Consider the following 57,671-nt stretch of genomic DNA (forward strand, 5'->3'; position numbering starts at 1 on the left):
ACGGCGTTTCCGTCGAGGGTGACGTAGGTGAGGTCGATGCCCAGGTCCGGCCACTCCGCGACGAATTCGAAGGGGCCCGGCGGCGGGAGCGGCCAGAGCCAGAGCCGCTGATGGCGGTCGTAGTACTGGTCGCTGCTCGCAGCGTCGCCCCCGGCCTCGACGAGCATCGGGCCCTCCGGCCGGTCGGTGGGATGAGCCCAGCCGGGAAAAGCGTGTTCGACTGTGGTCGCCCTCGAACCGCCGGGAAAGCGAACGCCCACTTTCAAGCCCCCGGCACCCGGCTGAGGACCGGAAACGTAGTCGAAATCGTTTCCGGCCACGCTTTCCCACGCCGGATCGTCCAGCGAGCCTCGCCGTATCGCCAGGTGCAAAGCGAGCAGGCAGCCCTCCGGGAAAACGACCGCGTAATGCAGCGCGGCCGCGACGCGGTCAGTCCGGGCGACGAACTGCTGGATCGGCACTATCTGCCCCAGGACTTCCCTGGGCGGCCCCTGCCAGGAAGCGGCATCCATGCCCGCGATTCTAGCAGCCCCGGCGACGCCGGTCGAAACCGGAAAACGCGGCCGTCCGGAAAACGGAAAGTTCCCCGGGAATCCCCGGGGAACTCGCTGGCCGCAGAATTCAGAGGTAGATCGAGACACTGGGATGTCCGGAGTGGCAAATAGTGCCGTCGATCAGCGTCGCGCCGCCGTTGTGCACGCGGTCGAAGGTGTAGCCGAACTGGTTCAAACCGGTCCAGATACGCGCCGCCTTGTCGTCGAAAATCGCTCCGCTGTAGGTCTGGTGGGACGTTCCGTTCCGGTCGCTGAGCGAGACGTCCCAGGACCAGAAGAAGGCTTTCGCGGGCGTGTTGCTGAACCCGCTGGCGACCGCGACCTGGTTGGTTCCGGTCTGGCTGACGCGAATCCAGGAGCGGCCGCAGTTGCCCCACACCTCGGCGTAGTCCGTGTTGGCGGCCGCGGGTCTCGCGCTCCCGCCGGACGGGGCTGCCGGCTGCGGGTGCACGATGACGCTCTTGGGCAGGTTCGACCGGGGGTCGATCGGAACCGACTGCCGGTCGCCGTTGGCATAAGTGACGATCCGGTAGCCGTGCGCCTTGGCGACCGCCGCGTCGAAGTCCACCGCGTGCATCCCGAGCCGCGTCTCCCCCTGCGCGCCCGGGGCCTCCGCGGCGCCCGCCGCGGAGGCCCCGCCGAGAACGCCCAGCACCACAGCGAGCGACGCCCCGGCGAGCACGGCCAGCCGAGCCGAAATCCTCCTCGGTTTACGGTTCTTGGTCATTTTTCGGCACACCTTTCCTTTATGTATTTTCCAGCATAATTTCTCCGCATAACCCAGGAGACGGGTGGGCGCACGGAAACCAACTCGTCGGCGACGATACCGAACAGCAGCTGCCGGCACAGCAAAACTAAACGCGAACCCTCGCCGGGATCTTTCCGCGGCACCCGTCCCCATATCAAGCAGTATCGACCCTAGGGCAGGAGAATCTCGACTGTCAACGGATGATTATCCGGCATGGTTCGGCCTTGATTCTTCCATTATGAAGAAATCGCCGCGACGCGGGCGCCCGTCCGGCGAATCCAGCCGGAAAAAGAATCGGAGACGCGGATTCGACCAGCATGGCGGCGCGATCGGACCGCGAGTGCTGAATCGCCGGCGCCGCCCGCGTCGGCGGCTTCGGACGCGACGCGCGGAACAGCTTCACTAGCGCGCGGCTTCGGCAAGTCCCGCGACACGGTGGCCGCTTCGTCGAATCCGTCGAAAGCGGCATCGATTTCGCGCGGAAACGAGGCAACGCGGGATGCGCTCGCGAACGGCGGCAACAGCGCTTTGGGCAGCAGGCGACGGGCGCCGTTGTGCCGCAACCGCGCATCCCTCACCGATGGAGACCAGTGCGTTCGCGCGTGCACTGCGCAGGTTTCCCGAACGGGACGCCGGACCCGCGAATTCAGCTGGAGCTAGGCGGCGCAACCGGTGCTTGATGCAGCGAGAGATTCTGTCCCGCCTTCTCGTCCGCAGCCCACGCACCGGACTCCGCGGTCCACGTCTGACCGGCGAAACTCACCCGGTCCACCCCCAGCTTCGCCGCGCGCGCCACGAGCCAGCTAGCGATCCGCCAGCCCGCCGCGGCCGGGTGGGCGCCGCTCAAACGCGCCGTGCCGAGTTCTGCGTTCGCGACTGTCACCAGGTTCGCGGGCGGGTTCAGGGTCAGGTTCCGGCAGGTCAACGCCGCGGGGTAGGTGCCCGTCAGCGCCCCGGTCAGCGCGGTGGCTTCCTCTTCCCACTGCGCGTACGCGTCGGGCGCGCCGGAGCGCTGCACAGCCTGCGCGGCCTCGGTGATCGGAATCGTCTGCCAGTTGTCGAGTTTCGCGAGCTTCTTGTAGAACTCCGTCGCCGAGTAGACCGGGTCCTGGAGCTGGTCGGGAGTGCCCCAGCCTTGGCTCGGGCGCTGCTGGAACAGGCCGATCGAATCCCGGTCGCCGCCGCTCAGGTTGCGGAGTTTCGACTCTTGCAGGGCGGTCGCGAGGGCGACCGTGACCGCGTGCGAGGGCAGCCCCTGCTTGATCCCGACGGCGGCGATGATCGCGGCGTTGTTCATGGGCTCCGGTTGAAGCGTGTACTGCGGCGCGGAGGCGTCGTTCGGCCCCTTCGGCAACGCGACAGTGCAGCCGGGGGTCTTCACCTCGTCACTGCTCGAAAACATGACCACCACGACGACCACCGCCGCGAGCGCCACGACGACCGCCAGGATCGCCGCTCGCACGCCACACCCGCGCACCCGTGCCCGCCCTTCCCCACTGCCCGCTTCAGGTGCACAGTCTGCCCGGACGTTCCGGTCGCGGGACGCTCGGGTCGGGTCAGCCCGCGTCGGCGGCACCCAGGAAGATCGGGTTCGACATGGCGACCATCGCGTTCGGCGTCGTCGTCTTCGGACCGCCCGACGGACGCCGCACCTCGACGCGGACCCAGCGGCTGTAGCGCGGATACGTCGTCCACGTGACGGTCGCGGCGCCGGACTCCGGGACAGTCTCGCTGTGCTCCGGACCAAGCTGGTCGAGGAAGGTCACAGTCGTGCCGGGAACTCCGCGAACGACCGCGCGCACCTCGACCGGCGTGCCGATGCCCGCGACGAGCCGTCCGCCGATGCCCGCGGTGCGGCCCGCCCCGGAGACGGAGAAGCCGAGCTGCACGTCCTTCGATTCGGCGAGCCACGACCGGCCTGCCTTGAGCCCGGCGAGCAGTTCGGCTCGGCCCAGCCGGTCCGCCTGGACGACCGTGTGGGGAAGCGCCACGGTGTGGTCCGGGTTGTGCGCGTCGGAATCGCCGATCGCCGGGATCCACCGGCCGCCGCGCAGCAGGCCGTCCCAGTGCGTGACGCTCGCTTCGTCCTCCGGGGTCCACGGCCCGTTCCAGACCTCGACGAGGTCGGCGATCTCGTACGCGAATTCGTACGTGCAGCCGAAGCAGTTCGCGAACGGATGCGCGGCGGTGACCAGGCCGCCCGCCCGGTGGACCTGGTCGGTGAACCGCCGGAAGTCGCGCGGGTCGGCAGCGCGGTAGCGCCAGTCGATCCACGTGCCCGCCGGGACCCCGATCGCGGGCCAGTGCCCGGACCGCGTGGTGACCTCCTCGCCGTTCAGGATCAGCAGGTCGTCGGTGGCGTAGTCGCCCCACACCAGCTGCGAACTGGACGTGTTGTGGTCGGTCGACACGATGAAGTCCAGACCGGCCGCCCGCGCGTCCGCGACCAGCTGCTCGGGCGTGCGCTTGCCGTCGGAGTGGACGGTGTGCAGGTGGGAGTCGCCGCGATACCAGGACCGGCCGCGGTCGCGCGCGGGCGCGGTCTCCGGCGCCGGGTTCGGCTGGAACGGCTTCGAGGTGTCGCGGCCGAACGTCAGCGTCACGTCGACGCGGTAGTTCAGCCCCTGCGGCGCGACCGTGTACGGACCGAGGATCACGTGCCAGCGGCCGGGCGTGACCGGCCCGGCGAGGTACCCGGGAGTCGCCTCGGCAGCGCTGATCGAGAACCGGTCGCGGAAGCCGCCGGACCAGCCCCGGAAGCCGCGCCGGGTGCCCAGTTCGTGCCCCTCCGGGCCGAACATCCCGATGTCGCAGGCGTTTCCGCGCGTTCCCGCGGGCACCGACGGCTTGTCGTAGGAGTAGACGACGTCGATCTGCTTCACGCCGCGCGGCACGTCGACCGGGAGGTAGTACCAGTCGGGCACGTCCGGGCGGAAGGTGCCGGTGACGGTCTTCGTCTGCTGCCCGGCGCCGGGCGCGGGCACCGCGAACGACACGCCCGGCACCATGCTCATCGCCGCGCCCGCCGCGACGACGCCTCCGGCCCGGAACAGGTTGCGCCGGTTGAGTTCCCCAGTGGACATGGCTTACCTCCGCAGCAATGAAGTCGCGCCGACGCTAACCCCCGGGGCCACCCCCTACAACGACGCTGCGGTGAACACTCGGCGACTCGCCTCGGCTGCCTCGACCGCCGCGCCAGACAACCGACGCACGACGGCCGGGACTGCTTGCCGCACGAGGAATCGCTGAGCGGTGCCTGTTGCCCGCACAGCGAACCGTGCTGGGCAGTTCGCCCTCGCCCGACACCGTCCCAATGCCGCATCAGCCCGTGCGTCGCGCGGCACAGGACCTGATGCCGCACATGGACAGCTGAGCAGCCGACTGCTGTCGCACGGCGAACCACGCACGGCAGCTCGCCTTGCCCAGCACCGACCTGGCACCCATCGAACCGCGTATCGCACGGTGCGGAACCGCCTGCCCCACACGGAGCAACCAGGCACCCACCGCCGCACAGCGAACCACGCACGTTGACTGGCCTCGCCCAGCACCGACCCAACGCCTCGTCAACCGGCGCATCGCGCGACGCAGGACCACCTGCCCCACACGGAACAACCAGGCAGCCGCCATGGCACGGCGAACCAAGCACGGCAGCTCGCCCGACGGTGCATCGCGGCGCAGGCCGCCGCACGGAACAACCGAGCACCCGCCCACCACCACGCAGCGAACCACGCACGGCGGCTCACCTCGCCCAACGCCTCGCCAAACCGCGCACCGCGGAACTACCTGCCGCGCAGGCAAGAGCCAAACCGCACCTCAGCACCCGTCGCACGACGAGTCACGCACGTCGGCTCGCCTGGCACCGACCCAGCACCTCACCAAACCGCGCATCGCACGAAGCGGCACCACCCGCCGCACACGAGCCAGCCGGGCGCCCGCCATCCCGCCGCGAACACCCCGCGCGCCCCTCACTCCACCGCACCACTCCCCTCCACGACCCGGTCCAGCCATTCCTCCATCAGCGCCTCGAACAGCACCGGCTGCTCGAACTGCAGGTTGTGCCCCGCCCGGTCGAGCACCGCGTAGCTCGCCCGCGGATAGTGCCCCAGCAACCCGTACAGCTCCGCGAATCCCGTGGAAGCGTCCTGCCTGCCGCACACGATCAGCGTCGGTTTCCGGTACGCCGGGCCGCTTTCCGGATCGGTCGACAGCGTCCAGCCTGCCAGCATCCGCTGCAGCGCGGCCCGGTCGGCGGCCGCCAGGCCGGGCGCGACGTCCGCGCGGAAACGGGCCAGCGTCTCCTCGGACTGGACCACGGCCATCTCCCCGTACTCCGCCGCCTCCGCCGGGTCGAGACCCGCCAGCAGTTCCGGGTCGGCGCGCAGCACCTCGTGCTCCGGCACGTCCCGCTCCAGCACCGGCACCGGGCGGCCGACCGGGCACACCAGCGCCAGCCCGGCGACCTGCGCGGGCCGCGCCCGGGTGAGCCCGCGCGCCAGATAACCGCCGTACGACTCGCCGACCAGCAGGAACGGCTCGTCCCCGATCAGGTCGTCCACCAGGTCTTCCAGCCCCGCGACCAGGTCGTCCGACCCGCGCGCGGATCCGGCGGGCGACTCGCCCATCCCGGGCAGGTCCGGGTAAATCCGCCGGAATCCGGGCCGCCGCGCGAAGACCGGCTCGAGACAGCCGGTCATCAGGCGGTGGTCCGGCATCCAGCCGTGCACGGCCAGCACCGGCGTGCCGGAACCGTGTTCGACGTAATGCATCGTTTCCTCCCTGTTCGCCGGCCACCGTTGTACCGCGGGGCACCGACAATTTCCGGGAGTCCGGCGGCCGGGAGGAGGCAGCGCCGGCCGCCGGGCGGCAATTCCGGGAGAATTCCCCGGAAAGTCAGCCGCGGGAGCTGATCAATTCTCTTTCGGGTGCCGGCCGCCCCGGAGCGGGACGGCGCGGAATACAAGCCAGCAGAAGGAAACCTGCCACGACGCCCAGGAGCACGTGGCCGGTGACGGCGCACAATCCGCACAATGCGGTCCATAGGACGATCTTCATCCACCGAGTGTAGGACCGCCGGGAATCGCCGTCGGCGGACTTGGGGAAGACTTAGGGTTCGGTCAAGCGGAATTCCCCGGAAGAAGCAGAAAAGAAAGGGTTGCCTTTCCTTTCCGGAGAGAGCGGGCCCTTGCGGTGCGCCGCCGCGGGCGGTCCGGCAGGATCGGGAGCGTGCCCACGCCCGGAACCAGCGCGCTCGTCGTCACGCTCCCCTCCGCCGCCGTCCTGCTCGAAACCGCCGCGGCCGTCGACCCCGGACTCGTCCGTCCCGGCCTTCCGCCGCACGTCACGGCGCTGTACCCGTTCCTGCCCGCCGACCGGCTCACCGAGCAAACCGAAGCCGATATCAGCCGGCTCGCCGCCAGCGTCCCCGCGCCGGAAGTGCAGCTCGCCGACCTGGTCACCGCACCCGGGTTCGTCGCGGCGGCCGCCCCGGCGCTGCAGCCCCTCGCCGACGCCGTATGCGATCACTGGCCCGACGTGCCCCCGTACGGCGGACGCTTCGGGGCGCACCCGCCAGCACACCTGACGATCGCCCTCGGCGGCACCGACGATCAGCGCGCCGAGGTCGCCGAACGCGCGCGAGCAGCCCTGCCGATCACTGCCCAGGCGGACACGCTGCACCTCGTCGTGCTCACGGAGCAGGGTTGGCAGCTCCGGCTGTCGGCTCCGCTCGGAACTCCTGCGCGATAGCCCGCAACCGAGCCACATCCGCCGCGAAAGCCGTCTCCTGGGACAGCACCGGCGGTTCCGCGGGCTCGTCCAGCACCGGCTCCGAACTGCGCAACACCTGCACAGCCGCGCTCGGCGACAACTCAGGCCCGACCCCGGACAGCAGCAACCCGTCGTTGATCTCGCTCATCATCGTCAACAACCGCTCCCGGCCGGTCCCCGACGCGTCGTCAAGCCGGACGACGTCCGGGTACCGAGAAGCCAGGTGCTCCCGCAGCGGCCGAAGCACCGTCCGCGTCCGCGCGTCGCGCACCGCCCGCCCCAGCGCGGGCAACGCAGGCACCGTCAGCCCCACCACGATGAGGAGCACCGAAACCGCCGGAAAGCCGACCGCGAGCGTGCATCCAACCGTCGAGAACGCGCCGCGGCACAGCTTCGTGACCGGATGCTCCGCGGTCAGATCGCCGATCAGGTCGACGATCTTGCCGACCAGGTAAGCGAAAGCGAACACACAGGCCAGCAGCATGATGCCCAGCCCAGCCCGCAGCGCACCGGTGCCCGCGCGCACCGCCCCGGCCGACACCACGGCGATGTCCGCGACCGCCAAACCCAGGTACAGCGTGTAGACGGCGATGTACACGACCAGCGTCGGATTCGAACGGTAAAGCTCGTCGAAGAGCCCGACGCCCGTCGGCAGCCCGCGTGTCGCGAAGAACGACGCGGTGAGCACGACAAGCGCGATAATCAACGCCCCGCGCCGCGCGCGCCGTCGACGCTCTGCCACGCCACCGATCTCCGCGACAGTCACTTCGATGCCGTACGCGGCCACCATCGTCGCGAGGTTCGACAACAGCCGCCCAAGGCTCGGGTACAGCTGGCTCTCGATCGCCTGGGCACTGTCGGCGAGCAAGCACAACGCGACGCCGAGGGCGATCAGGCTGGTCGCGAGCCCCGCGCCCGCACCGGTCCGCCGCGCCCGCACCGCGCGCCAGATGCCGACCGCGAGAGCGAGCAGGCCGACCCCGAAGAACAGAACGTCGATCATCCGCGCGCTACCCGAGCAGCGACGCGAAGCGCCGCGCACGATCCGCGGCCGGCCCGGAAGCGCCTGGCCGCAACCGGGCCCCGTCCTCAGTGGCGGCGCTCATCAGGAACACGGCAATGAGCTCCGCTTCGTACTCGTCGGAATTCGTGGTGACGCGGGTGAGCAGATGCGACAGCAGGTGCGCGCTGAGATCCGGCGCGAGCCTCGCCGCTTCGGCGTCGGTGAGCACGCATTCGCCGCGGTGGTCGCACAGCAGGTGGGCGATTTCGTGGGCGATGATGTGGTCCTGGTGCAGCGACGACGTGCCCGCCGCGTACGCGACGAGGTCGAAGTCGTCGTGCCGCTGCCACGCGCCGGAGGGCTGGCCGGGCGCGTAGTCGACCGCGACCAGGTCGATGTCGCGGCCGCGGTGCCGTTCCAGCCGGTCGATCCACGCGTTCATCGACCACGGCCGCGGGGCGGGCACGTGCCGCAGCAGGTCGCGCACCCGGTCGCGGGCGCGCGCTCGCACGGTCGGGTCGATGTCCCCTCCCGAGGCGATCGGCGGCTGGACCAGCCTGGTGCACCGGGGAGACCCCGGCGCTCCGGCCGTCGCCAGCATAGCCGCCCGGATCACTCGGGCTTGCGTCCGCGCCGGGTGCGCTCGCGTCCCTCGGCGTAGCTGCCGAGCTGGTCCATCAGGGCGGAAACGGTCTGCCGGTCGCGCTCGGACAGCTGCATCGCGCGCTGTGCCAGGTCGCGGGCCTGGGTGTCGCGCCAGGCGAGGACGTCGGCGACCTGCTCGTCGACCCGGCCGGCGACCTCGTCGTCGAAGAAGTAGGTGACCGGCACGCCGAAGAACCGCGCGAGCGCCTGGATGTGCGACCGTTTCGGGTCGCGCCGGGCCCCGACCGCCAGCTGCTGCACGTGCGTGGCCGACATGCTGACGCCGGTCACGTCGGCGACGCCCTGGGCGATTTCGCGGTACGAGTAGGGCTTGCGGTCCGGCGGATGCACGGTCGCGATCAGGTGCGCCAGCCGTTCCGCGAAGCTGCGCTCCTCCGCCTGTTCGGCCATGCCGCCCCCACCACCGTTCCGTCTCCGTAACAGCGACCAGCATAACCGTCCCGAAAACTTGACACCAGCCGTCCCGTTCCGGCTACACTCGCCCCGCGCATCGTTTAGAAAACTAAACACCGGGATCCGCGTGCGGTCGCTGGGGGTGCCCGCACGCGGTCCCGCGCCTGCCTGCGCCCGTCCGTGCCGGTCCCGGCGAGGGACGCACAAGTGGCGCACAGACTGCGGAGGTAGGTTGTGCGCCATGACACTCCCCCACAGTCCGGAAAGGACACCCGTCGTCGTCACCGGCGGCAGCGGTTTCATCGGCCGCGCTGTCGTCCGCGAGTTCCGTGAACGCGGCTATCCGGTCACTGTTGTGGACCGCGTGCGCTACGAGACGACGGACGAGGGAGTGCGCGTCGTCGTCGGAGATCTGCGTGCCGCCGAAACCCGCGAAGCAGCTGTCGAAGCAGGCGTCGGCGGGATCGTGCACCTCGCCGCACTGACGTCTGTGCTGAAGTCCGTAGAGCTGCCGCGCGACACGTACGCGGAGAACGTTGCGGTGACACAAGAACTTCTCGAACTGTGTCGCGTACGCGAGGTGCCGCGCTTCATTCTCGCGTCCACGAACGCAGTGATCGGCGACGTCGGCACTAACACCATCACGGTCGACCTGCCCACGAAGCCGCTTACGCCATACGGTGCCACGAAAGCGGCCTGCGAGATGCTGCTGTCCGGCTACGCCGGCGCGTACGGGATGACGACGTGCGCGTTGCGCTTCACCAACGTGTACGGGCCGGGGATGTCGCACAAAGACAGCTTCGTGCCGCGCATGATGCGCGCGGCGTTGAATAATGAAGGCGTGCGGGTGTACGGCACCGGCGAGCAGCGTCGCGACCTCGTCCACGTAGACGACGTTGTGCGCGCGATCGCGCTCGCGTACGAGAGCGGCTACACAGGGCGTGCGATCGTCGGTGCCGGACGTTCGGTGTCAGTGCTGGAAATGGTCGAGACCGTGCGCTCGGTGACCGGGGCCGAGTTGCCGATCGAGCACGTGCCCGCGCCCGCCGGGGAGATGCCCGCGGTGGTCGTCGACGTCTCGGCGAGCGCGGAAACCATCGGCTACCGCCCGGAAATCACTCTCGCCGACGGCCTCGCCACGGCCTGGAAGTACTTCTCCGGACTGGACCGGGCCGAGGCGCCGTGACCGGATTCCTCCGCCGCCACGCGTTCCTGCTGGTGCTCCTCGCCGCGGGAACCACGCTGCGGGTGCTGGCCTGGATCGCCTACCGGCCCGCGCTGCTGTACATCGATTCCTTCCGCTACCTGGACAATCTGCACGGCCTGCGCGCCGACGGGATCAACCCGGTCGGCTACGACCTGCTGCTGAAGCCGCTGCTCGCGGCAGGCGGGCTGTCGTTCGTCGCCGCCGTTCAGCACCTGGCCGGGCTGGCGATCGCGGTCGGGATCTACGCGCTGGCCCGGCGGCTCGGCGCGCGCAACTGGGTGAGCGCGCTGGCCGCCGCGCCGCTGCTGCTCGACGCCTACCAGGTGCAGATCGAGCAGAACATCATGGCCGAGGTGCTGTTCGAGGCGCTGCTGTTCGGGCTGCTGTGGCTGGTGCTGGCCAAGGGGAAACCGAACTGGCGGCGGATCGCGCTGGCCGGGCTGGTCGTCGGGTTCGGCGTGCTGGTAAGGCTGATCGGCGTCACGATCGCCGCTCCGTTCCTGCTGTACGTGCTCGCCGCGGGCAGCGCGTGGCGTTCGTGGCGCGGCTGGCGCGACGCCGGGGCCGGGCTGCTCGCGATCCTCGTCGTGGTGGTCCCATACGCGGCGAAAGTCAAGGCAGAGACCGGAAAATGGGGCCTGAGCGGGCCGTCCGGCAGCATGCTCTACGGCCGCACCGCCGCGGTCGCGGACTGCGCGAAACTCCAGCTCGACCCGGTCGTGCGGCAGTTCTGCCCCACTGAACCGGTCGAGAACCGGCTGGTCGACAACTACACGCACGCCGACCTCGACCCAGCGTGGCCCGGCCCGCTTCCGCCCGGTGCGGACAAGGGCGAACTGGCGCACGAATTCGCGATGACCGCGCTGAAAGCGCAGTGGCGGGACGTCGCGACGTCGATCCTCGGCGACTTCGGGAAGAGCTTCCAGTTCACCCGCTACACCTCGCCCACCGACGTGCCGATCGACCGGTGGCAGTTCCAGCTGAGCTACCCGGAGTTCGCCGATCCCGCCGCGGTCAAGGCGGTCACGCAGCAGTACGACGGCACAGATCCCAAGGTCAACGAGCCGATCGCGGCGTTCCTGCGGGATTACCAGATCAACGGCGGGTTCGTGCCCGGTGCGATGCTCGGGTTCTTCGCGCTGCTCGGCCTGCTGACCGTGCTGCGGCGCAAGAAACCCCGTCACCCGGCGCGCAGCGGCGCGTTGTTCGCCGCCGGCACTGGATTGTTCCTGCTGTTCGGGTCCGCGGTGTTCGAGTTTTCCTGGCGCTACCAGCTTCCCGCGCTCGTGCTGCTGCCCGTCGCCGGTGCTCTCGGGTTCACCACCCTCACCGTAGCCAGCCGACGTCGCCTCGCCAGTTATCCGGACACTGTCGACGAAGGCGCGATCAAGGACTTCCACGACCGGCATCCCGGCGCGAAGCTGTCCGAGCTGACCGTGGTGATCGCCGCGTACAACGAAGCCGGCGGCATCGGCCAGGTGCTGGAGAAGATGCCCGACGAATGTCTCGGGCTGCCGGTGGACGTCCTGGTGGTCGTAGACGGCGGTACGGACAACACTGCGGCCATCGCGGAAGACCATGGCGCGTACGTGTGCGTCGCGCCGACCAACCGCGGCCAGGGAGCCGCGCTGCGCCTCGGATATCACCTCGCCGCCGAGAACGGCGCGAAGTACATCGTCACCACCGACGGCGACGGTCAGTACGACAACAGCGAAATGGCCGAGCTCCTCGCGCCGTTGCTGGACGGCACGGCAGATTTCGTGACGGGCTCCCGGCGTTTGGGCCACGAAGAGGCCGACAGCCGGATGCGCTGGATCGGCGTGCGCGTGTTCGCGTGGCTCGCGTCGGCGCTCACCTGGCGGCGGATCACCGACACGTCGTTCGGATTCCGTTCGCTGCGCGCGGAACTCGCGTGCGCGATCCCGCTGAACGAACCGCAGTACCAGTCGTCGGAACTGCTGCTGGGCGCGACCGCGCAGGGCGCGCGCGTGCTCGAACGGCCGATGAGCATGCGGCTGCGCAAGGCGGGCAAAAGCAAGAAGGGCGGCAGCGTCGTGTACGGCGCGAACTACGCGCGGGTCATGACAGGGACGTGGTGGCGCGGGTACGTGCTGCGCCGCGGTCGAAAACGAACCGGTCGAGCATCGTGAACTTCGCGACGAACACCAGTGCGTAGCTGAGCACGTACGCCGCGTCGAGCAGCACGACCCACCAGAAATGCGGCAGCTGCAGCGGCGCGAGCAGGTGCCCGGCGAGCGTGGTCAGGCCGACCGAGGCGAGGCCGCCGAGCGAGATGACGAGGACGTAGGGCAGCAGCTCGCGGACCGGTTCGGGACGGCCGCGGCGGCCCCACACCCAGCGCCGGGTGAGGAAGAAGTTCAGCACCGCCCCGGCCGCGAACGCACACGCGCTGGCCAGCCACGGAGCCCCGCCCGCGGCGAGCACCGCGATCAGCGCGGCCTGGCTGAGCAGGGTCGCGGCGACCGAACTGGCGGCCGCGCGGACGAACCTGGCCAGGCCGCGGCGGCGCGGCTTGGGCGATTCTTCCGTCGTGCGGGGGTTCGCCGGGTTGGTTACCGTCGTCATAGTCCCAGTCTCCCCTCGGGCCGCCGGCTCCGCCGCGCGACCCCCCGGCCCACAGCGGATTCACAGCTGACTGCCAGCCGAACATCAGCGGCGGGCGATTAGGTTCGGATCTGCCACCGCGACACCGGGCGTCGTGCAGAACGAAAGGCCGTGCCTGTCGCGAAAACGAAAGGAAAGGGTGCTCTGGATGCGAGTGCTGGTTCTCGGCGGTGACGGTTACCTAGGCTGGCCCACTGCGCTCCACTTGTCGGACAAAGGCCACGAAGTGGCTGTTCTGGACAACTTCGCGCGGCGGCAGTACGACGTCGAACTCGGCGCCGAGAGCCTTGTCCCCATCGAAGACCTGAGCACCCGCACCGACGCGTGGCACGCGGTGTCCGGGAAGCGCATCGAACGCTACGAAGGCGACCTGCTCGACGCGGAATTCCTGTTCGGCGCGGTGCGCGAGTTCCGCCCGTCGGCGATCGTGCATTTCGCCGAGCAGCGGTCCGCGCCGTATTCGATGATCGACCGCGAGCACGCCGTCTACACGCAGCACAACAACGTGGTCGGCAACCTCAACCTGCTGTACGCGATCGCCGAGATCGACCCGGACATCCACCTGGTCAAACTGGGCACGATGGGCGAGTACGGGACCCCGAACATCGACATCGAGGAAGGCTGGCTCGAGGTCGAGCACAACGGCCGCCGCGACCGGATGCTGTACCCGAAGAAACCGGGCTCGTTCTACCACCTGTCGAAGGTGCACGACTCGCACAACATCGAGTTCGCCTGCCGGATCTGGGAACTGCGCGCGACCGACCTCAACCAGGGCGTCGTGTACGGCCAGCAGACGCCGCAGACCGCGCTCGACCCGCGCCTGGCCACGCGATTCGACTACGACGCGGTGTTCGGCACGGTGCTGAACCGGTTCGTCATCCAGGCCGTGCTGGGGCAGCCGCTCACGGTGTACGGCAAGGGCGGGCAGACGCGCGGCCTCATCGACATCCGCGACACCGTCGAGTGCATCCGGCTGGCTGTGGAGAATCCGGCCGAGCGGGGCGAGTTCCGGGTGTTCAACCAGATGACCGAGAGCATGTCGGTGCGCCGGATCGCGGAGGTCGTGGCCGACCGCTTCCCCGGACCGGTGCAGATCGAGAACCTGGACAACCCGCGGGTGGAGCAGCCCGAGCACTACTACAACGTCAAGCACACCGGGCTGATCGGGCTGGGGCTGGAGCCGCATCTGCTGTCGGACACGCTGATCGAGTCGATGTTCGACATCGTCGGCGCGAACAAGCACCGGGTGAACGACGACCGGCTGCGGCCGACGGTGCGCTGGCGCGGGGCGGTCGAAGCTTCCTGATTTCCGCTGCTCGCCCCCGCCGCCCGCGAAAATTGTCGGTGGCGGGTGGGATGCTCTTCGAGTCAGCCCCCGAGGGGGACGGGACCGGAAGAGCGGCAAGGGAAACGTGGGGGACGAAGCAGCGGCGCGGTGGAGCTCCGAGAGGGTGCTCGAACTCGCGCCGGACGCCGCGTCGGCGAAAGCCGGGCGCGGGCAGGCGGCGCCGGCGAAGTGGTCGGACGCGGGCGCGTCGGGCCGTGCTGTCTGGGGCGCGTGCCAAGGCAGCGGGAAGCGGCCGTACCAGACGACGGTGGAGACGGCCGGGCCCGCGTTCCGGTGCAGCTGTCCGAGCCGGAAGTTCCCGTGCAAGCACGCGCTGGGGTTGCTGCTGCTCTGGGCGGACGGGCAGATCCCCCGCGCGGAGGAGCCCGGATGGGTGCACACGTGGCTGGACGAACGGGCTGCGAGGGCGGAGCGCGCCGAGAAGAAGACGGACGCTCCGAAGGATCTCGAAGCGGCGGCCAAGCGGGCGCAGGACCGGCTCGCGCGGGTCACCGCCGGGGCCGCTGAGCTGCGCGGATGGCTTGCCGACCGAGTGTCGGCCGGGTTCGCGACGTTCGAACGCGGCGGCACTGAGGAGCTGTACACGGTCGCCTCGCGGATGGTCGACGCGCAGGCTCCCGGTCTGGCGAACGGCCTGCGCCGGGCGGCGGCGCTGGTCGGGCGCGGGCGGGACTGGCCGGATCGGCTGCTGGCCGAGTTGTCGCTGGTGTACGTGCTCGCGGACGCGGCGAGCAGGCTGGAGTCGCTGCCCGCCGCGCTCGCCGGCACCGTCCGCACCCGGCTCGGGTTCTCGGTGAGCAACGCGCAGGTGCTGGAGTCCGGCGAACGGGTGCCGGACCAATGGCTGGTCACCGGCGCGGTCGACGAGGAGCAGGACTCGCTGCGCAGCAGGCGCACCTGGCTGCGGGGCAAACGCAGCGGCCGGGACGCGCTGGTGCTGTCGTTCGCTCCGCCCGGGCGTCCGCTGGACAGCTCGCTGCCGCCGGGGTATGTCGTCGCGGGAGAGCTGGTGTTCCACCCGGGAGCCGTGCCGTTGCGGGCAGTGTTCGACCATCGGGAGGAACCCGTCGCCCCGGAAAACGAACCGGTTGGCGGGACTTTCGGTTCGGCCCTTGCCGAGCACGCTGCCGCGCTCGCGGCTGATCCGTGGCTGGACCGGTGGCCGGTGCTGGTGAGCGAGCTCCGTCCGGCTCGGCACGGGGGCGGATGGGCGCTGTCCGATGTGGACGGTGCCGCGCTGCCTTTGGCTCCTTCTGTGGATCCGTGGCCGCTGCTGGCGCTCGCCGCCGAACGGCCGGTCACGGTGGCTGCGGAGTGGACGACGGCGGGGCTGCGGCCGTTGAGCTGCTGGCATCGCGACGGGATGGTGCGACTGTGACTGCTTGGAACGACCTCGTCAGCACTGTCCTGCTCGGCACCCGCCGCCGGACCCTCGACCCCGCCGAATTGCCTTCCGGGGTAAGGGAAATCGCCGAACAGCGCGCCGACCCCGCCGACCAAGCGCTCGCCGCCGCGGCCGCATACACCGGCTATCGGCGGGCCGGGCAGCAACCGCTTGCCGGCATCGAACCCGAACCCGCCGCAGTGGAGGACACCCGGCCGTTCATCCCGAATGCGGCGCGGGCGCGGCTCGGGCACCTGCTCTCCGCGAACCGGCCGGAACTGGTCGAGGAATGGCTCGCCACGGTGGCGGACAAGGGATTCCGCGTCCCGGCCGAGCGGCTGCCCGTCCTCGCCGACGCGGCACGGACCCGGGTGTCGCTGCGGGCGCCGCTCGCCGCGGTCGCCGGGCCGGTCGGCGCGTGGCTCGGCGAGCGGAATCCGGATTGGGCGTTCCTGGTCGCCGCAGCGGACGACACCAGCGACGACGCCTGGCAGTTCGGCGCCGCCGCGCGTCGGCAGGCCTGGCTGGAGCGCGTGCTCGCCGCCGATCCCGCCCGCGCGCGCGAGGCACTCGCCGCTGCGTGGGGCAACGAACCGGCTGACCTCCGGGCGACGTTCCTGGCTCTCCTCGGCGAGCATCTCGCCGACGAGGACGAGCCGTTCGTCGAAGCCGCGCTCGGCGACCGGGCGGCCGGGGTGCGCGAGATCGCGCTGCGGCTGATCGGCCGGTACCCCGGTTCAGCCTCCGGCGAGCGGATGATCGAACGGCTGCGGGCCTGCGTCACCGTGCGCAGCCGCGCGCTGCGGGCCGATGTCCTCGAGTTCGCCCCGCCCGAACCGGACGACAGCTTGATCCGCGACGGCATCCGCGTCCCGGCGGGGCCCGGGCAGGGCACCGCCCGGCTGCGCGCGATCATCGCCGCCACTCCCCTGCGGTTCTGGGCCGAGTACGGCACTCCGGGCGAACTGGCCGGGATGCTCGTCGAAGGCCCGCCGCTGAACGTGGTGCGCGAAAGCTGGGCCACCGCCGCGCTTCGGCAGCGAGACGAGCAATGGGCGCAAGCCCTCGTGGAGGCCGAACCGGGCGGGCGCAGCACCGCCGCGCTCATCGGCGTGCTGTCGCCCGGACACCAGGCCGCCACAGTCGCGAAGCTGACGCGCGGACTGCCGGTCGAAGCCTTGACCCGGCTCATCCTCGACCTGCCGCAGCCGTGGCCCGCCGCGCTCGGCACGGTGCTGCTCGACTGGGTCGCCGGGCAGCGGGACCACCGGCTGGTCGCGCACGCGGCAGCGCTGATCGCGAAAGCCGTGCCCGTCGCCTGCCTCGGCCATCCGCTGGCCGAGATCCCGCTTCCCGGCGAAGCCGCCCCGTGGCGGCGCGCAGTCGCCGAAACCCTGTCCTTCCGCCGTGAAATGCACAAGGAGCTCGCATGACGTCCCCCGTCCTCCGGCCGCACGCCGAACAGGAATACGCCGGCGAACTGGCCGCCCTCGCCGCGGCCGACGACCGGGCGAAACCGCCGTCGTGGCGGCTTTCCCCGTGGGCGGTGGTCACTTACCTGCTCGGCGGGAAACTCGACGACGGCACCGAGATCAGCCCGAAGTACGTGGGCCCGCGGCGGCTGATCGAGGTCGCGGTCGCCACCCTCGCCACCGACCGCGCGCTGCTGCTGCTCGGCGTGCCGGGCACGGCGAAAACCTGGGTGTCCGAACACCTCGCGGCGGCGATCAGCGGGGACTCCGCACTGCTCGTCCAAGGCACCGCGGGCACCGCCGAGGAGCAGATCCGCTACGGCTGGAACTACGCGCGGCTCATCGCCGAAGGGCCGAGCGACCAGGCACTGGTGGAAAGCCCGATCCTGCGCGCGATGCGCGACGGCAAGGTCGCCCGGCTCGAGGAACTCACCCGGATCCCGGCGGACGTGCAGGACTCGCTGATCACGATCCTGTCCGAGAAAACGCTGCCGATCCCCGAACTGGGCTCCGAAGTGCAGGCCCGGCCCGGGTTCACGCTCGTGGCCACGGCGAACAACCGGGACAAGGGCGTCAACGAACTGTCGAGCGCCCTGCGGCGGCGGTTCAACACTGTCGTGCTCCCGCTGCCGGACACCGCCGAAGCCGAGGTGGACATCGTCCGGCGGCGGGTCGGTCAGCTCGGCGCCGCGCTGTCGCTGCCCGCCGAAGCCGCCGATCTCGCCGAAATCCGCCGTGTGGTCACGGTTTTCCGCGAGCTGCGGGCCGGGCGCACCGAGGACGGCCGCACCGCGGTGAAGACCCCGTCGGGCACGCTCTCGACGGCCGAGGCGATCAGCGTCCTCACCGGCGGTCTCGCGCTGGCCGCTCACTTCGGAGACGGCGTGCTGCGCGCACAGGACGTCGCGGCCGGGATTCACGGTGCGGTAGTCAAGGATCCGGTCGCCGACAGCGCGATCTGGAGCGAGTACCTGGAGACCGTGGTGCGCGAGCGGGAAGGCTGGGCCGACTTCTACCGGGCAGGCCAGGAGATCGCCGGATGACCACCCATCTCCTCGGGATCCGGCACCACGGTCCCGGTTCGGCTCGGGCGGTCGCCGCCCGGCTCGCCGAGCTGGAACCGGACGTGGTGCTGATCGAGGGACCGCCGGAAGCGGACCAGCTCGTCGATCTCGCCGCGGACGACGACATGCGGCCGCCGGTGGCGCTGCTGGCGTACGCGTCCGACGACGTGTCGCGCGCGGCGTTCTGGCCGTTCGCGGTGTTCAGCCCGGAATGGCAGGCCCTGCGGTACGCCGCCGCGGCCGGTGTGCCGGTGAAGTTCTGCGATCTCCCCGCGGCGCACCAGTTCGCGCTCGGCGAGGAACGGACCGCACCGCGCACCGATCCGCTCGCGGAACTCGCCGCGGCGGGCGGATACGACGATCCGGAACGCTGGTGGGACGACTTCGTCGAGTCCCGCCGGGGCGGGGAATCGCCGTTCGAGGTGATCGCCGACGCGATGACCGCGCTGCGCGAAGGCGACCGGCCGGACGACCCGCACGAGCAGCGGCGCGAGGCGTACATGCGGACCGTGCTGCGCAAGACGCGGAAGGAAGGCCACGAACGGATCGCCGTGGTGTGCGGGGCCTGGCACGTGCCCGCGCTGGCCGATCCGCTGCCGCCCGCGTCCAAGGACCAGGCTGTCCTCAAAGGACTCCCGAAGCGGAAGGTCGTGTGCACGTGGGTGCCGTGGACGCACGGCAGGCTCGCGTCGGTCACCGGATACGGCGCGGGCGTCCGCTCCCCCGGCTGGTACCACCACCTGTTCAGCACCTCCGGCGACGTCACCACCCGATGGCTCACCGCCGTCGCCGGAGTGCTGCGCGAGGAAGACCTGCCCGTCTCCACCGCGCACGTGATCGAAGCAGTGCGGCTGGCCGAGACGCTGGCCGCGCTGCGCGGCCGGTCGTCCGCCGGACTGGCCGAGGTCGACGCCGCCGCCCGCGCGGTCCTGTGCGGAGGCGACGACGTCCAAGCCGACCTGGTCACCCGACGGCTCGTGGTCGGCGAACTGCTCGGCGAGGTCCCCGACCACGTACCCCAAGCACCGCTGGCCGCCGACCTGATCGCCACCGCCCGGCGGCTCCGGCTCAAACGCGAACCTCAAGCGCGGGAGCTGGATCTGGACCTGCGCACCCCCGGCGGCCTCGACCGCTCGCGCCTGCTGCACCGCCTCCACATCCTCGGCATCCCCTGGGGCGAACCGGAACTGTCCTCGGTGCGGAACAAAGGCACCTTCCGCGAGACCTGGACCTTGTGCTGGGAACCCGGTTTCGAGGTCGACCTGGTCGCCGCAGCGGTACACGGGACCACCGTGCCCGCCGCCGCCACCGCAGTCGTGCGCGAAACCGTCGCCGAATCGCCCTCGCTCGCCGACATCACCGCCGCGGTAGAACGCTGCCTCCTGGCCGGCTTGGGCGACGCCCTGCCGGAAACCCTCGCCGCCCTGGACACCCGCGCAGCCGCCGACGCGGACGTCGCGCACCTCATGACGGCTCTGCCTCCGCTGGCACGAGCGACCCGCTACGGCGACGTCCGCGGCACCGACACCGCACAGCTGCAAGAAGTCGCCGACCGGATCCTCGCCCGGGTCTGCGCGGGCCTTCCGCCCGCCGTCCACGGCATCGACGAGGAGGCCGCCGCACAGTTCTGCGAACTGGTCGACGACGTCCACGAAGCCACCGACCTCCTCGGCGACGCCGCCCGCGACCGCTGGTTCGCCGCGCTGGCCCGCCTGTCCGCCCGCGATGCCCTGCCGCCGCTCTTGGCAGGCCGCATCGTGCGCCTCCTGCACGACGCCGACCTGCTGGACGGCGCGGAAGTCGAACTCCGGCTGGGCCGCATGCTCACCCCCGGCATCGCCCCGACCGACGGCGCGGCCTACGTGGAAGGCTTCTTCTCCGGCGGCGCCCTCCTGCTGGTCCACGACGAACGCATGCTGCGGGTCGTCGACACCTGGCTGGCCTCGATCCCGCCTGAGGTCTTCACCGAGGTGCTTCCCTTGCTGCGCCGCACTTTCGGCGCCTTCGCCGGTCCGGAAAAACGCGCCATCGGCGAACGCGCCGCCACCCTGTCCGGCACTCGCCGGGCCGAGCCGGCGCGAGCAGAAGACCTGGACGAGATCCGCGCCGCAGCCGCCCTGCCGGTCTTCGCCACCCTCCTGGGAGCCGCCTCGTGAGCACCGATCCCGAACGCCTCCGCCGCTGGCGCCTGGTACTGGGCGGAGATTCCGACGGCACCGGCCACGCACTGTCCGAAAGGGACACCGGCGTCGACAACGTGCTGGCCGCCCTCTACGACGAGCGCCCCAAGAACTCCCGCGGCAGCGGCGACCGCAGCGGCGGCCTGCAAGCCTCCGCACCACGAGTCGCGCGCTGGCTCGGCGACATCCGCGAGTACTTCCCCGGTTCCGTCGTCCAAGTCATGCAACGCGACGCCGTAGACCGCCTGGGCATTACCCGGATGCTGCTGGAACCGGAACTGCTCAGCGCCGTGGAACCGGACGTCCACCTGGTCGGAACCCTGTTGTCCCTCAACAACGTCCTGCCCGACGAAACGAAGGAAACCGCCCGCACCGTCGTACGCAAAGTCGTCACCGAACTAGAGGAACGCCTGGCCGAACGGACCCGCGCGGCAGTGCGCGGCGCACTGGACCGGGCCGCCCGCACCCAACGCCCCCGAGGCGCGGACATCGACTGGGACCGCACAGTCCGCCGAAACCTGAAGCACTACTCCCCCGAACTGAAAACCATCGTGCCCGAACAGCTTTTCGGTTTCGGCCGCCGGGAACAAAGCGTCCGGCGCGACGTGATCCTGGCCGTCGACCAATCCGGCTCAATGGCAGAATCCGTAGTCTACTCAGGCGTTTTCGGCGCCGCACTCGCCTCGATGCGGGCACTGAGCACGAAATTCGTCGCATTCGACACCGCGGTCGCCGACTTGTCCGACCACCTGGACGACCCGGTAGACGTCCTTTTCGGCACCCAGCTGGGCGGCGGCACCGACATCAACCGCGCATTGGCGTACTGCCAAGGGCTCGTGGAACGCCCCGAACAAACCCTCCTGGTGCTGATCAGCGACCTGTACGAAGGCGGAGTCCGGGACGATCTGCTGCGCCGGGTCGCGGACCTGGTGGGATCCGGCGTGCAGGTGGTCACGCTGCTGGCCCTGTCGGACTCCGGAGCGCCGTTTTACGACCGCGAAAACGCGGCCGCGCTCAGCGAACTGGGGGTGCCCGCTTTCGCCTGCACGCCCGACCTGTTCCCGGATCTGATGGCTGCCGCACTCCGAAGGGAGGACTTGACCCGCTGGGCCGCCGCGGCGACAGCGCAATGACCGGGAACGCCGAGTCCGCCGGGAGTGTTCGGCGCGCGCGAAGGAGCGGACCCCGCTCGCCGCTCCGTCCAGCCCAGCAAAGCGTGTCGGGTGAGCCGACGCGTCCGCCGTTCGAGAAATCTCAGCCAGCCGAGCGGTCCAGTGCGTCCAGCAGCCAGCTGTGCGCGACGCCCATCGGCGCGGCTTCTCCGGTGATCTCGCCCGCGAGACGCCAATAGCGGCGCACCTGCGGATGCCGGTCGCCAGCGGTGCGCCGTCGCAGTGTGCAGCGGAATTCCGGGGTGTCGCCAGTGCCGGACGCGGCGGCGTGGACCGCCGCGAACCGGTCGAGTGCGGGTCCTGCCTCCGGCTCGGAGCCGGCCGCTACCTGCGGGGACGCCAGCTCGCAGGCCTCCGCGAGGCCTTCGTGGAGAGCGCCCAGGTGCGTGACCAGCGGGCTGGCCCGCAACCGGGCAGCGAACTCGCGGTCGGCGGCGAGCAGTACTAACTCGGCATAGGCGACGACCTGCGCTGGGGTCGGCAGTTCCGGCGGCCGCGGCGCGCTTGCGGCGAGGAACATGTCTGCCGTGTCCGGCCGGACGGTGCCGGTGGCCATGGGGTGCCAGAAGCGGACCAGTGCCGCATGCGCGGCGAAGCCGTCCGCCGCGGCGGACAGCAGCTCGAGGCGGGCGGCGCGGTCGGCGGGCGGCGCCTCCTCGACGGCGCGGAGGGCCGAGCGTCGCCAGGCCAGCGTCGTCAGCTCGCGGTCCAGCGTTGCGCGTTCGGCGGACACGGCGTCGGCGAGGGAACGCTCTCCGGCGAGGACGTCCGTGATCGGCTTCAGGCTCAGCCCGAGTCCGCGCAATCGCCGCACCAGGTTCAGGCGGGGTACGTCCGCCGGGACGAATCGGCGGTGTCCGCCGGCGCTGCGCACTGGCGCCAGCAGTCCCTCGTCGCAGTAGAAGCGGATCGTTCGGACGGGCACTCCGGTGCGCCGCGCCAGGTCGCCGATTCCGAGTGTGTCGCCGGTCACTTCCGATGGAACCTCCAGCCGGGTGGAGTTCCTACGGTACGGCCATGGATCTCGATACCGCACGATTTGCCCAGGGATTGCACGAGCACACCGCCGGGTTCGCGAAGGCGGTGGCCGGCGCGGATCCGGAAGCTCCGGTGCCCACCTGTCCGGAATGGCCGCTGCGGGTGCTGGCCGGGCACGTCGGCCAGGCCCATCGCTGGGCGGCGGACCTCATCCGTTCCGGTCCGGCCCCGGTCCCCGATCCGTTCGAGGCGGACCCGGGCGCGCCCGACGAATGGTCCGCCTGGCTGCAAGCGGGTGCCGCGGACCTCGCCGCCGCGGTGCTCGCCGCCGCCGACCGTCCAGTGTGGACCTACTTCGGCCCGCGACCGGCGACGTTCTGGCTGCGCCGCATGGCCCACGACACGACGGTGCACCACGCGGACGCGGCCTTGGCCGCCGGGGCCGCGTTCGAGGTGGCGCCGGACCTCGCGGCCGACGCGATCAGCGAGTGGCTGGAAATGCTGTCCCATCCGGTCATGGCGACGCTGAGACCGGGCTTCTCGGCACTGCGCGGCACCGGCCAGACGCTCCAGCTTCGCCCTGCCGACGGGGTGGGCTGGCTGATCACCCGCACCCCCGGCGGCGTGCGATGGACGCGCGCCACGGACACCGCGGACGTGACGCTGACCGGCCCCGTCGAAGACCTCCTTCTGGTGCTCACCCGACGACTGTCAGCCGACCGGGTCACTATCACTGGCGACCACGGCCTGGCCGAACACTGGGTGGCGCACTCGGCGGCGTAAGCGCATCGACGCTCCGAAAGCCCGGGGCACCACCTGCCTTAAAGGAAGCGAGAGGGCAGCGCGGGCCCCGGGTCCCCGCCATCCCTAAGCCATTCCACGGCGGGTGTGTCACCATCGGGAAATGGGAACCACCCCCGGCTCGGCGCCCGAGGCGCAGCCTTCGCAGTTGCGGCAGCTGCGCCTGGCCAAGGACGCCATGGACCGGGACTGGGCCGAACCTCTCGACCTGGACGCGGTCGCGGCGCACGCCGGGTATTCGCGCTGCCACTTCGTGCGCCTGTTCCGGGCCGGGTACGGGCAAACTCCCGGGCAGTACCTGAGCCGCCACCGGATCGAGCGGGCCGAGGATCTGCTGCGGACCGCCGATTTGTCGGTCACGGAGATCTGCTCGCTGGTCGGGTTCAGCAGCCTCGGGTCCTTTTCGGCGAGCTTCAAGAAGCACACCGGACTGACCCCGAGCGAATACCGGGAGCGCCACGTCAAGCAGAACTCGGCCCTCGTTCCCGGGTGTTACGCGCTGCTGTGGCACGGCGGGTTCAAGGGGCTGGGGCCCGCGGCCAAGCCGGATCCTGAGTGAAGGCCGGTCTCGGCGTGCCGGGACCGGCCTTCACGAAGCCGTTGCCGGCCAAGGAGAAAAGCCGCTTCCGCGGCCGTCCTGGCCGCGCCGCCGAGGACCGCAATTTTCGAGAAGCCCCGGGGACCCGGCGGTCGCTACGGTTGATCGCAGAGAGCGGGCGAACGACGTCCGCCGGATACAAGGAGTCACCTGTGATCAAGGGTCTGTCCATCGCCAACGTCTGGGTCCTCGACCATGATCGGGCCAAGGAGTTCTACACCGGAAAGCTGGGCCTGGAAGTCCGCACGGACATGACGATGGGCGACGGCGGGATGCGCTGGCTGACTGTCGGGGCCAAGGACCAGCCGGATCTCGAGATCACGCTGATGGTCCCGGACGCGCCCGCGCTCGATCCGGAATCCGCTGAGGCGCTGAAGAAGCTCGTCGCCAAGGGAGTGCTGGGAGCGGGGGTCTTCGGGACAGACGACATTCACGCCGATTACCAGACGTTGAAGGCACGCGGGGTGGAGTTCGTCCAGGAACCGCAAGAGCGGCCTTACGGCACCGAGGCCATCTTCCGCGACGATTCCGGGAACTGGTTCTCCTTCACCCAGCGGAGGGAGAACCTCGATCTGGGCAAAGACTGGAGTTGCTGACCGACCAGTGCCGCGGCCGGGGCGCAAGAGCGTCGGCAGGACCGGGCGACGGTTCGCTGCCGGTCGTCCGGGCTCTGCTCGGGATGGAAGGAGCTAGGCAGGAACACGCCGATGGAGCCCGCGTGGAGAGGTTCCTCGAGGCGACGACGGCCCGGGTCGGCAGTCCGCTCGCCGCGGTGGCGCGACGACACGACGGCCCGCGGACGTCAGCGGTGGCGTCTCCTCCGCGAAGTCCCCAGGAGTCGGCACGGCGTCTCCCCTGCCGAGCCGCCAGGAGCCAGCCGCGGCATAGCCCCAAGAGTCCGCGGCGGCATCTTCCCTCCAAGCCCCCAGGAGCCGACGGCGGCATCTCTCCTGCGACGGCACCACGAGACCGACCTCGCAAGGAGCAACGGATCTGGGCTGAACCGCGGTGGTCCCGCCAGGTCAGCGGAAACCACCGCGCCGGGCCGGAACGATCTCGACCCGACCGCACACAGCCGACCCCGCCAAGCGATCACGAGAACCCGAGCACCACACCCGCGATTAGGAGGTCTAGCGCTGCGACTCCGCCCGTTCGAACCGCAGCACCCCGTCGTCCACGCGGCTCAGGCGCAGATCCGCCGCGTCCAGCAGGTAGTTCTGCCGCATCAGCCACGGTCGCCGGTCGCCTTGGCGCGGCAGCACTGAGGCGGCGCGCGTGAGGTAGCCCGACGTCAGGTCCATGACCGGCCGCCGCCGGGCGGACGGGATCGCGGGCGGGCGAGCCACACAGATGTCGAAACCGTTGCGCGACAGGTGGTTCAGCAACCGGCACACGTACCGGGAGACGAGGTCTGAGCGCAGCGTCCAGGAGGCGTTCACGTAGCCGATGCACCACGCGAGGTTCGGCACCCCGCCGAGCATCATTCCCTTGTACACCAGCTGTTCCGCCGGTTCGATCGGCTTGCCGTCCACGCTCAGCTCGATTCCGCCGAACGCGATCACCCGCAGGCCGGTCGCGGTGACGACCACGTCCGCGGGCAGCTGTGCGCCGGATTCCAGCGTGATGCCGTCGGGCGTGAAGCGGTCGATCCGGTCGGTGACGATGTCCGCTCGGCCGCTGCGGAGGGCGCGGAAGAAATCCGCGCCAGGGGTCAGGCAGAGTCGCTGGTCCCAGGGCTGGTACCGGGGAGAGAAATGAGGGTCGACGGGGATCGAGGCAGGCAGTTGCTTCGCGGCTGCTTCGCGCAGGAAAGCCGCCGCGCGTTGGGGTTGTCGGCGCGAGAACTGGTACAGCAACGTCGTCACGAGGACGTTCTTCGCCCGTACTGCGTGGTAAGCCAGCCGCGAAGGCAGGAATCGGCGGAGGCGGCGGGCGAGCGAGTCCGTCCACGGGCGGGCCAGGACGTAGCTCGGCGAGCGTTGCAGCATCGTCACCGACTTCGCCGTGGAAGCCAGTTCCGGCACCAAGGTCACCGCGGTGGCGCCGCTGCCGATCACTACGACTCGTTTGCCCGTGAAGTCCGACTCTTCCGGCCAGAACTGGGGGTGCACGATCTCGCCGCGGAACGAGGCGCGGCCGGGGAAGTCGACGACGTGGCCGTTCTCGTAGCTGTAGTAGCCGCTGCACAGGTACAGGAAGGAGCAGGTGTGGGTGACCGCCTCGCCGTCGTGTGAGGCTTCTACTGTCCAGCGAGCCGAGGAGGACGACCAGGACGCGCGGACAACCCGATGCCCGAAACGGATGTGCCGGGAGATCTCGTGTTCGGCGGCGGTGTCGCGGATGTACTCGAGGATCTCGGCGCCGGACGCGATCGCCTGTTCCTTGCGCCACGGCCGGAAGGGGTAGCCGAGGGTGAACATGTCCGAGTCGGAGCGCACGCCCGGGTACCGGAAGAGGTCCCAGGTTCCGCCGATCGTGTCGCGCGCTTCCAGGACGGCGTAGGTCCGGCCCGGGGACTGCTGCTGCAGCCGGCAGGCCGCGCCGATGCCGGACAGCCCGGCTCCGACGACCAGGACGTCGAAATGCGCCACGATTCCTCCCCGAGAGAAGCGACTCCAGCCCACCTTACGGCCCGGGCCGCGAGCAAGTGGGGCCCCGCCGGGCCGGGCCGGGAACCACCGGCCCGGCGGGGAAAACCGGGTTCACCGCAGGGAAACCACTGTGGTGGCGCCGAAGGTGTCCTTAAGCGGAACTTCCACCGTGCGCCGCCGTACCGTCACGCGGACGCTGTCCTGCAGCTGCGTCGGGTCGGAAACAGCGAGACTGTCCCGGCCGAGCGCCACCGAAGCGGGTCCTGAGACTGATACTTCGTCTACGGTACCCGCACTGTAGAAGTTTGCGAGCAGTGTGTTATCCCACAGCCGCAAAGCCTGGACAGCGGGCGTATTGGCCCGCACGCGCCACGCGAGCACCGACGCGACCGTCCCCGCCACCGACGCGCCGGGCAGGACCGCGTACGCGTACTTCGCGTCCACCGGCTTCGCGCCGTGCTCGATCACCAGCTTCTGGTACCGCCGCGTGTTCGGGGTCGTGGTGCCCTTCGTGTTGGCACCGGTGTCGACGTCGCGCCACGCGCCGGTCCGGTCTTCGCGCAACGCGGTGACCTCGGCGTTGTCGAGCAGGACGTACCCGCCGACGTGGTCGAGGTGCAGCCAGCGCGGCCGGTGCAGCGTGCTCGAATCGCCGACCACGCGCGCGTCGGCCAGCAACGTGCCGCGGCCGTTTTCGCCGAGGTTGCGGTTTTCGATCGTCGTCCGGACCGCCTGCCCGGACGTGTCGGTGATCCCCGCGCCGAGGCAGACGATGCCCGCCGGCGTGAAGAACCACGACTTCTTCGCAGTCAGCGAACCGTCTTCGGAGACGAAATCCATCGCGTACGCGCCGTGCCGGGCGTCCCAGCGCACGCCGCCGACGTGCGCTTTCGTCGTCAACGGCGTCGCCGCCAGCGGACCCGGCGGGCCGGCCTTCGCGGTGGTGCCCGGCAGGAGCGCCGGATCGACGGTCGGCCAATAGGCGTCCGAGTAGTGTCCTTTCGCGTTGGGAAGGAACAAATACAGCACGCCGTCGCCGACGTGCCAGCCGTGCAGGTTCATCCCGTTGATCGACTCGTAGCGCGAGATCCGCGTGGAGCCGACGCCGAGAGACGCGGACCAGCCCTCGGTCACGTGCACCATCCGGTCCTGCTGCCCGAAGATCCGGTGCGTCGCGACGATCGGCGCGGGCCGCACGCGTCCGGCGAGCATCTCCTGGGCGAACTCGATGCCTGGCGTCGCGACGAGGTCCGGGCCGGGCGCGAACCGTTCGGGATCGGGGATCTCCAGGAACGGCGCGTACGTGCCCTCCTTGATCCATTTGGCCGCGAGCCCGGACAGCTCGCTCTTCACGGTCCCGGTCGCCGATCGAGCGAGAACCAGAGTCGCGACGGTCAGCTGGTGCCCGATGTCGTGCCCGGTTTCGCCCTGCCGCGACAGCATCCGCCCGCGCACCGGCTCCATCAGCGCACCCGCGTAGACGAACGGCGCGAACGTGTCGCCTACCAGCGCGTACACCTTCTGCGTCAGCTCGTCCGGCAGCGCGTACTCGGTGCCTTCGGTGACGTGGACCGTCCCGGCGAGCGCGGTCAGCAGGACGATGCCGTAGTGGCCGGGGTAGGGGATGGTGTCGTGCTGGATGAACGAGCCGTCGGCGTGGAAACCGTCGCCCGCGGCGCGGTCCAGCTTCGCCAGGACGCTGGCCGCTCCCCCGCCGGCGACGTCGGTGATCGCGTCGATGCCGGTGCGGATCCACGCGGTGTCGCCGGTCAGTGCGCCGGAAACGATCGAGATCAGCGCCTTGTCCGCCCGGTTCGCGCCGGTTTCGACGACCTTTGGGTTGTTCGCGCGCAGATTCGGGTTGCCGACGAACCGCTTGATCGGGCTGACATACCGCGCCAGTTCGTCGGCGGTCAGCTGGTCGGCGACCGTGACGAGGGTGTGCAGCAGGTAGTACGGCACGCCGATCTCGTAGGTGTACCAGTTGCCGATCTCGCCGACCCGCGGGTTGTACTGGCTGGCGTAGATCAGCTCCAGCGCCTTCTTGATCCCGTCGAGCACCTTCGGATCGCCGGAAAGCGTGCTGCCCGGCGTTCCCCAGTCGACGGCGATCGCGCGCAGCCGGGCATACATCGACGTCGTGTAGTCGCTGCCGGGACCGAGCGGCAGGTCAGTCCACAGTGGACCGTTGCCGGACACCGACATGCCGTCGTAGTAGGACTTCGCGACCCGGCCGAGGTTCTTCAGCGCGGCCGTGCGTTCCGGCGACGGGCGGTTGATGCCGGTCTGCAGCTCGCGGTAGCCAGCCACGATCTTCTTCAGCGGATCAGCAGCAGGTGCGGCGAAGGCCGGGCGCGCCGTGCCGACGAGCGCGGCCGACGCGGCGGCGATGGCACCGCCACGCAGTGCGGTTCTGCGGTTCACGGGCATGACGGTGCCTCCCAGTGGGGTTGGTTGTGCGTGGCAATCCCGGTCAGAACCGCGATTGCCGCGCACGAGGGGCTCTGCTCAGCGCGCTCCGTCGACACGGCGCGGCAACTGCCACGGGTTCGCTTCCTGAAGGGCTTCCGGCAGCAGCGCGTCCGGGAAGCTCTGCCAGGCCACCGGACGCAGGAAGCGTTCGATCGCGGCTGTGCCGACCGACGTCGTGGTCGGGGCGGTCGTCGCCGGGTACGGGCCGCCGTGCTGCTGGGCCCAGCTGACCGTGACGCCGGTCGGCCAGTCGTTCCACAGCAGCCGTCCGGCCAACCTGGCGAGCGAGGGCAGCAGCGGACGCACGAAGTCTGCGTCGCTGTCCTCGCCCTGGACTGTCGCGGTCAAGCCGGGTTCGAGGCTGTCCAGCACCTCGGTCAGTTCTGCCTGGTCGGAGTAGGTGACGATCAGCGACGCCGGTCCGAAGTGCTCCTCGCGGACCGCCTCTCCCCCGGCCAGGAATTCCTTCGCGGTGGTGGCCAGCAGCGACGGGGTGAACGCATCGCCCTCCTGTGCGCCTTCCACTACCGACTCGACGCCCGACACCGCGCGCAGGTCCGCGAGCTTCTGCGCGAACCCGGCGGCAATGCGGTCGTTCAGCATTTCCTGCTGAGCCACCGCGCTGACGGCCTCGCGCAGGGTGTCGTCCAACCCGTGGCCCTCGGGCAGGAAGAGCAGGCCCGGCTTGGTGCAGAACTGGCCCGCGCCGAGGCTGAACGACCCGGCGTAGCCCTTCGCCACCGCTTCGCCGCGCGCGGCCACCGCGCCCGGCGTGACCACGACTGGGTTGACGCTGCCCAGTTCGCCGTAGAACGGAATCGGTGTCGGCCGTGAGACCGCGATGTCGAACAGCGCGCGCCCGCCCGGCACCGAACCGGTGAACGCGGCGGCGGAAATCCGCGGGTCCTTGAGCGCCGCCACACCCTGTTCCACGCCGTGGATCACCGCGAACGCACCCTCCGGCGCACCCGCGGCGGTCAATGCCTGCGCGACGATCTCGCCGGTCCGCGTCGAGAGCTCTTCGTGGCCCGGGTGCGCTTTGAGCACCACCGGGCACCCCGCGGCCAGCGCCGAAGCGGTGTCGCCGCCCGCGACGCTGAACGCGAACGGGAAGTTGCTCGCGGCGAACACGAGCACCGGCCCGATCGGCACGAGCACCCGGCGCAGGTCCGGCCGGGCGCCCATCGGCCAGGCCGGGTCGGCGTGGTCGACGGTCGCGCCCAGGAATTCGCCGTCCCGCAGCACCTCGCCGAACAGCCGCAGCTGGAACGTGGTGCGCGCGAGTTCGCCCTTCAACCGCGGGGCGGCCGGAAGGCGGGTTTCCTGGTGCGCCAACGGAATCAGCTCATCAGCGGCGGCGTCGAGCGCATCCGCGGCTGCGGCCAGCCACTGGGCCCGGTCGGCCGGGGTGCTCTCAGCGAACGGCCGGGCGGCTGCGGCAGCGGCGGCCAGCACGCTTTCCAGTTCCGGGGCGGAAGTTTCGCGGCTCAATGGATCTCCTCGTCAAACAGGTTCAGGACGCCGAGCGCGCGGCGGCGCGGCACTCGGCTCGGTCAGCCGGGATGTTTTCGACCGACCGCGGGGCGGCTGCCAGCACGCTTTCCCATTCCGGGGCGGGGGTTTCGCGGCTCGGAGCAGCTCCGCGCCGCACGAACTTCACGGCACCGAGCACCCGGCGACGGCCCGCCCCGGCCAACGGCCCAGCGGCCGCCCGCGCCCTTCCCCGCTCCAGAGCGGACATCTCGCGACTCGACACAGCTCCTCGCCGCACAGGTTCACGACACCCGGCGAGCACGCGTCCCCGCTCCGCGGCAAAAACTTCGCGACTCAAAGCAGCTCCTCACGACACCGAGTGCGCAGCAGCGGTAGCGGCGTGCAGATCCGGCCAACGCGCAGGCCCGGCAAGGCCCAAGTGGTACAGATGCAGTTCCGTAGCGCCAGCCTTCGCCAGCTCGCCCACATAAGCCCCGATATCCGGCACCGCGCTCGCCCCGACCGCCGTGATGTAGCTGCCGATCGCGACCCGGTCGGGCAGCGCGTGCCGTGCGGCCGCGACGGCGTCAACGCTCGCCTGGCCCGGGGCCCAGTTCTGCAGCACGACCGTCTCGGCGTCGTCGGCGGCTGTCGGGGTCAAGCCGGGCAGCGCGCCGGTCACCCACGGGTCGAGTGCGCCGTGCAGCACGATCCGCGTACCCGGCTCCAGCACGGCCAAGACCGCAGCCCGCAGCGCGTCGGTCGACCGCTGCCGACCAGACAGCAGTTTTTCCTTCAGCTCGCCCGGAAGTCTGTCCTCGCCCACCGACAAATCCGCCGTAGCGATCAGCCGCTGCACCTCGGCGCGCAGGGTTTCCCGGACCTCCGACGGGTCGAGGCCGGTCCAGCCTTCCGCACAGGCGTCGCAGCAGCAGATCGACAACAGCCGAGCGGCAGCGGGAGCCCACACACCGTCGGTCTTCTCGTGCTGGTGCTGGTGCACGCCGCCGAGCGGGCCGCACGCTTCCAGCAGCACTGACGAAAGCTTCAGTCCTGCAACGGATTCCGCGGTGAGCGTCGCTGCGTACTCGCGTACTGCGGGCTGCGCGGGGCACAACGCCCACGGGTACGACTCGCCGAAGCAGTTGCGCACCGCGTACTGCGGGAATTCGGTGCCCAGCTGCGAATTATGCGTGAGCACGATCCACGCGGCAGCCGGTATTCCGGCGTCGTTGAGCCGGCGGACCGCATCGCCGCCGCTGTCTTCCCCGGAGACCCAATCCGGCGTGGCGGGCACGAGGTCCGACCAGGCTTCCGCGCGCACCGGGCGGTAGAGAGCGGCAGTGCGCGCGACCACCGAGGTCCGCTCGGTCGACCACGGGGTCGCGGCGCGGGCGCTGTGGTAGGCCAAGGCCACGGCGACCTCGTCCACCCCGAGATCCTGCGCCCGCTCGGCGAACGCGGTGTCGCCGAGCACGTCCCACGGATACGCGTATCCGGTCACCTTCACCGGTTCACCACCTCGCCGTGTTCGGTTCGAAGCCGGGCGTGTACTTGCGCATGTATGTCACATCGTCCCGTTTGGTCAGTCCACATCGGACATAGTCCTCGTGCGCCCTGGCGAGCGCGTCCTGGTCCAGCGTGATCCCGAGCCCGGGCCGGTCCGGAACCGCCACTGCCCCGTCTACGAAATTCAGCACGCCCGGTTCGATCACGTCGGCAGTCTTCCATGGCCAGTGCGTGTCGCAGGCATACGTCAAGTGCGGGGTGGCAGCCGCGACGTGGACCATCGCGGCGAGGCTGATTCCGAGGTGGCTGTTGGAGTGCATGGACAGCCCGACGCCGAAGCTCTCGCAGGCCACCGACAGCGCCTGAGTGTCGCGCATTCCACCCCAGAAGTGGTGGTCGGACAAGAGAACACCGATCGCGCGCGCCCGGAAGGCGGGTTCCAGGTCGCCGAAGTTCACCACGCACATGTTGGTGGCCAACGGCATGCTCGCCTCGCGTGCGACGCGCGCCATGCCCTCGATGCCCGGCGTCGGGTCTTCGAGGTACTCCAGCACGCCGTCGAGTTCGGCGGCCACGCGGATGCTCGTCTCGGGCGTCCACGCCGCGTTCGGGTCGATGCGCAAGGGATGCCCGGGGAACGCCGAAGCGAGCGCGCGGATGCCCTCGATCTCTTGCTCCGGAGCGAAAACCCCGCCCTTGAGCTTGATCGAACGGAACCCGTAGTCGTCGACCATGCGCTGCGCCGAGCCGACCAGCGCTTCCGGGGTGAGGATCTCGCCCCAGCTGTCCTCGTCCGCGTCGAGGTGCGCGCCGTACTTGTAGAACAAGTACGCGGAGAAGTCGACGGCGTCGCGAGCCTTGCCGCCGAGCAGGTCGGCGACCGGACGGCCGAGGAACTGGCCTTGCGCGTCCAGGCAGGCGACCTCGAACAGCGAGTACACGCTGGCGATCGTCTTGCGGATGGAGAATCCGCCGATCAGGCCGTGCTCGTCGGTCAGCACCGTTCCGGCGAGCGTGCGCGCGATGATCCGCTTCAGGCCCGGCAGGTCGAAAATGTCGTGTCCGGCCAGTTCCGGCAGCACCTTGCGCACTTCGCCGAGGAACGCCGCGTCGCCGTAAGACTCGCCGAGGCCGACCACGCCGTCGTCGCACACCACCTGCACCACGCTGCGCAACGCGAACGGCTCGTGCACGCCCATCACGTTGAGCAGCGGTGCGTCCGCGAAGGCGACCGGGGTCAGCACCACGTCCCGGATCTTCATCAGAGGCCTTTCAGCACGGCGAAACCGTTTTCGACGACCTTGCCCAGCCGGTCGATCTGCTCGGGCGTCGGCTCGATCAGCGGCGGCCGGACAGTGCCGACCTTGTCGCCGCGCAGCCGGGCGGCGGCCTTGACCAGCGACACCGCGAAGCCGGGCGTCTCGTCGCGCAACGCCACCAGCGGCAGGTAGAACCCGGCGAGCAGCGCGTCCATCGTCGCGTTGTCGTCCTCCGCGAGCGCGCGGTGGAAGCGGTGCGCGATCTCCGGCGCGAAGCAGTGCACCGCCGAGGAGTAGCGCGCGACGCCAGCCGCCGCATACGCCTTCGCGGACACTTCCGCGGTCGGCAAACCGTTGAAGAACAAGAAGTCCGCGGAACGCCGCGTGCCGAGCGCGCGGATCGTGGTGACGATCCGGGTCATCGCTTCGACGTCGCCGTAGCCGTCCTTGATCCCGACCACCGACGGGATGTCCAGCAGCTTCACCGCGGCCGGCGCGGTGAAGACGCCAGTGCTGCGGTGGTAGACGATCACCGGCACGGAGGTGTCGCCGATCGCGTAGCGCACGTAGTCGACCAGCCCGTCCTGCGGCCCGGTGACCAGGTACGGCGGAAGCAGCAGCACCCCGTCGGCGTTGCCCGCCTGCGCCGCCGCGACACCCGCGCGCGCACCCGCGGCACCGCCGCCCGCGCCGACCCACACCGGGACTCGCCCGCCGGCGACCTCGCGCGCCTTGGCCAGCAGCGCCGCGACCTCGTCGACCGACAGCGAGCTGAACTCCCCGGTGCCGCACGCGACGAACAGCGCGCCCGCACCGGCGGCGATGTGGCTCTCCACGTTCTCCGCGAACCCGTCGAGGTTGAGCTCGAGGTCTTCGGTGAACGGGGTCAGCGGGAACGCCAGCAAGCCGTCCAGCTCGATCTCGGTCTGTGCCATCAGTTTCTGCTCCAATGTTCACATTCTTGAATGGAGTCTGTTATCGTGACTATGTTCACCCACAAGAACGCTGTTCGGGACGCTAATATGGCCGGACTCACAAGTCAACGGCCCGGTTGGAGGACGCGCATGGCGCAGAAGACGGACCCCGCCACCGCTCCCGCGGAGTCCGCGGGCGTGAAGTCGGCGCGGCGCGCCATCGACCTGATCGAGACGTTCGCCGCGAACGACGTGTGGCTGTCGCTGTCGGATCTCCATGCGCGCACCGGGTTCCCCCGCTCCAGTCTGCACGGTTTGCTGCGCACCCTGCTGGACGCGGGCTGGCTGGAGGCGGACGCGAACTCCGCGCGCTACCGGCTCGGCGTGCGCGCGCTGATCTGCGGCACCGCCTACCTCGACCGCGACGCGATCGTCCCCTACGCCACCGAAGCTTTGGAGCGCATCCGCGAGAAGACCGGCTTCACCGCGCATTTCGCCCGCCGCAACGGCACCGAGGTCGTCTACCTGGAGACGCGCGAGTCGCAGCACTCCACGCACCTCATCTCGCGCGTCGGCCGCACCCTGCCCACGCACGCGACCGCGCTGGGCAAGGCCTTGCTCGCCGAACTGACCCACGAAGAGGTCGAGGCGCTCATGCCCGAGAAGCTGGTCGCGCTCACCCCGAACACCATCACCACGCTCGACGCGCTGCACGCCGACCTCGCGCGCACCCGGGAACGCGGGTACGCCGCCGAGATCGAAGAGGGCACCCTCGGCGTTCGCTGCGTCGCCGCGGTGATCCCGTACCGCATCCCCGGCACCGACGCGATGAGCTGCTCGATGCCGCTGGGCAAGGTCACCGACGCCGACGTCGAACGCGTCGGCGAGCTGCTGGCCGAAACCACCGCCGAGCTCGGCCAGCAGCTGCGCCGCGCCGGAATCCGCTGACCGCCGCCACCAGTGTCCCTCGTGAGCGTCGGCGCCGGTCAGAACCGGCGCAGGCACTCACGAGCTTTCGTGAGAGGAAATCCATGCCAGACCAGCGTGTGCTGATCACCGGATCGGCCGGCGTCGTCGGCACCCTGATGCGGCCGCGGCTGCGCCGGGAAGGCCGGGTGCTGCGGCTGCTCGACCTCGCCGAGCAGCCCGCCGCCGAGGACGGCGAAGCGGTCGAGATCGTGACCGGCTCGGTCACCGACCCCGAGGCGATGGCCGCCGCCTGCGCGGGCGCGGACGCGTTGATCCACCTCGGCGGGCTCAGCCGCGAGGCGTCCTGGGACGCCACCCTCGACGTCAACATCAACGGCACGCACACCGTCCTCGAAGCCGCGCGCGAAGCCGGGATCCGCCGGGTCGTGCTCGCGTCGAGCAACCACGCCGTCGGCTTCCGCCGCAACGCCGACGCGGGCGAGAACGGGCTGCCCGCCGACTCCAGCAGCCGGCCGGACACTTATTACGGCGTAAGCAAAGCCGCCATCGAAGCGCTGGGCAGCCTGTATGCGTCGCGGTTCGGCATGGACGTGATCGTCATCCGCATCGGCTCGTGCTTCGAGACCCCGCTGCCGCTCGGCATCCGCGGGCTGACCAGCTGGTTGTCGCCGGACGACGGGGCGCGGCTGTTCGAGGCGTGCCTGAGCGCGCCGTCGCCGGGCTACCGGATGATCTGGGGCGTCTCGGACAACACCCGCCGCGTCTACTCGCTCGCCGAGGCCGAGGCGCTGGGCTACAAGTCCCACGACAACGCCGAGGTCTACGCCGAGCAGCTGGCGGACAAGCCCGCGCCGACCGGTGCCGCGGCCGAGTACGTCGGCGGGCCGTTCTGCACCGCGCCGCTGGGCGTGTTCAACCCGCTCTGAGCGGTACCCTCGCCCACGGGACCCTCGAAGAGGAGGACGCCGTGGGCGAGCTCGGGCCTGCCGACACGAACGGCATCCTTTCCCTGCCGTGGATCCGCCCGGAACGCACCAGCGCGGGTCTCGGCTGGGACCGGATCTACCTGTCCAAACAGCGCGAACTCCCGTATCGCGCGGAGTTCGGGCCCGCTCGCACGCACCAGCTGATCCTGCATCTCGCCGGTCCCGTGACGGTCCGCCGCGGCGTCGGGTCGCCCGGCGAGCGCAGCAGGCGGATCCCGGCGGGCGGGCTCTTCCTCCAGCCGTCGCACCAGGAACTGTCGGTGGAGCTCGGCGGCGAACTCGACACCCTGCACGTGTACCTGCCGGACTCGGCGGTGCAGGAGGCCGCCGGATCGGACGCTCCGGTCCGGCTGGCCGACGAGCTCGGCAGCGTCGATCCCCTGCTCGAACAGCTCGTTCTCGCGCTCGACCGGGTCGTGCGGGAGTGGGAGCCGGGTGCCCGCGCGTATGCGGATCAGCTCGGCGCGCTCGTCGCCGCGCAGCTCGCGCGGCAGCACCGGGCCGGGCCGGGCGTTCCCCCGGCAGCAAGGCCGGTCGAGGCGTTGACTGACCGGCAGTTCGCCCAGGTGCGCGAGCTGATGGACGAACGGCTCGCCGAACCGCTCGGTCTGGCCGAGCTGGCCGCGGCGGCCGGGCTGAGCGTCAGCCGGTTCGCCCGGCGGTTCAAGGCCCGCACCGGGCTGCCGCCGCACCGCTACCTGCTGCGGCTGCGCGTGGAACAAGCCGGGTTGCTGCTGCGCACCGGCACCGAACCGATCGCGGACATCGCCGTGCGCTGCGGTTTCTCCCACCAGGAACACCTCACCCGGGTGCTGCGCGCCCAGCTGGGCACCACGCCCGCCGCGCTGCGCCGGGACGGCTGACGCGCGTTTCGTGCAGTCCGCTCAGCACGTCTGTGCAGGCGCGGGGTCTTCGCCACCCGGATACTCGACGTACCCGCGTGGAAGGACCGTCGATGTTCACCTACACCGCCAACCCGGCCCGGGTCGTGTTCGGCAGCGGCACGCTCGCCGTCGTCCCCGACGAAGTGCGGCGGCTCGAAGCCGGCCGGGTGCTGCTGGTGGCCGGAAAGTCCGCTGCTCAGGCAGCCGATCGCACGGCTGAGGCGCTCGGCCCGCTGCTCGCCGCCCGCTTCGGCGAGCCCACGATGCACACCCCGGTCGAGGTCACCGAACGCGCGCTCGCGCTGGTCGCCGAGCACTCCGCGGACTGCGTCGTCGCGATCGGCGGCGGGTCCGCGACCGGGCTGGCCAAGGCGCTCGCGCTGCGCACCGACCTCCCGCAGATCATCGTGCCGACCACCTACGCCGGGTCCGAGATGACGCCGGTGGTCGGCCAGACCGAGCACGGGCGCAAGACCACCCAGTCGTCGCCGAAGGTGCTGCCCGAGGTGGTCGTCTACGACGTCGACCTCACGCTCGGCCTGCCCGTGCCGACCTCGCTGACCAGCGGTGTCAACGCGATGGCGCACGCGGTCGAAGCGCTCTATTCGGCGCAGGCCAACCCCATCGTCGACCAGTTCGCCTTGGAAGCGATCCGGTTGCTCGCCGCCGCGCTGCCGCGGATCGCCGCCGATCCGTCCGATGCGGACGCTCGAACGGACGCGCTGCGCGCCGCGTGGCTGGCCGGTTCGTGCCTGGGTTCGGTCGGGATGGGTTTGCACCACAAGCTGTGCCACACCCTCGGCGGCAGTTTCGGGCTGCCGCACGCGGAAACGCACACGATCGTTCTTCCGCACGCCATGGCGTACAACGCGCCGAACGCCGCCGACGCGATGCGGCGGATCGCCGAAGCGCTCGGTGCGCCGGACGCGCCGACCGCGATGTTCGACCTGATCGCCGGTCTGCCGGTGCCGCGTTCGCTGGCCGAAATCGGCCTTGCCGAAGGCGATCTCGCCAAGGCCGCCGAACTGGCCGCCGCCGCGCCTTACCCGAATCCGCGCGAACTCACCCGCGACGGCATCGAAGACCTGCTGCGGCACGCGTGGTCCGGCACTCGTCCGGACCCGGCGGAAGGCACGCCGCCTGATTTGCGTGGGCTCACCCAGGAGGTCGTGGACAGCTTTGCCAGCACACCGGATCCTCGGTTGCGCGAACTGCTGTCCGAGCTGGTCCGCACGCTGCATTCGTACGTCGTGCGCACCGATCTCACTCAGGAGGAGTGGGAGTACGCGATCGGCTTCCTTACTCGTACCGGGCAAATCAGCTCCGACACGCGGCAGGAGTTTATCCTGCTGTCGGACATCCTCGGCGTTTCGAGCGTGGTCGACGTGCTCACGAACTCGCGGACGCCGGACACCACGCCGTCGGCCGTACTGGGTCCGTTCTATGTGGAGGGACCGCCGGAAACCGAGCAGGGCGCGGATCTCGCCGAAGGATTGCCGGGCACTCCACTGTGGACTGATGTCCAGGTTACCGAACCGGACGGAACCCCGGTGCCGGACGCGACAGTGGACGTATGGCAGTCCAATGAGGACGGTTTCTACGACGTCCAGCTGCCCGATGTGGACGGCCCGGTGCTGCGCGCCCGGTTCCGGACCGACGCCGAAGGGCGGCTGCGGTTCTGGACGATCGTGCCCTCGGCGTACCCGATCCCGGACGACGGCCCGGTCGGCGGCATGCTCACGGCGACCGAACGGCATCCGTTCCGCGCGCCGCACGTGCACTTCATGATCGCCAAACCGGGCTACCGCACGCTGGTGACCCAGCTGTTCGTCCGCGGCGGCGACTACCTCGATTCGGACACCGTGTTCGGCGTGAAGGACGGCCTGATCGTCGACTTCGCCGAACAGACCGGCCCCGCGCCGGACGGGCGCGAACCCTGGCGCCGCCTCGATTTCACCTTCCGCGTCTCCCCGGGAACCCATCATGACCAGGTATGACACCGACGTCCTCGTGGTCGGCAGCGGCCCGGCAGGCGGTTCCGCCGCGCTGCTGCTCGCGACCTACGGCGTCCGCACCGTGCTCGCGACCAGATACGGCTGGATGGCGCACACGCCCCGCGCGCACATCACCAACCAGCGCACGATGGAGGTCCTGCGCGACCTCGGCATCGAAGACCAGGCGCTCGCGCAAGGCACTCCCCCGGAGCTGATGGGCGACACCGTCCTGTGCACGTCGCTCGTGGGCGAGGAAATCGGCCGGATCGCCAGCTGGGGCACCGCTGATCGCTCGGCGACTGAATACGCGGCGGCGAGCCCGTGCCACCTGATCGACCTGCCGCAGACCTACCTGGAACCGATCCTGGCCGCGAATGCCGCCGCGCGCGGGGCGAAGCTGCGCCTGGACACGGAATTCCTCGACTTCGCCCAAGACGATGACGGCGTGACCGCGCGATTGCTGGACCGGGTTCGCGGCGACGAGTTCACTCTCCGCGCCCGTTACCTGATCGGCGCGGACGGCGCCCGCAGCCGCGTCGCCGAGCAAGCCGGGCTGCCGATCGACGGCCAGTCCGGCAAAGCCGGCAGCATGAACATCACTTTCACCGCCGACCTTTCCGAGCACGTCGCGCACCGGCCGAGCGTGCTGTACTGGGTGATGCGGCCGGGCGCGCATCTCGGCGGTATCGGGATGGGTCTCGTGCGGATGGTCCGGCCGTGGAACGAATGGCTGCTGACCTGGGGTTACGACATCGCGCAGCCACCGCCCGGCGTGAGCGCCGAAGAAGCGGCCAGAATCGTCCGCGACCTGGTCGGCGATCCCGACCTCCCGGTGGAGATCACTTCGACTTCACTGTGGACGGTCAACCACAGCTATGCGACGCAGTACTCGTCCGGGCGCGTTTTCTGCGCGGGCGACGCGGTGCACCGGCATCCGCCGTCCAACGGGCTCGGGTCCAACACCTCGGTGCAGGACGCGTACAACCTGGCGTGGAAACTCGCGATGGTGGTCCGCGGCGAGGCGGGCGAAGGACTTCTCGACAGCTACAGCGCCGAGCGCGCCCCGGTCGGCAAGCAGATCGTGGACCGGGCGAACCTCAGTCGCGACCAGTTCGGGCCGATTTTCGCCGCGCTCGGCATCGACGGCGACACCGATTCAGACGCCATCGCCGCCGGTCTCGCCGCCTGCACCGCCGCCACCGAGGACGGAGCCCTGCGGCGGAAGCGGTTGCAGGCGGCGATCGAGCTGAAGAACTACGAGTTCAACACGCACGGCGTCGAGATGGACCAGCGGTACGTCTCGAACGCGGTCCTCCCGGATGGCGTCGAGCCCGCGGCGGACCGGGATCCCGAGCTGTACCACCGTCCGACGACCACGCCGGGCGCGAAACTGCCGCACGTCTGGCTCGTCGGCCCGGACGGTCGCCGAGTGTCCACATTGGATACCGTCGGCCGCGGCCGGTGGACTGTCCTCACTGGACTCACCGGCGGCGCCTGGCGTGAAGCCGCCGCGAAAGCCGGTGCGGACCTCGGGCTGGACCTGCGGGTCGTGACCATCGGTTCGCCCGAGGCCCGCGATTCCTACGGAGACTGGGCCCGGATCAGCGGCATCGAGGAAAACGGCTGCCTCCTCGTCCGGCCGGACGGCTATATCGCCTGGCGGCACGCAGCGGCGGGAACCGGCCTGCTGGAAGCACTTCGCCGCCTCCTCGCCCGTTAGCTCACGGCATCCCCCACGGATCGCTCGACCCGCCGGGCGCGACCGGCCGGACCGTGAAGTCCGGCCGGTCGCCGCGGCGGCAGACATACGCGTCCTGACCGCGCGCGAGATCGACCTGCACGTCTCCGTTCGCCAGCCGCCGCCAGCGCCGCGGACGGCCGTGCGCGTCCGTCACCGTCAACTCGCCGTCGATGCCTGGCCTCAGGACGCAGGGCGAACCGGCTTCGCTGTGCACCTTCAGCCAGCGCGTTTTCCCGCCTTCACGCGATGCGCTGAGCAAGAACGCGCCTTCGGTCCGGAAGTCGCGCACCGCGATGTCACCCCACGCTGCCGGCACCGCCGGGAACAGCCGGACGACGCCGCCCCAGCTCTGCACCAGCATGTCCTGCATGGATTTCGCCGCGGACAACGGCGTTTCGATGACCGGACCGGATTCCTTGTACATCGTGTTCGGTTGGATATAACGTTTTTGCAGCTCGTCGAGGTAATACGCGGCCTTCTCGCCACGGAGCATCTGCGCGGAGATCGACGCGGCGCCGGTGAACGTGTAGCCCTGCAACGCGCCCTCGAAGCCGACCCAATGGTTGAGCGAGGTTTCGATGATCTCGCGATGCTCCGGTTGTTCCCAGGTGATCTCGTAAAGCGGGTAGATCTGCAGCAGATGCGAGTAATGCCGGTGCGATTTGGCGAACGGGACGCCCGCGCCGATCATGTAGCCGTTCTCGTCGGCCGGGTAGTCGGTGAGCGTGGCGAGCACCTGCTGCCATTTGCCCGCCAGCGGATCGGCGATGCGCAGCTCGCGCGCGGTGTCCAGCAAGGTCCGGCAACCCCAGCGGATCAGGGCGAGGTCGTAATTGGTGTCCGGCGCGTTCACGCCGTACTCCGGGGAGAAGGTCGCCGGGAGATGCAGGCGGCCGTCCGGGCCGGGGGCGAGGAAGTGCAGGTAGTAGTTGATTGCCTTGCGCAGCAACGGGAACAGCGTGTCGCGGCGCAGCTGGCGGTCCATCGTGTGCCGGCAGGTCAGCCAGACGTTGTGCAGTGCCCAGGTAAGGTTGCCGACCTCGGGCGTCGGGGTGTCCTTGCCGGGGATGCCGACCGGGTAGCCGCTGGTCGAGTCGGCGAGGCCGTTGAGCAGCGTCATGTCGGTGGTGCGCGGGATGCCCGCGGAATCGGCCTGGTACGGCTTCGCGACCTGGCTGGTGAGCCGGTCCCGGTACTTGCCGAGCGCGTAGCTGACCGCGTCGAGTTCGAGGTGGTTGGAACCTTGGATGAGCCAGTATTCCAGCTGCACGTTGAGGTTCCACCAGGTCGCGGGCCACGGCGTGTTTTCCAGCCACGGCCCGGAAGTAGCCATCACCGGCGCTTCCCGGCGCGCGGCCGACGCGACCTTGTACAGCTGGATCCAGTAGAAACTCTGCAGCCGGGTGTCCGGAATGGACAGGAAGCTGCGCCGGTAGTAGTCGTGCCACCAACGGCGATGGTCCCAGGTCAGCACTTCCAGCGTGCTCGCCCGCCGCACGGTCTGCAACGCGCGGACCGCCGAGGTCTTCTCCGGATGCGACCACGCGACCGACGTGTACAGCGTCCGCGCGCTGCCGCGAGAGACCTCACGCCAAGCCGTCACGTGCTCGCCGCCCGCCAGCAGCGGCTGGACCGCGAGGTGCGCGTCGCCTGCCTGCTGCAAGTGGACCGGCGGGTTCTCCGCGTATCCGTCCGGCGGCGGCTTCTTCCACACCGGATCGGCGCGCGGGCTGATCGCCTTCGCCGGATGGAACACCCACTGGAAGCCGCGTTCGCCCTCCGACGGCCGCACCTCCACCGCGAGCAGCGACTGTCCGGTGTGGACGATCGCGCGCAGTTCCAGGCTGCCCGCCGCGGTGGTGATCGTGCCGGCGAGTTCGGCGTTCCAGACGTCGAGCCGCCAGTCGAGGCCGGTGATCGCGCCGACCGGTTCGAGGGTGAAGTACCCGATCGGCAGCCGCGCCAGTCCGAACAGCGACCCGAACTGCGGCCGGTGGTCCTGCACCTGGCTGTGCTGGACGTTGAAGCGGACCGCGTTGCGCCCGGGTTCGGCGTAGATGCCGGAGCCGAGGAAACCGTTGCCCAGGAAAGGGCCCTCGTACCAGGTCTTCGGCATCCGCCGCCAGCGCAGGTCCGCGGTCGCCAGGAAATCCGCCCAGTCGACGCCGTCGCGGCCCAGTTCCGCCGCGCTGGCCCCCGGCAGCCCGGCCGCTGCGGCGGCGATCCCGGCGAGCGCTCCGCCGAGCATTGTCCGGCGCGAGATGTCCATGTCCGCCAGCCTCCTCGTTTCTAGTCAGGCAAACCCCAGGCCGGGACGGTGCCCAGCGAAGGAACGTCACGCGGCCCGAAGTCCGGACGGGCACCGCGCGGGGTGACGGTGACCGTGCTGCCCCGCCGCAGCTCCAGCGTGATCCGCCGGGGCCCGACCGGCCGCCACGGCAACCGCCGGCCCCATTGATCGCGCACGTCGATATCGCCGTCGATCCCGTGGTCGAGCACCAGCGGGGCACCGGCTTCGCTGCGCACCCGCACGAACTCCGTCACGCCGCGGCGCCGCGAAGCGTCCACCAAGAACGCGCCCTCGGTACGCAGCCCGGCGATCGACGCGTCCGGCCACTTCGCCGACACCGACGGGAATGCCTTCACCACTCCCCCGGAACCTTGCAGCAGCATGTCCACAACGGACTGTGCGGCGGTGACGGGGCTTTCGATGGCGAAGTTCGAGCCCTCGCGGTACATCGTGTTCGCGGTCAGTTCGGTGTCCGCGACGATGTTCCGGTCGAGGAAGAACTTCAAGTACCGCAAGGCTTCCTCGGGCTGGTCCATCACCGAGTTCATCGACGACGCGGCCGCGTAGCTGTAGCCGTGCCAGGCCGACTGGTCCGCCGCCCAATGCCGGAAGGTGCGGGTCATGACGTCCCGGTCGGCGGGGTGCTCCCAGTTCCGCTCCCGCAGCGGGTACAGCCAGAGCAAGTGCGAGAAGTGCCGGTGCGAATCAGCGAGCCGGACGCCGTCGCCGATCAGCACGCCGTCGGCCGGATCCTCGTGGTACGGAACGAGTTTCGTGGCGATCTCCCGCCACATCGGCACGCGCGGCTCGTTCAGCCGCAGGATCCTCGCTGAGTCGACCAGCGTCGTCGCGGCCCAGCGGATCAACGACAGGTCGTACGTGCAGTCGGCCGCGTCGGCGTACTCCGGAGACCGGGTGAGCGGCAGGTGCAGGAGCCCGTCCGGTCCGGTGAAGAGGAAGTGCCGGTAGAAGTTGAGCGCCTTCGCGAGCGTCGGGTAGAGCACGTCGCGCAGCACCGGCTGGTCGAGGTGATGGCGGTACGCGAGCCAGACGTTGTGCAAGCCCCACAACAGGTTCCCGGTCTGGTCCGTTTTGGACGTCGTCCCCGGAACGCCGACCGTCCTTACGCCGCCGGGCCGCAGCCGCCAATCCCCCGGATGCGAAAGGGCGTAAGTATCGCCGTCCCGGTAAGCGGGCGGAACCGACACCTCCAGGTTCGCGTGATCGCGGCGGAAAGTCTCGGTCACCGCGTCCAGCTCCGGATGGTTGGCGCTGTTCACGATCGGATACGTGACCTGGACGTTCAGGTTCCACCACACCGCCGTCCAGCTGTTGCCGACCTCCGGGAACCACGGCCCCCATTCGGCGGCGACCGGGCCGTCCTTGCGGGTCGCCGAGGCGATCTTGTAGAGCTGGATCCAGTAGAACCGCTGGACCTGCTTGTCCGGCACGGACACGAAACTGCGCTGATGGAAGCTGTTCCACCAGCGGCGATGCCAGGCGAGCAGCAGATCCGGGTTCGTCGCGAGCGTCCGGCCGACCAGCGACACGGCGTCGCGGGTGTGCGTGGAACGCGGGAAGGAGTACGCGACAGCCGCCGCGAACAACCGCTTCGTGCCGATCCGCTTCTCCCGCCACGCCGTCGTGTACCCGCCGCCTGCGGTCAACGGCTGCGCGCAGTACCCGTTCGTCTGCTCGGGGTCAGGATTCGCGGTGTACTCCGGCGGCTTGCGCACCGTGCGGGTCGTCGCCGAGACCAGCGGGGCGAAACCCCACGTCGCGCCGGATTCGCCCGCGCTCGGGTCGAGCGAGACGAGCAGGACGCCAAGATCGTTGTGCACCACGGCGGAGAACGCGACCTGCCCGCGTGTGGTGGTGATGGTGCCGCCGAGTTCGGCGTTGTACAGGTCGAGTGTCCAGTCGACGCCGGTGATCGCGCCGGCGAAGGCGAGCGTGATCGCGCCGATCGGCAACCGGGACAGCCCTATCCCCGCTTCCCACTGGATGCGCTGATCCTGGACCTGAGCGTGGCTGAGCATGAACTTCAGCACCTGCGGCGTCTGCCCCGCGTAGGCCTGGACGCCGAGATAGCCGTTGGCCAGGAACGGCGCTTCCTGCCAGTTCTTCGGCAACCGTCGCCACCGCATCCGCGCGTCCATGGCGACATCCCGGTGCGGGCTGCGCTGCGCCGCCGGGGCCGGCGGCGCACCCTGCGCCCAAAGCCCGCCGAACGCCGCCGCCCCCGCGGCGACCGACACGGACCGAAGCACCGTCCGCCGCGACACCCCGACCATGACACCCTCCGGATTCATATTACGTTTCGCGCCCGCTTGCGCGGGTTCAGCGGAATATATCCAGACAGAGCAGGCGAAAGCCAGAGTCGTTCACCCGGAAAGCCGCACAGACATCCGATGACTGGGATCCGGCAGCTGCACACTCAGATACGTGAAGCCCGTGCGGGCCACCCCCACTGACTCTGATTCCCTCAGAGTCCCCCTCACGCCCCCGCCGTCCGCGAGAAGCCCCTCCGCAGCCCCGGATTCCCTCAAAGAGCCCTTCACGGACCACCCACCCGCCCGCCCGCGCCCGCCACCGAGAATGCGCCCCAATGTGGCATTGGGTGCATGTGACGCACCGAACGCCACATTGGGTGCGTAAGACGCACCCAATGCCACATTGGGGCGCTAACTCCCGCCGCCCAACCGCCGCCGGTGCACCCCGACCATCGAAGCGCCCAACCGCACCAGCACACCCGACTATCGGAGCACCCAGCCCCTCCCCCAACCCCGATACAAAGCCGCCCTGCGGTTCGGGGGTGCTTGTCAAGGCATCTTTCCCGCCTTGACAAGCACCCCCGAACCGTCAGCACAATGGGCCAACGGGGTGCCCCACGCCACCAAGGGCCCGATGTCGCCGCCAGGCGACGAGCCACCCGCCCCGACGACTCACAACGCAGGCAACGCCACCCGCTCCAGCCAAGCCGCGAAGAACTCCCGCAACGACCGCCCCGCATAGGACTCCGCCAGCGCCACGAACTGCTCCGTAGTCACCGCACCATGCCGGTTCTCCACGGCCCAAGCCTTCACCAGCGCGAAGAACGCCGGATCCCCCATCTCCCCGCGCAGCGCGTGCAGCGTCAACCCCCCACGCTTGTACACCCGCTCGTCGAACATCCGCGCCACGCCAGGATCGCCGATCGCCACATCCGCGGGCTTGGCGCACACCCGCGCATGCCACGCCCGGGCCAGCTCTTCCGCCGACGAACCGCCGGACCGCTCCGACCACAGCCACTCGGTGTAAGTGGCGAAGCCTTCGTTGAGCCAAATGTGCTGCCAGTCCGCGACAGTCAGGCTGTTGCCGAACCACTGGTGCGCCAGTTCGTGCACCACGAGCCGCTCGTGCGTGCGCTTGCCGTCCACGTGGTTGGCGCCGAAGATCGCCATCCCCTGCGCCTCGATCGGGTCGTCGAGGTCGTCGTCGGTCACGACCACCACGTACTCGTCGAACGGGTACGGCCCGAACCATTCCTCCAGCGCGTCCATCATCCGGCCCTGCCGCCCGAAGTCCCGCGCGAACGCCCGCCGCAGCCGCGGCGGCACCGCGGCCCGCTGGACGACGCCGCCGGGACGCTCGACCGTGCGCTCCGGAACCCAGGCGCCGCCGGACAATTCGAGGTCCTCGTACCGGCCGATCTGGACGCTCATCAGGTAGGTCGAGGTCGGCTCAGGCCGTTCGAACACCCATTTCGTGGTGCTCGCCGACTGGTACCGCGACACGAGATTCCCCGTCGCCGCAACGAGATACGGCGACGACGTGGCGATCGCGAGCCGGTAGCTCGCTTTGTCCGCCGGATGGTCGTTGCACGGGAACCACGACGGAGCGCCCACCGGCTGGCTCGCCACCAGCGCGCCGTCGGTCAGCTCGTCCCAGCCGATGTCGCCCCACCGGCTGCCGACCGGACGCGGATTGCCCGCGTAGCGGACCTCCACCTGGAACACGGTCCCGGCCGGCACCGAGCGCGCCGGTTTGACCTGCAGCTTCAGCCCGCGCCGCACGTACTTCGCCGGTTTGCCCTCGACCAGCACGCGCGACACCCGGAACTCGCCGAAGTCGAGCGTCAGCCGGGAAAGCGCCTGGGTGGCCTCGCAGGTGAGCACCGCCGTGGCGGACAACCTGTTCGGACCAATGCGGTAGTCGAGATCGAGGTCGTAGTGCCGGACCCGGTAGCCGCCGTTCCCGTGCGCGGGAAGGTACCCGTCGCCCGAGGTCTCCGCTCCGGGCACGGCCGCTTTCCCGTTCACCCGCACCGAAACCCGCCTTCGCCCGCCGCCGTGATCCTTTCCAGGATGAGGCGCCGCGACGGGGTCCGCAACGCTCGTGCCCTCACCGCCGCCAGGCCGAGATCGGATTGCCGAGCCAGCGCGTGTCCGCGGGCACCGCGTCGCCGCGCGTCACGAGCGAGCCGGGGCCCACCGTGGTGCGCGCGCCGATGCTCGCGCCCGGCAGCACGATCCCGTGCGGGCCGAGCGTCGCGCCCTCTTCCAGCGTCACCCGCGACATGGTCATGATCCGGTCGTGGAACAGGTGCGTCTGCACCACGCAGCCGCGGTTGATCGTCGCGCCGTCGCCCAGTTCGACCAGGTCGGACTCGGGCAGCCAATACGTGTCGAGCCAGACGCCGCGGCCGATCTTGACGCCCATCGTGCGCAGCCACGCGGGCAGCAGCGGCGTGCCGCCGAGCGACCCGATCAGCCACGGCACCGCGAGCGCCTCGACGAACGTGTCGGCCAGTTCGTTGCGCCACACGAACGAACTCCACAGCGGATGGTCGATCTCGCGGAACTTGCCGACCAGCAGCCACTTCGCCGCGGTCGCGGTGAGCGCCGCGACGATCCCGGCGGCCAGCAGCACCGGCCCGGCCAGCAGCGCGGCGGCCCAGAAGCCGCCCCACGACGCGAGAGCCAGCAGCGAAACCGCGACGCCGACGGTCAGCGCGACCGCGCACATCACCGGCAGGATCCGGCACAGCTCGACCAGCGCCCGCGCCGCCTTGAGGTGCAGCGGCGGCGTGTAGGTGCGGCTGGTGTCGCTCTCCTCCACCGCGCGGCGCACCGGCAGCGGCGGCATGCCCAGGTACGACGAGCCCTTCTTCGCCTTCGCCGGCGTCGAGGACAGCACCCCGACCAGCCCGCGCTTCGGCACCGAACGGCCCGGCGCGGTCATCCCCGAGTTGCCGAGAAACGCCTGCTTGCCGATCCGCGCCGGGGCAGCGTGCAGCCAGCCGCGGCCCAGTTCGTAGGTGGCCACCATGGTGTCGTCGGCGAGGAACGCGCCACTGTCCACTTTGGTCATCTTCGGCAGCGCGAGGACGGTGGACGCCTCCACGTTGCGGCCGACCTTCGCGCCGAGCAGCCGCAGCCACACCGGCGTGAACAGGCTGGCGTACAACGGGAACAGGCCTTCGCGGGCCATCCCCATCAGCCGCTCGGTGGCCCAGACCTGCCACGCGACGCGGCCGTGCACCGGGTGGTAGCCCTCGACCATGCCGACGCCCAGCGCGCGGACACCGGCCAGCACGAGCAGCGCATACGTCAGGAAGTAGGCGACGGTGGCGACCGGCACGAACAGCAGCGCCTGGCCCAGTGCGGCGCTCAAGCTCGAGGTGCCGGACACCGCGTACCCGATCACCGCGACGCCGGGCAGCGCGGCGATCCCGGGCAGCAGCCCGAGGAACACCGAGGTCGCGCCGTACACCGAAGCCCAGAACCGCGAGCGCGGCGGACGGCTCGACGGCCACTTCAGCGCGTCCTTGACGTCCGAGCGCACCGCGGGCGAACCGGCCCAGCGCTGGCCCGCCGGGACCGCGCCGCGCACGGTCGACCCGGCGGCGATCTCCGCGCCCTTGCCGACTCGCGCGCCGGGGAACAGCGTGCTGCGCGCGCCGACCCTGGCCTCGGCCCCGATCCGCATCTTGCCGATGTGCACCACGTCGCCGTCGACCCAGTGGCCGGACAGATCGACCTCGGGCTCCACCGCGGCGCCGCGGCCCAGCTTGAGGAAACCGGTGACCGGCGGCGGCGAATGCAGATCGACGTCCTTGCCGATGCGCGCGCCCAGCGCCTTCGCGTACGTGGTCATCCACGACGCGCCCGCGACGCTGTCCGCACCGCTGAACTCAGCGAGCTTCTCGGCGGTCCACAGTCGCAAGTGGACACTGCCGCCGCGCGGGTAGGTGCCGGGGCGGAGGCCGGACAACAGCACGCGCGCGCCGCCCGCGGCGATGGCGATCCGCCCCGCCGGGGTGAACAGCACCAGCCAGGCGAGCACGAGCCACGCCCAGTTGATCGTCGGCGCCCAGGAAACGCCCAGCAGGGCGAGCACGTTCGAGCAGGCGGCGGCGAGCGTGGTCCAGCGCAGCCCGACGAGCCCCATCAGCGGGACCATCAGCAGCGACTGCACGAGCCCGGCGCGGCGCGGCGTCGGCGCGATCTCGCGGCGCTCGGTCTCCTCGCCGCTCAGCGCGTCCAGCTTCGCGGCCAGCGCGCCCAGCTTCGGGTTCTGGTAGATGTCGCTGACCGACACCTCGGGGTGGCGGGTGCGGATGCGCGCGATCAGCTGCGCCGCGGTGAGGCTGCCGCCGCCGTTGGTGAAGAAGTCGGCGCTCGCGTTGCTCACCGACACGCCGAGGATTTCGCTCCAGCCCTCGGCGAGCCAAGCCTCGGTGGGCGACAGCCCGGCCGCGCTCGCGTCCACAGTGGACAGCGGCCACGGCAGCGCGTTGCGGTCGACCTTGCCGGACGTGCGGGTCGGCAGGTCGTCGATGGTCGCGAGCAACGGAACAAGCGCGGCGGGCAGCTGCGCGCGCAGCCGGGTCGCGGCGTCGTCGGCGTCGAGGGTTTCGCCGTCCTCCGGCACGATGTAGCCGACCAGCACCTGGTTGCCCGCCTTGGTGCGGCGGACGGCCGCGGCCGCGCCGCGCACGCCGGGCAGCGCCTGCAGCGCCGCGTCGACCTCGCCCAGCTCGATCCGGCGGCCGCCGAGCTTGATCTGCTCGTCCATCCGGCCCAGGAACAGCAGGCCCTCCGGCTCCGCGCGGACCATGTCGCCGCTGCGGTAGGCGCGTTCCCAGCCCATCGAGGGCAGCGGCGCGTACTTCTCCGCGTCCTTTTCGGCGTCGAGATACCGGGCGAGCCCGGCCCCGCCGATGACCAGTTCGCCGGTCTCGCCCATGGCGACCGGTTCGCCCGCCTCGTTCACCACGACCAGCTGCCAGCCGAGCAGCGGCAGGCCGATCCGCACCGGGCCCTCGCCGGTCATCTGGGCGGCGCAGGCGACGACGGTCGCCTCGGTGGGGCCGTAGGTGTTCCAGACCTCGCGGCCCTCGACGGCCACGCGCTCGGCCAGCTCCGGCGGGCAGGCTTCGCCGCCGAAGATGAGCAGGCGCACGTCTTCCAGCGCGTCCGCCGGCCACAGCGCGGCCAGCGTCGGGACCGTCGACACGACCGTGATGCCCTGCGCGACCAGCCACGGGCCGAGGTCGACGCCGGTGCGCACCAGCGCGCGCGGAGCGGGCACCAGGCAGGCGCCGTGCCGCCAGGCCAGCCACATCTCTTCGCAGGAGGCGTCGAACGCGACGCTCAGCCCGGCCAGCACCCGGTCGCCGGGGCCGATCGGCTCGTCGGCGAGGAACAGCTGGGCTTCGGCGTCCACGAAGGCCGCCGCCGACGCGTGCGTGACCGCGACGCCCTTCGGCTTGCCGGTGGAGCCGGAGGTGAAGATGATCCACGCGTCGTCGGCCGGGCCGGGCTCGCCGGTGGCGCCGCTCGAGGTCCCGGCGACGGTGATCTCGCCGTCGGTGGCGATCGCCGCGACGCCGGCCTCGCCGAACACGAGCTCAGCGCGCTCGTCGGGGTCGTCCGCGTCGACCGGCACGTACGCCGCGCCGACCGACAGCGTCGCCAGGATGGCGACGTACAACTCGGCAGTGCCCGAGGAGATCCGGATGCCGACGCGGTCGCCAAGGCCGACGCCGTGTTCGCGCAGCTTGCGGGCATACGCGTCGATCTCTTCCATCAGCCTGCGGTAGCTCAGCGGGCCGGTGCCGTCGTCCAGCGCGGCGGCGTTGGGGTGCTTCTCCGCGGTCGCGGTGAGGATGTCCAGAAGGGTGCGCTCGGCGGCCGGGGCGGCGGTCTCGAACAGAGCGGGCGAGAGCGCGGCCTCGACGGCGAGAGTCAGGGCTTCGGTGCTGCCGGAATCGGCGGTCAGCGTCACCGGGCCACCTCGGCGGCCGGGCGCGCTCCGGTATTCCGGAACGTGGACAGGGTCGAACTCTGGGCGCGCAAGCCCATCACTCACCTTTCGCGAGCGTCATTCGGGCTGGCCATCCGAATGAGGCGCCCGTAGCGACGGTCCACTTTACGCGGCAATCAAGCCCAGGTCGCGTCCGGGTAACGGCCGCGTGTCGGACATCACCGCACCGCAGGTCCGGCAAGGGATAACCCCAATGTGGCATTGGGTGCATCTCACGCACCGAATGCCACATTGGGTGCGTCCAATGCACCCAATGTGGCATTGGGGCGTTTGCCGGTCAGCGGTTGCGGGCCGCTTTTCCGCCCGCCTTCGGCTTCTGCTTCTTTTCGCGGACGCGCACATTCACCCGGACGGGACTGCCCGCGAAGCCGAACTGCTCGCGGAATTTCCGCTCGATGAACCGGCGGTAGCCGGCCTCGAGGAACCCGGTGGTGAACAGCACCAGCGTCGGCGGCCGGATGCCCGCTTGCGTCGCGAACAGCACCTTCGGCTGCTTGCCGCCGCGCACCGGCGGCGGCGTGGCCGCGACGAGGTCGGACAGCCAGCCGTTGAGCTGGCCGGTCGACACGCGCTGGTCCCAGGAGGACAGCGCCGTGCGCAGGGCGGGCGCGAGCTTGCGCACCGCGCGCCCGGTGAGCGCGGAGACGTTGACCTTCTCCGCCCACGGCACCCGCACGAGGCCGCGGTCCAGCTCGCGCACCATCGCGTACCGGCGGTCCTCGTCGACCAGGTCCCACTTGTTGAACACGAGCACGCACGCGCGGCCCGCCTCGACCACCATCGTCAGCACCCGCAGGTCCTGTTCGGTCAGCGGTTCGGAGGCATCCAGCAGCACGAGCGCGACCTCGGCCGCGTCGATCGCGGTCTTGGTCCGCAGCGAGGCGTAGTACTCCGCGCCGTCGGCGAAATTCACGCGCTTGCGCAGGCCCGCGGTGTCCACGAACCGCCAGACCTCGCCGTCCAGCTCGACCAGCGAGTCGACCGGGTCGACCGTGGTGCCCGCGACCGAGTCGACCACCGAGCGCTGCTCGCCGGAAAGCCGGTTGAGCAGGCTGGACTTGCCGACGTTCGGCTTGCCGACCAGCGCGACGCGGCGCGGCCCGGCGGTCACCGTGCCCGCCTCGCGGGGCGCTTCGGGCAGCGCGGCCATGATCGAGTCGAGCAGATCGCCCGAGCTGCGCCCGTGCAGCGCGCTGACCGGATGCGGTTCGCCGAGGCCCAGCGACCACAGCGACGCCGTGTCGGCCAGCAGCCGGTCGTCGTCCACCTTGTTCGCGGCCAGCAGGACCGGCTTCTTCGACCGGCGCAGCACGCGCGCGACGGCCTCGTCGGTGGCCGTGGCCCCGACCGTCGCGTCCACCACCAGCAGCACCGCGTCCGCGGTCTGCATGGCCATCTCGGCCTGCGTCGCGACCGAGGCCTGCAAGCCGGTGGCGTCGGGCTCCCAGCCGCCGGTGTCGACGAGCGTGAACCGACGCCCGGCCCAGAACGCGTCGTAGGCGACGCGGTCGCGGGTCACGCCCGGCACGTCCTGCACGACCGCTTCCCGGCGGCCGAGGATGCGGTTGACCAGCGTGGACTTGCCCACGTTCGGCCTGCCGACCACGGCGAGCACCGGCTGCGCGGCGGCCGCCCGGCCGTCGGCTTCCTCGGCCTCGATCTGTGCGTCGAGCGCGGCGAACTCGGACTCGTCCGACCAGCTTCCGTCGACTTCGCCGAGACCGTCCACCGCACTGTCGGCGGCGTCAAACCCTGTCATCGTTTCCCACTTCACCTACGGCGTGGCGAACCCGTGTTCGCCGCGCCAGTCGTCCAAAGCCTGCACGAGCGCCGCGAGCTGCGCGCGGAGCTCTTCGGTGCCCTGGTCCAGGCCTTTGCGGCCCGGACCGACCTTCATCGCGAACGGCTCTCCGAAGAGGACGTCCACGCGCGGGCGCCAGCGGCGCTTGCCGTCGGCGGGCTTGCGCGTCCCGCGGATCGCGATCGGCAGCACGGTGGCTCCCGAAGCGCGCACCAGCCACGCCGCGCCGCGCTCGGCGGCCCCGACATCGCCCTCGCCGCGAGTGCCTTCCGGGAAGATCCCGACCGCCCCGCCCGCCTTGAGCACTCCGACCGCCGTGGTCAGCGGCGTCCGGTCGATCTCGCCGCGGCGGACCGGGATCTGGCCGATCGCCCGCAGGAACCAGCCTCCGATCCCGGTGAACAGCTCGGCCTTGGCCAAGAACGCGCTGCGCCGCGGAAGCATTCCGATCACGAGCTGCGGATCGACGTTCGAGCTGTGGTTCGAGATCACCAGCAGCGGCCCGTCGGCGGGCACCCGGTCCCGGCCGTGCACCCGGATCCGGAACGCCGGACGCAGATAATACCGGCCCGCCGTGCGCCCGATGTCGAGCAGGAGGCCGTTCGCCCCCTTGGGGAGGGCCCCGCTCACCGGCTGACCCCGGCCTCGGCGGCGGCCGGTTCGGCCGGGCAGTCGCCCAGCAGGCCCCGGCCGCGGGCGAGTTCGGCCAGCGCGACGATCACCTGGTCGATGGTCAGCTCGGAGGTGTCCACCTGGACCGCGTCCCCGGCCGCGCGCAGCGGCGAGGCGGCGCGGGTGGAATCGATCCGGTCGCGGCGCTCCACCGATTCGCGGGCGGATTCGACGCTCGAGGCCCGGCCCGCCGCGGAGTCCTGGGTGTTCCGCCGCGCGGCGCGGACCTCGGCCGAGGCGGTGAGGTAGATCTTGAGCGGCGATTCCGGCGCGACGGTGGTGCCGATGTCGCGGCCCTCCACGACGATGCCGCCCTCGTCCTCGACCGCGTCGGCGATGATCCGGCGCTGGCGGGCGACGAGCACCTCGCGCACCTGCGGGACGGCCGACACCGGCGACACCGCGCCGGTCACCTCGGGGCCGCGGATCTCGGCCGCGACGTCCTCGCCGGCCAGCCGGACGTCCGGCCGCTCCGGGTCGGTGCCGAGCGAGAAGTCGACGTCGTGCGCGAGCGCGCCGACCGCGTGCTCGTCGGCGAGGTCGATCCCGGCGCGCAGCACGGCCAGCGTGACGACGCGGTACATCGCTCCGGTGTCGAGGTAGCGGGCGCTCAGCCGTCCGGCGAGCTTGCGCGCCACCGTGGTCTTGCCGGTTCCCGACGGGCCGTCCAGCGCGACCACCCCACGTAGGGCTCCCGTCACCGATGCTCTCCTCACGTTCGTCCCGCACTCCCAGTCCGGTTCATTCTGCCCGTAGCCGGTCCCGGCACCTCAGGCGGTGTCCGCGGCGCAAGTTCAGGCGCCGCTAGACAAGCTAGCGTCGCTAAGCTAGCGTTGCGCTCGTTCCTAGCACTGCTAACAACCTGGGGTTCCCGTGCTGATCACCGCTTACGTCCTCGCCGCCGTCCCCGTCCTCGGCATCATCTACATCGGGTTCAACTATCTGTTCGCGCCGGCGAAGTCCGCCGCGACGTTCGGCCTGCGGGAGATCCCGACCGGATCGACGGCGTTCTTCGAGATCAAGGGGAACCGCGACATCGGCACCGGGCTGATCCTCGGCGTCGCGATGCTCGCGGGCAGCGCGCACCTGGCCGGCTGGCTGCTGCTGGCCGCGACCGTGATGCCGGTCTGCGACATGCTGATCATCCTGCGGCACAAGGGCAAGAAGGGGATGGCCTACGGAGTGCACGGCGCGACCGCCGCGTTCATGGCCGCCACCTCGGCACTGTTCCTGCTGGGCTGAACTCCGCGAATCGGACAATGAGTTACCGTGGCGGACGTGAACGTCGAAGTCACCCCCCTTCCCGGAATCGGTGTCCGCAAGGACTTCGCCACCCGCGCGGGCCGCCGCATCGGCGTCGTGACCCAGCGGGACGGCAAGATCGAGCTGATCGTCTCCAAATCCGACGATCCGGACGCCTGCCTCGCGTCGCTGCCGCTGACCGCGGACGAGGCGGGCGCGCTCTCGAACCTGCTGGGCGCGCCTCAGCTGGTGGCGCAGCTGAACGAGGAGCACCGCGAGCTGCCGGGCATCAACACGAAGCAGCTGCCGATCACCGCGGACAGCCCGTTCGACGGCCGTTCGCTCGGCGACACCGCGATGCGCACGCGCACCAGCGTCTCGATCGTCGCGGTGATGCGGGCCGGGCAGGTGCACCCGTCGCCGACGCCGGACTTCCTCTTCACCGCGGGCGACCTGCTCGTCGTGGTCGGCACGTCCGAGGGCCTGGAAGCCGCCGCCAAGATCCTCAAGCACGGCTGATGGATCACACCGCACTTTCGCTGATCGAACTCGGCGCGGTCTTCTTCGTGCTCGGCGCGCTGGGCAGGCTCGCCGGCCGGATCGGCCTCTCCCCCATCCCCCTGTACCTGCTCGGCGGCCTGTGCTTCGGCTCGGGCGGCCTGATCCCGCTCGCCGACATCGGCGATTTCGCCCACCTCGCCAGCGAAATCGGCGTGGTGCTGCTGCTTCTGCTGCTCGGCCTGGAGTACTCCGCGGCCGAACTGTTCACCGGCATGCGGCGGTCGTGGACCGCGGGCCTGGTGGACATCGTGCTCAACGCCGCGCCCGGCGCCGCGGTCGCGCTGATCCTGGGCTGGGGCCCGATCGGCGCGATCGTCATGGCGGGCGTCACGTACATCTCGTCGTCCGGGATCATCGCCAAGGTCCTCGGCGACCTCGGCAGGCTCGGCAACCGCGAAACGCCGGTGGTGCTGTCGATCCTCGTGTTCGAGGACCTCGTGATGGCACTGTACCTGCCGATCCTCACCGCGGTCCTCGGCGGCGTCAGCCTGCTCGGCGGGCTCGAAGCGGTCGGCATCTCGCTGCTGGTGATCACCGTGGTCTTGGTGATCGCGCTCAAATTCGGCCGCTACGTGTCGGCACTGGTCGACAGCGACGACCGGGAAGTGTTCCTGCTCAAGATCCTCGGCGCGGCGCTGCTGGTGGCCGGGATCGCGTCGGCGCTGCAGGTGTCGGCGGCGGTCGGGGCGTTCCTGCTCGGCATCGCGGTGTCCGGCTCGACCGCGCACAACGCGACCCGGCTGCTGGAACCGTTGCGGGACCTGTTCGCCGCGATGTTCTTCGTGGTGTTCGGGCTGAACACCAATCCGTCGTCGATCCCGCCGGTGCTGGGATGGGCCGCGGTGCTCGCCGTCGTCACGACCCTGACGAAGGTCGCCACCGGCTGGTGGGCCGCTCGCAGGCAGAAGATCGGACGGCTCGGCCGCGCCCGCGCTGGAGCGGCTTTGGTTGCGCGGGGCGAGTTTTCGATCGTCATCGCCGGGTTGGCGGTCACCGCTGGTGCGGTGGACGGCGAACTGGCCGCGCTGGCGACGGCTTACGTGCTGCTGATGGCGATCCTCGGGCCGACCGCCGCGCGAGTGGTCGAGCCGATCGCGAAAGCCTTGCAGCGCAAGGCAGCCTCGAAAGAAACCGTCACCGCCAACTGACGTCGTGACTGGGCAGACGGTCCGTGAAGGACTCCTTGAGGGAATGGGATTCCCTCAAGGAGTCCTTCACGGCTTTTGTCAGCGCAGGTCGAAGCGGGCGGCCGCGGGGACGTGCGCCAGCGGGCCCGCCGGAGCGGCCTCCGTCCACGGACGCGCCGGAACCGTGCCCACCAGCGGAACCTGGGCCGAGGTCTTGGCCAGGTCGATGGTCAGCTTCGGCGGATTCGCCGGCCCGGTGATGAAATTGGCGTCCGTCCCGCCGATCACCAGCGCCAGCCGGTGCCCGGCGGGGACGATGTGGTCCGTGCTCGCGAGCCGGAACGTCATCGTGTACGCCTTGCCCGGCGTCAGCCGCGCTTCCCGGCTCAGCGACTGGTAATTGGCCAGGTCCGCCCAGCCTCGGCTGATGATCGTGTAGTCCACGTTCGTCGTGTCCGCGCTGGTCACCTTGTAGCAAGCGCTGTCGCCGTCGATGCTCGAACCCCAGCACGTGCGCTCCGTGCCGGTCACGATTCCCTCGCCCGGGCCTGAGAAATTGCGGATCTTCGCGGGGCCGTAGTCCACCAGCATCGCGGACAGCCGAGCGGTCGAAGTGCTCGGCGTGGCCGTCACGGTGATCGACGAGGTGCCCGAGACCTGCACCGGCGAGGTGAGCGCACCAGTGCTGTACAGGACGCGGTTCGGCGAGGTGGCCGACGGATTCGCCGCCCACTCGTTCTCCCCCGCCTTCGGGTTGTCGGTGAACGACGCGCTGCCCCGACCGCCCGCGGTGCCGAGCGTGCCGACGCCAGGCGTACGGCCCGGCTGCGGACGCAACACCGTCGCCTTCGTGCCCGGAGCCGGGTAGGTCGCTTCGTTGACCCACTGGTCCGGCTGGCGCTCGACGGTCGCCATCGGTTCCTTCTCGATGCCGTTGTCGATGCCCATCAGGTAGT

At 70.5% G+C, this 57,671-nt stretch carries 46 protein-coding genes (2 of these 46 only partly in view); 20 read left to right on the top strand and 26 right to left on the bottom strand.

Features of this window, described 5'->3' with window-relative positions:
• The 6 genes from L3Q65_RS17135 to L3Q65_RS17160 form a co-directional block, all read right to left on the bottom strand.
• On the bottom strand, nt 1-512 hold the 5' portion of the coding sequence (locus L3Q65_RS17135) for a hypothetical protein (RefSeq protein WP_237600234.1). The gene continues 40 nt to the left of window position 1, outside the view; only the first 512 of its 552 coding nucleotides appear in the window; it begins with the start codon at nt 510-512; its stop codon lies off the left edge, out of view.
• A gap of 109 nt (nt 513-621) precedes the next feature.
• Nucleotides 622-1,281 (bottom strand): hypothetical protein, encoded by a 660-nt coding sequence (locus tag L3Q65_RS17140; protein WP_182895966.1) that lies wholly within the window; start codon nt 1,279-1,281, stop codon nt 622-624.
• A 257-nt stretch (nt 1,282-1,538) separates the two neighbouring features.
• Nucleotides 1,539-1,865, bottom strand: coding sequence for a hypothetical protein (locus tag L3Q65_RS17145; RefSeq protein WP_237600235.1), 327 nt, complete (start codon nt 1,863-1,865; stop codon nt 1,539-1,541).
• A gap of 83 nt (nt 1,866-1,948) precedes the next feature.
• The gene (locus L3Q65_RS17150) at nt 1,949-2,764 is read right to left on the bottom strand and encodes a hypothetical protein (protein ID WP_237600236.1); all 816 of its coding nucleotides are present in this window, start codon (nt 2,762-2,764) and stop codon (nt 1,949-1,951) included.
• A 94-nt stretch (nt 2,765-2,858) separates the two neighbouring features.
• A complete protein-coding gene (locus tag L3Q65_RS17155; protein WP_237600237.1) occupies nt 2,859-4,385 on the bottom strand; it encodes a CehA/McbA family metallohydrolase in 1,527 nt (508 codons plus the stop codon).
• Between the two features lie 882 nt (nt 4,386-5,267).
• Nucleotides 5,268-6,068 carry an alpha/beta fold hydrolase gene (locus L3Q65_RS17160; protein ID WP_182895970.1) on the bottom strand — a complete coding sequence of 267 codons (801 nt, stop codon included), beginning with the start codon at nt 6,066-6,068 and terminating at the stop codon, nt 5,268-5,270.
• 457 nt (nt 6,069-6,525) lie between these two features.
• Between L3Q65_RS17160 and L3Q65_RS17165 the strand changes: the two genes are divergently transcribed.
• Nucleotides 6,526-7,047 carry a 2'-5' RNA ligase family protein gene (locus L3Q65_RS17165; protein WP_182895971.1) on the top strand — a complete coding sequence of 174 codons (522 nt, stop codon included), beginning with the start codon at nt 6,526-6,528 and terminating at the stop codon, nt 7,045-7,047.
• Here L3Q65_RS17165 and L3Q65_RS17170 read toward each other — a convergent pair.
• Genes L3Q65_RS17170 through L3Q65_RS17180 form a run of 3 tightly spaced genes read right to left on the bottom strand, consistent with a single transcriptional unit; the run spans nt 6,989 to nt 9,127 of the window.
• A complete protein-coding gene (locus L3Q65_RS17170; RefSeq protein WP_182895972.1) occupies nt 6,989-8,071 on the bottom strand; it encodes a hypothetical protein in 1,083 nt (360 codons plus the stop codon). The genes L3Q65_RS17165 and L3Q65_RS17170 overlap by 59 nt on opposite strands.
• Nucleotides 8,072-8,078: 7 nt before the next feature.
• Nucleotides 8,079-8,687: a hypothetical protein gene (locus L3Q65_RS17175; protein ID WP_312872268.1), complete on the bottom strand. Its 609-nt coding sequence runs from the start codon at nt 8,685-8,687 to the stop codon at nt 8,079-8,081.
• Complete coding sequence (locus L3Q65_RS17180) at nt 8,684-9,127, bottom strand: XRE family transcriptional regulator (protein ID WP_182895973.1); 444 nt, start codon at nt 9,125-9,127, stop codon at nt 8,684-8,686. The genes L3Q65_RS17175 and L3Q65_RS17180 overlap by 4 nt, the downstream gene beginning before the upstream one ends.
• A gap of 244 nt (nt 9,128-9,371) precedes the next feature.
• Between L3Q65_RS17180 and L3Q65_RS17185 the strand changes: the two genes are divergently transcribed.
• Together L3Q65_RS17185 and L3Q65_RS17190 are read left to right on the top strand one after the other, a co-directional pair.
• Nucleotides 9,372-10,316: an NAD(P)-dependent oxidoreductase gene (locus L3Q65_RS17185; RefSeq protein ID WP_237600238.1), complete on the top strand. Its 945-nt coding sequence runs from the start codon at nt 9,372-9,374 to the stop codon at nt 10,314-10,316.
• On the top strand, nt 10,313-12,487 hold the full coding sequence (locus L3Q65_RS17190; RefSeq protein ID WP_237600239.1) for a glycosyltransferase family 2 protein: 2,175 nt from the start codon (nt 10,313-10,315) through the stop codon (nt 12,485-12,487). Before L3Q65_RS17185 ends, L3Q65_RS17190 begins: the two co-directional genes overlap by 4 nt.
• Here L3Q65_RS17190 and L3Q65_RS17195 read toward each other — a convergent pair.
• Nucleotides 12,417-12,923 carry a GtrA family protein gene (locus tag L3Q65_RS17195; RefSeq protein WP_182895976.1) on the bottom strand — a complete coding sequence of 169 codons (507 nt, stop codon included), beginning with the start codon at nt 12,921-12,923 and terminating at the stop codon, nt 12,417-12,419. The genes L3Q65_RS17190 and L3Q65_RS17195 overlap by 71 nt on opposite strands.
• Before the next feature lie 187 nt (nt 12,924-13,110).
• Between L3Q65_RS17195 and L3Q65_RS17200 the strand changes: the two genes are divergently transcribed.
• The 6 genes from L3Q65_RS17200 (at nt 13,111) to L3Q65_RS17225 (ending at nt 21,543) form a co-directional block, all read left to right on the top strand.
• Nucleotides 13,111-14,268 (top strand): NAD-dependent epimerase/dehydratase family protein, encoded by a 1,158-nt coding sequence (locus L3Q65_RS17200; protein WP_182895977.1) that lies wholly within the window; start codon nt 13,111-13,113, stop codon nt 14,266-14,268.
• A 106-nt stretch (nt 14,269-14,374) separates the two neighbouring features.
• Complete coding sequence (locus L3Q65_RS17205; protein WP_237600240.1) at nt 14,375-15,688, top strand: SWIM zinc finger family protein; 1,314 nt, start codon at nt 14,375-14,377, stop codon at nt 15,686-15,688.
• On the top strand, nt 15,685-17,127 hold the full coding sequence (locus L3Q65_RS17210; RefSeq protein WP_182895978.1) for a DUF5691 domain-containing protein: 1,443 nt from the start codon (nt 15,685-15,687) through the stop codon (nt 17,125-17,127). The genes L3Q65_RS17205 and L3Q65_RS17210 overlap by 4 nt, the downstream gene beginning before the upstream one ends.
• Nucleotides 17,124-18,209 (top strand): AAA family ATPase, encoded by a 1,086-nt coding sequence (locus L3Q65_RS17215; protein ID WP_182895979.1) that lies wholly within the window; start codon nt 17,124-17,126, stop codon nt 18,207-18,209. The genes L3Q65_RS17210 and L3Q65_RS17215 overlap by 4 nt, the downstream gene beginning before the upstream one ends.
• Nucleotides 18,206-20,386 (top strand): DUF5682 family protein, encoded by a 2,181-nt coding sequence (locus tag L3Q65_RS17220; protein ID WP_182895980.1) that lies wholly within the window; start codon nt 18,206-18,208, stop codon nt 20,384-20,386. Before L3Q65_RS17215 ends, L3Q65_RS17220 begins: the two co-directional genes overlap by 4 nt.
• On the top strand, nt 20,383-21,543 hold the full coding sequence (locus tag L3Q65_RS17225) for a VWA domain-containing protein (protein WP_237600241.1): 1,161 nt from the start codon (nt 20,383-20,385) through the stop codon (nt 21,541-21,543). The genes L3Q65_RS17220 and L3Q65_RS17225 overlap by 4 nt, the downstream gene beginning before the upstream one ends.
• 121 nt (nt 21,544-21,664) lie before the next feature.
• On the opposite strand, the gene L3Q65_RS17230 is transcribed toward L3Q65_RS17225, so the two are convergent.
• Complete coding sequence (locus L3Q65_RS17230; RefSeq protein WP_237600242.1) at nt 21,665-22,555, bottom strand: MerR family transcriptional regulator; 891 nt, start codon at nt 22,553-22,555, stop codon at nt 21,665-21,667.
• A gap of 44 nt (nt 22,556-22,599) precedes the next feature.
• Here L3Q65_RS17230 and L3Q65_RS17235 point away from each other — a divergent pair, with 44 nt between their 5' ends.
• The 3 genes from L3Q65_RS17235 to L3Q65_RS17245 all read left to right on the top strand — a co-directional run bounded on the left by L3Q65_RS17235 (nt 22,600) and on the right by L3Q65_RS17245 (nt 24,555).
• Nucleotides 22,600-23,343, top strand: a complete 744-nt coding sequence (locus tag L3Q65_RS17235; protein ID WP_237600243.1) for a maleylpyruvate isomerase family mycothiol-dependent enzyme — start codon at nt 22,600-22,602, stop codon at nt 23,341-23,343.
• 121 nt (nt 23,344-23,464) lie between these two features.
• Complete coding sequence (locus L3Q65_RS17240) at nt 23,465-23,920, top strand: helix-turn-helix transcriptional regulator (RefSeq protein WP_237600244.1); 456 nt, start codon at nt 23,465-23,467, stop codon at nt 23,918-23,920.
• A 191-nt stretch (nt 23,921-24,111) separates the two neighbouring features.
• Nucleotides 24,112-24,555, top strand: a complete 444-nt coding sequence (locus tag L3Q65_RS17245; RefSeq protein ID WP_182895985.1) for a VOC family protein — start codon at nt 24,112-24,114, stop codon at nt 24,553-24,555.
• A gap of 534 nt (nt 24,556-25,089) precedes the next feature.
• On the opposite strand, the gene L3Q65_RS17250 is transcribed toward L3Q65_RS17245, so the two are convergent.
• From L3Q65_RS17250 to L3Q65_RS17280, 7 genes are all read right to left on the bottom strand, one after another.
• Nucleotides 25,090-26,553, bottom strand: coding sequence for an NAD(P)/FAD-dependent oxidoreductase (locus L3Q65_RS17250; protein WP_237600903.1), 1,464 nt, complete (start codon nt 26,551-26,553; stop codon nt 25,090-25,092).
• A gap of 108 nt (nt 26,554-26,661) precedes the next feature.
• The gene (locus L3Q65_RS17255) at nt 26,662-28,980 is read right to left on the bottom strand and encodes a polysaccharide lyase 8 family protein (protein WP_237600245.1); all 2,319 of its coding nucleotides are present in this window, start codon (nt 28,978-28,980) and stop codon (nt 26,662-26,664) included.
• Between the two features lie 78 nt (nt 28,981-29,058).
• Entirely contained in the window at nt 29,059-30,513 is a 1,455-nt protein-coding gene (locus tag L3Q65_RS17260) for an aldehyde dehydrogenase (NADP(+)) (protein ID WP_237600246.1), read from the bottom strand.
• Nucleotides 30,514-30,535: 22 nt separating this feature from the next.
• On the bottom strand, nt 30,536-30,763 hold the full coding sequence (locus L3Q65_RS17265) for a hypothetical protein (RefSeq protein ID WP_237600247.1): 228 nt from the start codon (nt 30,761-30,763) through the stop codon (nt 30,536-30,538).
• A 99-nt stretch (nt 30,764-30,862) separates the two neighbouring features.
• Entirely contained in the window at nt 30,863-32,005 is a 1,143-nt protein-coding gene (locus tag L3Q65_RS17270) for a hypothetical protein (RefSeq protein ID WP_182895988.1), read from the bottom strand.
• A 4-nt stretch (nt 32,006-32,009) separates the two neighbouring features.
• Nucleotides 32,010-33,266 carry a glucarate dehydratase family protein gene (locus L3Q65_RS17275; RefSeq protein ID WP_237600248.1) on the bottom strand — a complete coding sequence of 419 codons (1,257 nt, stop codon included), beginning with the start codon at nt 33,264-33,266 and terminating at the stop codon, nt 32,010-32,012.
• The gene (locus L3Q65_RS17280) at nt 33,266-34,198 is read right to left on the bottom strand and encodes a 5-dehydro-4-deoxyglucarate dehydratase (protein WP_182895990.1); all 933 of its coding nucleotides are present in this window, start codon (nt 34,196-34,198) and stop codon (nt 33,266-33,268) included. Before L3Q65_RS17280 ends, L3Q65_RS17275 begins: the two co-directional genes overlap by 1 nt.
• 129 nt (nt 34,199-34,327) lie before the next feature.
• Between L3Q65_RS17280 and L3Q65_RS17285 the strand changes: the two genes are divergently transcribed.
• The 5 genes from L3Q65_RS17285 (at nt 34,328) to L3Q65_RS17305 (ending at nt 40,691) form a co-directional block, all read left to right on the top strand.
• Nucleotides 34,328-35,125, top strand: a complete 798-nt coding sequence (locus L3Q65_RS17285; protein WP_237600249.1) for an IclR family transcriptional regulator — start codon at nt 34,328-34,330, stop codon at nt 35,123-35,125.
• Nucleotides 35,126-35,208: 83 nt separating this feature from the next.
• Nucleotides 35,209-36,033 (top strand): NAD(P)-dependent oxidoreductase, encoded by an 825-nt coding sequence (locus L3Q65_RS17290; protein WP_182895991.1) that lies wholly within the window; start codon nt 35,209-35,211, stop codon nt 36,031-36,033.
• 41 nt (nt 36,034-36,074) lie between these two features.
• A complete protein-coding gene (locus L3Q65_RS17295; protein WP_182895992.1) occupies nt 36,075-36,956 on the top strand; it encodes a helix-turn-helix domain-containing protein in 882 nt (293 codons plus the stop codon).
• A 92-nt stretch (nt 36,957-37,048) separates the two neighbouring features.
• Entirely contained in the window at nt 37,049-38,974 is a 1,926-nt protein-coding gene (locus tag L3Q65_RS17300) for a maleylacetate reductase and hydroxyquinol 1,2-dioxygenase domain-containing protein (protein ID WP_237600250.1), read from the top strand.
• On the top strand, nt 38,961-40,691 hold the full coding sequence (locus L3Q65_RS17305) for an FAD-dependent monooxygenase (protein ID WP_237600251.1): 1,731 nt from the start codon (nt 38,961-38,963) through the stop codon (nt 40,689-40,691). Before L3Q65_RS17300 ends, L3Q65_RS17305 begins: the two co-directional genes overlap by 14 nt.
• Before the next feature lies 1 nt (nt 40,692).
• On the opposite strand, the gene L3Q65_RS17310 is transcribed toward L3Q65_RS17305, so the two are convergent.
• From L3Q65_RS17310 to cmk, 7 genes are all read right to left on the bottom strand, one after another.
• On the bottom strand, nt 40,693-42,981 hold the full coding sequence (locus L3Q65_RS17310; RefSeq protein WP_237600252.1) for a Tat pathway signal sequence domain protein: 2,289 nt from the start codon (nt 42,979-42,981) through the stop codon (nt 40,693-40,695).
• Between the two features lie 20 nt (nt 42,982-43,001).
• On the bottom strand, nt 43,002-45,296 hold the full coding sequence (locus L3Q65_RS17315; protein ID WP_237600253.1) for a hypothetical protein: 2,295 nt from the start codon (nt 45,294-45,296) through the stop codon (nt 43,002-43,004).
• 651 nt (nt 45,297-45,947) lie between these two features.
• A complete protein-coding gene (locus tag L3Q65_RS17320; RefSeq protein WP_370648189.1) occupies nt 45,948-47,309 on the bottom strand; it encodes a M1 family metallopeptidase in 1,362 nt (453 codons plus the stop codon).
• A 76-nt stretch (nt 47,310-47,385) separates the two neighbouring features.
• Nucleotides 47,386-51,273, bottom strand: a complete 3,888-nt coding sequence (locus L3Q65_RS17325) for a Pls/PosA family non-ribosomal peptide synthetase (protein ID WP_237600254.1) — start codon at nt 51,271-51,273, stop codon at nt 47,386-47,388.
• A gap of 316 nt (nt 51,274-51,589) precedes the next feature.
• Complete coding sequence (gene der, locus L3Q65_RS17330; RefSeq protein WP_237600255.1) at nt 51,590-53,071, bottom strand: ribosome biogenesis GTPase Der; 1,482 nt, start codon at nt 53,069-53,071, stop codon at nt 51,590-51,592.
• A gap of 15 nt (nt 53,072-53,086) precedes the next feature.
• A complete protein-coding gene (locus L3Q65_RS17335; RefSeq protein ID WP_237600256.1) occupies nt 53,087-53,743 on the bottom strand; it encodes a 1-acyl-sn-glycerol-3-phosphate acyltransferase in 657 nt (218 codons plus the stop codon).
• A complete protein-coding gene (gene cmk, locus L3Q65_RS17340; protein WP_237600905.1) occupies nt 53,740-54,465 on the bottom strand; it encodes a (d)CMP kinase in 726 nt (241 codons plus the stop codon). The genes L3Q65_RS17335 and cmk overlap by 4 nt, the downstream gene beginning before the upstream one ends.
• A 193-nt stretch (nt 54,466-54,658) precedes the next feature.
• Between cmk and L3Q65_RS17345 the strand changes: the two genes are divergently transcribed.
• Genes L3Q65_RS17345 through L3Q65_RS17355 form a run of 3 tightly spaced genes read left to right on the top strand, consistent with a single transcriptional unit; the run spans nt 54,659 to nt 56,736 of the window.
• The gene (locus L3Q65_RS17345; protein WP_182896000.1) at nt 54,659-55,027 is read left to right on the top strand and encodes a DUF4267 domain-containing protein; all 369 of its coding nucleotides are present in this window, start codon (nt 54,659-54,661) and stop codon (nt 55,025-55,027) included.
• Between the two features lie 36 nt (nt 55,028-55,063).
• Nucleotides 55,064-55,546 carry a cation:proton antiporter regulatory subunit gene (locus L3Q65_RS17350; protein WP_009079551.1) on the top strand — a complete coding sequence of 161 codons (483 nt, stop codon included), beginning with the start codon at nt 55,064-55,066 and terminating at the stop codon, nt 55,544-55,546.
• A complete protein-coding gene (locus L3Q65_RS17355; RefSeq protein ID WP_182896001.1) occupies nt 55,546-56,736 on the top strand; it encodes a cation:proton antiporter in 1,191 nt (396 codons plus the stop codon). Before L3Q65_RS17350 ends, L3Q65_RS17355 begins: the two co-directional genes overlap by 1 nt.
• Nucleotides 56,737-56,814: 78 nt before the next feature.
• Here the strand turns inward: L3Q65_RS17355 and L3Q65_RS17360 are convergent, their stop codons facing one another.
• Nucleotides 56,815-57,671 carry the 3' end of a Xaa-Pro dipeptidyl-peptidase gene (locus L3Q65_RS17360; RefSeq protein WP_237600257.1) on the bottom strand. Its footprint extends 1,045 nt past the window's final position, so only the last 857 of its 1,902 coding nucleotides appear in the window; its start codon lies beyond the right edge, outside the window — the gene reads right to left on this strand; it ends in the stop codon at nt 56,815-56,817.

Origin of the sequence: Amycolatopsis sp. FU40 (assembly GCF_021903635.1) — a bacterium.
Lineage (GTDB): Bacteria > Actinomycetota > Actinomycetes > Mycobacteriales > Pseudonocardiaceae > Amycolatopsis > Amycolatopsis dendrobii.

Coding starts and splice junctions, on each gene's coding strand:
- L3Q65_RS17280 (WP_182895990.1), bottom strand. CDS start 34,198: ATGGCACAGACCGAGATCGAGCTGGACGGCTTGCTGGCGTTCCCGCTG.
- L3Q65_RS17300 (WP_237600250.1), top strand. CDS start 37,049: ATGTTCACCTACACCGCCAACCCGGCCCGGGTCGTGTTCGGCAGCGGC.
- L3Q65_RS17355 (WP_182896001.1), top strand. CDS start 55,546: ATGGATCACACCGCACTTTCGCTGATCGAACTCGGCGCGGTCTTCTTC.
- L3Q65_RS17155 (WP_237600237.1), bottom strand. CDS start 4,385: ATGTCCACTGGGGAACTCAACCGGCGCAACCTGTTCCGGGCCGGAGGC.
- L3Q65_RS17290 (WP_182895991.1), top strand. CDS start 35,209: ATGCCAGACCAGCGTGTGCTGATCACCGGATCGGCCGGCGTCGTCGGC.
- L3Q65_RS17185 (WP_237600238.1), top strand. CDS start 9,372: ATGACACTCCCCCACAGTCCGGAAAGGACACCCGTCGTCGTCACCGGC.
- L3Q65_RS17180 (WP_182895973.1), bottom strand. CDS start 9,127: ATGGCCGAACAGGCGGAGGAGCGCAGCTTCGCGGAACGGCTGGCGCAC.
- L3Q65_RS17235 (WP_237600243.1), top strand. CDS start 22,600: ATGGATCTCGATACCGCACGATTTGCCCAGGGATTGCACGAGCACACC.
- L3Q65_RS17160 (WP_182895970.1), bottom strand. CDS start 6,068: ATGCATTACGTCGAACACGGTTCCGGCACGCCGGTGCTGGCCGTGCAC.
- L3Q65_RS17200 (WP_182895977.1), top strand. CDS start 13,111: ATGCGAGTGCTGGTTCTCGGCGGTGACGGTTACCTAGGCTGGCCCACT.
- L3Q65_RS17240 (WP_237600244.1), top strand. CDS start 23,465: ATGGGAACCACCCCCGGCTCGGCGCCCGAGGCGCAGCCTTCGCAGTTG.
- L3Q65_RS17255 (WP_237600245.1), bottom strand. CDS start 28,980: ATGCCCGTGAACCGCAGAACCGCACTGCGTGGCGGTGCCATCGCCGCC.
- L3Q65_RS17220 (WP_182895980.1), top strand. CDS start 18,206: ATGACCACCCATCTCCTCGGGATCCGGCACCACGGTCCCGGTTCGGCT.
- L3Q65_RS17215 (WP_182895979.1), top strand. CDS start 17,124: ATGACGTCCCCCGTCCTCCGGCCGCACGCCGAACAGGAATACGCCGGC.
- L3Q65_RS17285 (WP_237600249.1), top strand. CDS start 34,328: ATGGCGCAGAAGACGGACCCCGCCACCGCTCCCGCGGAGTCCGCGGGC.
- L3Q65_RS17140 (WP_182895966.1), bottom strand. CDS start 1,281: ATGACCAAGAACCGTAAACCGAGGAGGATTTCGGCTCGGCTGGCCGTG.
- L3Q65_RS17315 (WP_237600253.1), bottom strand. CDS start 45,296: ATGGTCGGGGTGTCGCGGCGGACGGTGCTTCGGTCCGTGTCGGTCGCC.
- L3Q65_RS17275 (WP_237600248.1), bottom strand. CDS start 33,266: ATGAAGATCCGGGACGTGGTGCTGACCCCGGTCGCCTTCGCGGACGCA.
- L3Q65_RS17195 (WP_182895976.1), bottom strand. CDS start 12,923: ATGACGACGGTAACCAACCCGGCGAACCCCCGCACGACGGAAGAATCG.
- der (WP_237600255.1), bottom strand. CDS start 53,071: ATGACAGGGTTTGACGCCGCCGACAGTGCGGTGGACGGTCTCGGCGAA.
- L3Q65_RS17170 (WP_182895972.1), bottom strand. CDS start 8,071: ATGATCGACGTTCTGTTCTTCGGGGTCGGCCTGCTCGCTCTCGCGGTC.
- L3Q65_RS17305 (WP_237600251.1), top strand. CDS start 38,961: ATGACCAGGTATGACACCGACGTCCTCGTGGTCGGCAGCGGCCCGGCA.
- L3Q65_RS17265 (WP_237600247.1), bottom strand. CDS start 30,763: ATGTCCGCTCTGGAGCGGGGAAGGGCGCGGGCGGCCGCTGGGCCGTTG.
- L3Q65_RS17310 (WP_237600252.1), bottom strand. CDS start 42,981: ATGGACATCTCGCGCCGGACAATGCTCGGCGGAGCGCTCGCCGGGATC.